Raw genomic sequence first — 50,484 nt, 5'->3', positions numbered from 1 at the left:
ACGTTCAGTCGACAGCGGGTTTCAGGGGCGCGGGGAACTGCGCGAGCAACTCTCACCCACCCGCAGTCGACAGCGGGTTTCAGGGGCGCGGGGAACTGCGCGAGCAACTCTCACCCACCCGCAGTCGACAGCGGGTTTCAGGGGCGCGGGGAACTGCGCAAAAAAACCGTGACCCCACCCCTAAGGCGAACGGCAAGAATTCATAGGTTTAGGGCCCAGGGGCCAGGGCAGGTGCCAGCCCGCGTCCCCCGCCCCCCGCCACAGGAGACTCCGTGACCTCGTCCGGCCACGCCCGCACCGCCGCCATCGCCATCGGAGCCGCCACCGCCACCGTCCTCGGCGCGCTGCTCATCGGCGGGTCCGGCGAGGTGAGCGCGAGCCCGCCGCCCGAGCCGAAGGTGCAGGACGCCTTCGACTCGCTCGGCCCCGAGGTGCGCGCCGCGAAGCTCTCCGACGGGCGCACCGCGCACTATTCGGACACCGGCAACAAGGACGGCAAGCCCGTCCTGTTCATCGGCGGCACCGGTACCAGCGCCCGCGCCTCGCACATGACCGACTTCTTCCGCACCACCCGCGAGGACCTGGGCCTGCGCCTCATCTCCGTGGAGCGCAACGGCTTCGGCGACACCGCGTACGACAAGGACCTGGACAAGGCCGACTACGCCAAGGACGTCCTCCAGGTCCTCGACAGACTCGGCGTCGACGACGTGTCGGTGATCGCGATATCCGGCGGCGGCCCCTACGCCGCCGAGCTCGCCGCGGCGGCCCCCGACCGGATCTCCCAGCTCCACCTCGCCGCCGCCCTGCCCCCGTACGGCGCGAAGCCCGCCTACTGCGGCCTCTCCGACGACGAGCTCGCCGCCGCCGTCGAGGACCAGATCAAGGACCCCCGCACGTGGTGGGCCTTCCCCGACGACAGCCCCGTCAAGTCCATCCCCGGGTTCGCCGACACGGCGTACGAGGAGGGGGCTCGCACGTTCAACCAGCGCGGCCAGCAGGCCGACCCCGCGCCCCAGGTGCACGAGCAGAAGCTGTACTGCGGGCGCCCCGGCCCCGACCTGTCGAAGCTCGACGCCCCCGTCTACCTCTACGGCGGCAAGAAGGACAGCACGGTGCCGCCGGCCACCCTGAAGACCTGGCAGGAGGCGCTGCCGGGCGAGGAGCGGGTGCGTACCTACGCGGACTCCGGGCACGACGTGCAGTACCGCCACTGGGACCAGATCCTCGTCGACCTCGCGGGCCACGGCGACCGCACCGTCGTCTGCAAGGGCGACAGGACCCGCGTGCTCGTCGCCCGCGAGGCCGACCGGCTCGTCGCCAAGGGCAAGGCGCAGCTGGGCAGTTGCGCCTGGGCGAAGAAGTAGGCCGTCCGGCGCCTCATCGCGGCGGCAGGGACAGCCGGAACTGCGCGCCCCCGCCCGGCGCCCGTTCCGCCGTCAGCTCCGCCCCGTGCGCGTGCGCGATCTGCCGCGCCATCGCGAGACCCAGGCCCGAACCCGGCAGGGCGCGGGCCTTCTCCGCGCGGTAGAAGCGGTCGAAGACGTACGGCAGGTCCTCCTCGGCGATCCCCGGACCGTGGTCGCGCACCGTCAGGTCCTCGGCGGTCAGCGACACCTCGACCGGGGTGCCCGGCGGGCTGAACTTGGCCGCGTTGTCGAGGAGGTTGGTGAGCAGGCGGGACAGGCGGGCCGGTACGCCCGGCAGGCTGAGGTCCGCCGCCTGCGGCGCCACCTGGAGCACGAACGGCACCGCGGGCCAGTGGCCGCGCGCCGCGTCCACCGCGTGGGCCGTCAGCGGGGCGAGCCGCACCTCCTCGAGCAGCGGTCGCGGCTCCTCGTCCCTGGCCAGTTCGATCAGGTCGTTGACCAGACCGGTGACCTCGCGCAGCTGGCGGCCGAGCGCTCCCGACGCGCGGTCGCGCTGCGCGTCGGTCAACCGGTCCGCTCTGGCGAGCAGTTCGGCGTTGGTGCGCAACGCCGTGAGCGGGGTGCGCAGTTCGTGCGAGGCGTCCGCGACGAGCCTGCGCCGGGCCGCGACCGACTCCTCCAGCTCCGCCAGCATCGTGTTGAACGTGGCGGCGAGCCGGGTGACCTCGTCCTCGTGCCCCTCGCGCCCCGGCGGCCCGGGCGGCAGCTCGATGCGGTGCCGGGCGTCCCGGGTGGCCGCGATGCGCTCGGCGGTGGCGGTGAGACGGGTGATCGGCGCGAGCCCGGTCCGCGAGACCCAGTAGCCGCCCGCCGCCGAGAGCAGCACCCCCGCGCCGCCCACCGCGGCGAGCAGCGACGCGGCCTGGCGCACCCCGCGCTCGGCGATGTCCGCGCGCAGCGCGACCTGCACCGCCTCGCCCTTGCCGAACGTCGTCGTGAGCATCCGGCCCGGCTTGCCGCCGGGGAGCGTGAAGTTCGAGTAGTACGGGGCCTGTCGCCCGGCGGCGACCGCGCGCGTCGGCCCCGCCACCGGCAGCAGGAACGGCTTCGCCGGGTCGTCCGCCGGGTTTGCGGGGACCACCTGCGAGCAGGCCGGGGCGCCGAGGAAGCGGCACTCGCCGGTCAGGACGCCCGGCCCCTCGGAGCGGTGCTGCTGGGCGACGAGCGTCGCCGACTGGGCGAGGTTCTGGTCGAGTTGCTGGTACAGCTTGTAGCGGATCACGAAGAACGCGGCGGCGCACACCCCGACCGCCACCACCGCCACGGCCGCCGCGGCCATCACCGCGAGCCTGGTCCGCAGCGGCCTGCGCCGCCGCCAGCGCGCGCCCAGCCTGCGCCGCGCGCTCACGGAGAGCCCAGCCGGTAGCCGACGCCGTGCACCGTGTGGACCAGCCGCGGCTCGCCGCCCGACTCCAGCTTGCGGCGCAAGTAACCCACGTACACCGCGAGGGAGTTGGAGTCCGGGCCGAAGTCCCGCCCCCACACCGCCTGTTGGATCAGCTCGCGCGGAAGGACCTGGCCGGAGTTGCGCAGCAGCAGTTCGAGCAGGACCGCCTCCGTGCGGCTGAACTCCACCCGGCGTCCGCCGCGCCGTCCGGTGCGCGTGGCCGGGTCGAGGACCAGATCGCCGTACGCGAGCTCGTCGCCGTCGTCCGCGGCCCGCTCCGGCGTCGCCCGCCGGAGCAGCGCCCGCACCCGCGCCACCAGCTCGTCCAGCGCGAACGGCTTGACCAGATAGTCGTCGGCACCGGCGTCCAGGCCGTCCACGCGCTCGCTCACCGAGTCCAGCGCGGTCAGCACGAGCACCGGCGTGCGGTCGCCCGCGGCGCGCAGCTGGCGGCAGACCGCGAGGCCGTCCATGACCGGCATCAGCACGTCGAGGACCACCAGATCCGGCTGCCAGCGCGCCACCGCGGTCAGCGCCCGGTGGCCGTCCGCCGCGCCCCGCACCTGATGGCCCTCGACCGTCAGGGCGTCCTCGACGGCGGCACGGACCTCCGGGTCGTCGTCGACGACGAGGATCCGGTGCCGCGGCCCCTCACCCGCACCCGGCGGGCCGCCCTTGCTGGTCACGCTCGCGAAGCTCATGGACCAAAGGTGCCAAACGCCGCTCTTAAAACCCTCTTAGACCCCCGCGTGAAGCTCCATTGCCATGCGAACCACTCACTCCGACCGCGCCGCCGCCGCGGGCCGCGCAGGTCTCTCCGTCGTCATCGGCGCGGGCGGCACCGGTGGACACATCTATCCCGGCCTCGCCCTCGCCGACGCGCTCCGCCGGGCCGTGCCCGGCGCGGTGATCTCCTTCGTCGGCACCGAGCGGGGCCTGGAGACCCGGCTGATACCGGACGCCGGATACCGGCTCCACACCGTCGACATGATCCCCTTCGACCCGTCGCTCGGCGCCCGCCGCTTCCTGCTGCCCGCCGCGCTGATGAAGTCCGGCGCCCAGTGCCGCGCCATCCTGCGCGCACAGGGCGCGCAGGTCGCCGTCGGCATGGGCGGCTACCCCAGCGCCCCCGTCATCGTCGGCGCCCGGATGGCCGGACTGCCGAGCCTCATCCACGAGTCCAACGCGGTGCCCGGCCGCGCCAACCGGTTCGCGGCCCGGCTCACCCCGAACATCGCCGTCGCCTTCGACCGCAGCCGCGCCCATCTGCCGGGTGGCGAGCGCGCGTACACCACCGGGATGCCGATCGCCGCGCCGCTCGCCGCGCTCGACCGGGCCGCGCTGCGCACCGAGGCGCGGCACGCGCTCGGCGTACCGCCCGGGGCGCGGCTGATCCTCTTCAACGGCGGCAGCCTCGGCGCGGCCCGCCTCACCGAGGCCGCGGTCGGCCTCGCGGCGCGCTGGCGGCACCGGAGCGACGTCCACCTGCTCGTCAAGACAGGACCGGCGGCCCTGGACGAGACGCGCGCCCGGCTCGCCGCGGAGGGCGGCGACGCCGTCGCCCGCGCCGTGCCCTACCTCGACCGCATGGACCTCTCCTACGCCGCCGCCGACCTCGTCGTCTGCCGGGCCGGATCGGCGACCGTCGCCGAACTGGCCGCCACCGGCGTCCCCGCCGTCCTGGTGCCCTACCCGCACGCGCCCGGCGACCACCAGACCCACAACGCGCGGGTCCTCTCCGACGCCGGCGCGGGCCTCCTGCTGCCCGACGCCGAGACCACCGCGGACCGCCTCGCCGGGCTGCTCGGGCCGCTGCTCGCGGACCCGGTACGGCTCGCCGCGATGAGCGGCGCCGCGGACCCGGGACCGCACGCCCGCGCCGCCGACCTGCTCGCCGAGCGGGTCCTGCACCTCGCCCACACCACCCCTCACCTGGAGTACGCATGAGCACCACGAGCACCACCACGGCCTTCGACTGGCGGGACCGCACCGTCCTCGTGACCGGCGCCGAGGGCTTCATCGGCTCGACCCTCGTCGACCTGCTGCTCGACGCGGGCGCCGAGGTCCGCGCCTTCGTGCACTACAAGCCGTACGCGGAGAAGGGGCACCTCGCCCACCTCATCGGCGACCCGCGGGTCGAGATGATCGCGGGCGACGTGCGGGACGCGGGGCGCGTCATGGACGCGGTCGACGGCTGCGACACGGTCTTCCACCTGGCCGCGCTGATCGGCATCCCGTACTCGTACGACTCGCCCGGCGCGTACGTGCAGACGAACGTGGTCGGCACCGAGAACGTCGCGGAGGCGTGCAGGCGGCACTCGGTGCGGCGCCTCGTCCACACGTCCACGAGCGAGGTGTACGGGACCGCCCTGACGGCGCCGATCGCCGAGTCGCACCCGTTGCAGCCGCAGTCGCCGTACTCCGCGTCGAAGATCGGCGCCGACATGATGGCGCTGTCGCACTGGCACGCCTTCGAGCTGCCGGTGACGGTGGTCCGGCCGTTCAACACGTACGGGCCGCGGCAGTCGGCGCGCGCGGTGATCCCCACGATCCTCGCGCAACTGCACGCGGGCGCGCGGGAGATCAAGCTGGGCTCCCTGACGCCGACGCGTGACTTCACGTACGTCACGGACACGGCGCGGGGCTTCATGGCGATGGCGGTGGCCGACCGGGCGCTCGGGCACGCGGTGAATCTCGGGGTGGGCCGGGAGATCTCGATCGGCGACCTCGCGCAGGCGCTGATCGCGGCGTCCGGCCGGGAGGCGTCGGTGGTCGTCGACCCGGCGCGGCTTCGCCCCTCGGGGAGCGAGGTGGAGCGGCTTCTGTCGGACAACTCCCGGGCGCGGGAGTGGGCGGGCTGGACGCCGGAGGTCTCCCTCATGGAGGGGCTCAAGCACACGTCGGCCTGGGTCGCCGAGAACCTGCGGCTGTTCGCTCCTGAGCGCTATCAGGTCTGAGGTCCTCCGCGGGCCGGTGGGGGCTGGTCGCGCAGTTCCCCGCGCCCCTGGCCGAACCGTGCCTCCGTCACCCGCTCAGGACTGAGCGGCCGCCGCTGCCAAGCCGCCCAGCAGCAGCAGCGTGAACCGCCGCGCCCACTCCTCGTCCACCGGTTCCCCGCTGACCAGGGCCCGGTGGACCACCGCTCCCGCGATCACGTCGAAGATGAGGTCCGCCGTGCGGGATGCCGAGTGGGGGTCCGGCTCGGCGGGGAGCTCGCCCCGCTCCTGCGCCCGTTTGCGGCCCGCGAGGACCAGCCGTTTCTGGCGGTCCACGATGGACGCCCGGATGCGGGCCCGCAGCGGCTCGTCCGTCGTCGACTCCGCCACCACGGCCATCAGCGCCGTCTTCGTCTCGGGCCGCCCGAGCAGCGCCGCGAACTGCAGGACCACGCCCTCGATGTCCGCCGCGAGGCTGCCCCGGTCCGGCAGCTCCAGCTCGTCGAAGAGTTCCGCCACCGCGTCCACGACCAGCTCGCTCTTGCCCGCCCAGCGCCGGTACAGGGTCGTCTTGGCGACGCCCGCCCGCGTCGCGACGGCGCCGAGCGTCAGCTTGGACCAGCCGAGCTCGACGAGGCCCTGCCGGGTCGCCTCCAGGATCGCGGCGTCGGCCGTCGCGCTGCGCGGACGGCCGCCGGTGCGGGTGGGAGGAGGGGTGCGGCTCTGCATGCCCGCGACCATACCGGCCAGTACGGAGCGATCCGGGGTGCGGAGTGAGCGAGATCACCGAAGGCGCCGTTCCGCGCTCCGGAGGGGACAGTTACGCTACGACCCGTAGCGAAAGTTGATGACCGCGGTGAACGTCGCACACGACGGCGGACACCCCCGCGGCGCCGACGACCGCCACGAGAGACGACCACAGCACGATCACGCACAGCACGACCACCGGCCCGGGGTGGGGACCCCGCGCCAACCGACGGTCCTCCTCGGGACCTTGAAGCGTGCCCCCGACGACCCCGCAATCCGGCGGGGGGTCACGGACGGGCGCAGTTCCCGCACGGGTTGGGGGAGGATGTACTCATGCAGCCACGGAACATGTCCATGAGCGGAGTCGTCGACCTCGCCGCGGTGAAGGCGGCCCAGGAGGCCAAGGCGAAGGCGGAGCAGGCGCGCGCCGAAGCGGCCCGGCAGGGCGGGGGCGCGGCCGGCGCCGCGATCTCCCCGGCCTCCCTCGTCATCGATGTCGACGAGGCGGGCTTCGAGCGCGAGGTCCTCCAGCGCTCCACCGAGGTCCCGGTCGTCATCGACTTCTGGGCCGAGTGGTGCGAGCCGTGCAAGCAGCTGAGCCCCCTCCTCGAGCGGCTCACGCAGGAATACAACGGCCGTTTCCTCCTTGCCAAGATCGATGTCGACGCGAATCAGATGCTGATGCAGCAGTTCGGGGTCCAGGGGATCCCGGCTGTCTTCGCGGTGGTGGCCGGACAGGCCCTGCCCCTCTTCCAGGGCGCCGCACCCGAGGCGCAGATCCGCCAGACCCTGGACCAGCTCATCCAGGTCAGCGAGGAGCGCTTCGGACTGACCGGCCTGGTGGTCGACGCCGACGCCCGGGGCCAGGAGGCCCCGGCCGAGGTGCCCGCGGGCCCGTACGACGCGCTCCTCGAAGCGGCCGTCCAGGCGCTGGACGCGGGCGATCTCGCCGGCGCCGTCCAGGCGTACAAGAACGTGCTCAGCGACGATCCCGCCAACACCGAGGCCAAGCTCGGCCTCGCCCAGGCCGAACTGCTCCGCCGGGTCCAGGGCCTGGACGCGCAGGCCGTCCGCAAGGACGCCGCCGACCGGCCCGCCGACGTGCCGGCGCAGATCGCCGCCGCCGACCTGGATCTGGTGGGCGGCCACGTCGAGGACGCCTTCGGGCGGCTCATCGACACCGTGGCGCGCTCGGCCGGCGACGACCGGGACGCCGCGCGGGTGCGCCTGCTCGAACTCTTCGAGGTGGTCGGCGCCGAGGACCCGCGCGTCACGGCGGCCCGCACCAAGCTCGCCCGGGTGCTCTTCTGATCGCATGTCGAACCCTTGGCCGGGTCCGTCCGCCCGCCGTCGGCTGACCAGTCCCTAAACACCGGGGCTTGTGATGCCGGAGTGAAAAGTCTGCTCCCAGGACGCAACAGTGGCCGCGTTTTGCCAAAACTTGGTAAACGCGGCCACTGTTACTCGCAGTAAGAGAACGGCTTCCTTCTAGGTGCTTTCACCCCCTCATGTCCCGTTCTGCTCCTGCCGATTGAGCCACCGTCCGTGGCCGATCGATACCGCGCGGTCGCGCTTCGGTTATCCGGCCGTTACTAGCCAGTAACGAACCCCCTTGTGCGGGGGCCGAGAATGCACCACGATCGGCGACGCTCGGTCCGATGACCCGCAGCCCGAAAGCCAGTCGGGAGCGGGCCTTCTGGGTCCCCACCGAGCAGGCCGGTGACGCCGTCGCCGGTCTTGGACAGGGGGGTCTCTGCCGGTCCCGGCAGGGCCTGTCCGCGAGGTTGTGCGTGATGCGTCAGGCGCGACCAGTGGTTGTCGCTCGGGGGTGATCGCCGGTGATGTGTGGTGCGGTTGCGCGCCTCCGATGCGGGCGCTCTCCTTCCCGAGGACGTAGCACTTCTCCCATCCCTGCCCGGCTGAGCCGCCCGAAAGGGAGCAGTCAGGGCCGGAGATGTACGTCCGAGAAGGAGGAAAGTCATGGAGTCCGTGGCTCGTGGCGGAACCAGATGGAAGCGGTTCGCCGTGGTCATGGTGCCGAGCGTCGCGGCGACTGCCGCGATAGGCGTCGCCCTGTCCCAGGGTGCGCTCGCGGCATCGTTCAGTGTGTCCGGCCAGCAGTTCAAGGTGACGGCCAAGGAGCTCAACGGTAAGGGGTTCGTCCAGTACGGAGCCCTGGACAGCGGCAAGTCGGGTCACCACCCGGTCGCCGTCGTCGGTCTCGAATCGGCGACGATCACCAATCTCTGCCAGTCGGTGGTCGTGCCGGTCCCGGTCTTCGGCGATGTGTCGATGACCCTCAAGGCCGGTGGCGAGGGCGGTCCGAAGGTACAGGCCAAGAAGCTGTACATCGACGCCGACGACCTGAAGGCCAATGCGACCTTCCACAAGGTCGACATCGGCGTCTCGGTCGACCAGACCACCAAGGGCCCTGGTCCGGCGAAGGGCGACAAGTACGCCCCGGACTCGTTCGCGCAGCAGGCGGAGTCGGTGAAGTTCACCGATGTCAAGCAGCGTGCGTGGGCGACCACCGCCGGTACCTTCAAGCTCTCTGGCCTCGGCATGTCGGTCAAGAAGGGCAAGCACGAGTGCTACTAGGGCAGTTGATGCCCTAGCGGGTCGCATCAGGCGGCCCGGTGCGCACTCCGTGCGATGAGAACGGCCGGGCGCGGGGGCGCGACGGCACCTGACGAAAGCCGTCCCCGTGCCCGAATCCGCACGACACACAGAACCAACGCCATTCCCGAGGAGCTGTACGACATGAGCGCCGAAGCGCAAGTGGGACTGGGCGACAAGCTCGGCCGGATGCGCCTTCGTTTCCGAGGGTGGCGCGGTCAGCGCCCGTTCTGGGGTGGTCTGCTGACACTTCTCGGCGGCATCCCGATCATGTATTTCCCGTACGCGAACCTCACGCTCGGCACGATGACGATCCGGATGGCGACCACTGCCGGTGCCGGATCGCTGATCATCGGTGTGCTGTTGGTCGTGCTCGGCCTGACCATGTGGTTCCAGCCGCACTCCCGGGTCTTCGCGGGTGTCGCGGCGATTCTGCTCGCCCTGGTCTCCCTGGTGGTCTCCAACTTCGGTGGCTTCGTCATCGGTTTCCTGCTCGCCCTGATCGGCGGCGCCCTCGGCGTCTCCTGGGCGCACGCGAAGCCCGCCGGTGAGCCCGCGAAGGGACGTACGACCGGAGCGTCCGACGGCACCGACGGGGTCCCCGGGCCCACCGCCGCGGCCGGCGCGGGTGGGGTGAGCGGCGAACAGGACGATCTGTCAGGAACGAGCCCGACGAACGGGACGAACGGGAGGCACCGTGCCGGCTGACGAGGTGCACCACGAGGGCTTCGCGGGAGAGCCCCGTGCGAGAACCGGGCCGCGCCACGCGGCACCCAGGAAGCCGCTGCTGACCCGGCTGCAGGTACCCGCGGGCAAGGCGATCGCCATCGCCGCGATGCCCACCGCCGTACTCATGGGCATGGGGCTGACCCCCACGCTGGCGCAGGCGAAGCCGGGTGTCCCGGACAACCCCTTCCAGGACGGGCCGTGCGTCACGGCACCGGACAAGGACGCCGAGAAGGACGCGGAGAAGGACGCCGCGGCCAAGGCGAGGGAAGCGGCGGCCGAGAAGGACGCCAAGGACGCCGCGAAGGCCGAGGACGCCAAGAAGGCCGAGGACGCCGAGAAGGCCGAGAAGCGGGCGGCGGACGAGGACGAGGCGAAGAAGGACGACGCCGGCAAGCCGACGCCGTCGACCGAGCCCTCCTCCGGCGACCGGGCCGACCCGGAGGACAAGACCGGCACCACCACCCCGTCCACCGGCGACAAGGACGGCGCGGAGGAGTCCGGGAAGACCCCCGAGCCCACCGAGACCAAGAACCCCTGGGACCCGCTGGGCGTCGGCGAGGCCCTCAAGGACGTCTTCACGCCCGACAAGGACAAGAAGGAGTCCGGGACCCCGGACCCGGCCCCGTCCGACTCGGCGAAGACCGGCTCCGAGGCGCCCGCCGGCGACAAGACGGCGGACGACAAGGCCGGGGACGACAAGGCCGCGGACGGCAAGAGCGCGGACGACGACGAGAACCCGCTCAAGGACACCACCGACAAGGTCACTAAGCCCGTCGGGGACGCCCTCGACAAGGTCGGTGACGGCGTCAAGGACGGCGCGGACAAGGCCGGCGACGAGGCCGACAAGCTCCAGGACCAGCTCGACAAGGCCGCCGAGGAGGCGAAGGACAAGGCCGCGGACCCGATGGCACCGGACGAGAACGGCAAGAAGCCGTTCCCGTGCGTCGTCGAGAAGAAGGTCGACGGAAAGGCCGAGCAGACGCCCGCGCCGATCCCGAACCAGCCGTGGAACCTGGAAGCCAGCTCGCTCACGCTCAAGGGCGCCGACTACCAGGGCGTCGTGAACCTGACGATGCCGAACGGACAGAGCAAGCAGGCCCTGAAGTACGTCGTCCAGAACACCGACATCGGCGACCTGCACCAGATCGTCGAGGGACCGGGCGGCAAGAAGTACCACGTCGAGGCCGCCAAGGGCTCCACGTCCACCATCCGGGACGGGGAGACCACGATGTACACCGAGTCGATCTCGGGCAAGCTGTTCGGTCTGATCCCGATCACCTTCGACCCCGAGCACCCGCCGCCGCTGAACATCCCGCTGATCTACTTCACCGACGTGAAGGTGAAGCAGGCGGGCCAGTTCGGCGGGAACCTGACGATCCCCGGCCTGCACCAGTCGATCACCGACTGAACCGCGCACGATCCCGCCGGGACCGCGACAAGCACCGAGGGCGCCCCCTTGCACAGGGGGCGCCCTCGGTGTCGTACGTGGCGGGAAGGGGTGGGATCAGTCCCGCCCGACGCCGCCCAGGTGGTGCACCCGGACCATGTTGGTGGTGCCGGGGACGCCGGGGGGCGAGCCGGCGGTGATGACGACCGTGTCGCCGTCGTTGAAGCGGTTGAGCTTGATCAGCTCGGCGTCGACGAGCTCGACCATCGCGTCGGTGTTGTCCACGTGCGGGACGACGTAGGTGTCCACGCCCCAGCTCAGGGTGAGCTGGTTGCGGGTCGACTCGTCCGTGGTGAAGGCGAGGATCGGCTGGGCCGCGCGGTAGCGGGAGAGACGGCGGGCCGTGTCACCGGACTGCGTGAAGGCGATCAGCGCCTCGCCGCCCAGGAAGTCCGCGATCTCGCACGCGGCACGGGCCACCGAACCACCCTGCGTACGCGGCTTCTTGCCGGGCACCAGCGGCTGCAGGCCCTTGGAGAGCAGCTCGCCCTCGGCGGCCTGCACGATCTTCGACATCGTCTTGACGGTCTCGATCGGGTACGCGCCGACGCTCGACTCGGCCGACAGCATGACCGCGTCCGCGCCGTCCAGGATCGCGTTGGCGACGTCGGACGCCTCGGCGCGCGTGGGGCGCGAGTTGGTGATCATCGACTCCATCATCTGGGTCGCGACGATCACCGGCTTGGCGTTGCGGCGGCACATCTCCACGAGGCGCTTCTGCACCATCGGGACCTTCTCGAGCGGGTACTCGACGGCCAGGTCGCCACGGGCGACCATGACGGCGTCGAAGGCCGCGACGACGCCCTCCATGTTGGCGACGGCCTGCGGCTTCTCCACCTTGGCGATGACGGGGACCCGGCGGCCCTCCTCGTCCATCACCTTGTGGACGTCCTTGATGTCGCCCGCGTCGCGCACGAAGGACAGGGCGACCATGTCGCAGCCCATCTTCAGGGCGAAGCGGAGGTCCTCGATGTCCTTCTCGGAGAGCGCGGGCACGTTCACGGCCGCGCCGGGCAGGTTGATGCCCTTGTGGTCGGAGATGACACCGCCCTCGACGACGATCGTCTTCACGCGCGGGCCGTCCACCTCGACGACGCGCAGCTCGACGTTGCCGTCGTTGATCAGGACCTGGTCGCCCTTGGAGACGTCGCCGGGCAGACCCTTGTAGGTCGTGCCGCAGATCGACTTGTCGCCGGGCACGTCCTCGGTGGTGATGGTGAACTCGTCACCGCGCACCAGCTCGACGGGTCCCTCGGCGAAGGTCTCCAGACGGATCTTGGGGCCCTGCAGGTCGGCGAGGACGCCGATGGCACGGCCGGTCTTCGCGGCGGCCGCACGGACGCGGTCGTACCGCCCCTGGTGCTCGGCGTGCGTGCCGTGGCTGAAGTTGAATCGGGCCACGTTCATGCCGGCCTCGATCAGCGAGACGAGCTGCTCTTCGGAGTCGACGGCGGGGCCCAGCGTGCAGACGATTTTGGAACGGCGCATGGGGCGATCCTATCGGTTTGTTTCGCTACGGAATATTCCGTCTGGTGGAATATACAAATGGGCGGATGTCCGCTCAGGCGTTGCGGTCGGCGACCAATGCGTACGTCTGGGCGGCGATCTCCAATTCTTCGTCCGTCGGCACCACGGCCACGGCAACGCGCGCGTACTCCGGCGAAATCAACCGTGCTTCGTCGGAACGTACGGAATTGAGCGCACCGTCGACCGCGAGGCCCAGCTCCTCCAGGCCCGCCACGGCCGCCTCGCGCACCGGGGCGGCGTTCTCGCCGACGCCCGCGGTGAATGCGACGGCGTCGACACGGCCGAGCACCGCGTAATAGGCGCCGATGTACTTCTTCAGGCGATGCACGTAAATGTCGAACGCGAGAGCGGCCTCTTCGTCGCCCTCGTCCACCCGGCGCCTGATCTCCCGCATGTCGTTGTCACCGCAGAGTCCGATCAGCCCGCTCTTCTTGTTGAGCAGCACGTCGATCTCGTCGACCGACATTTTGCCGACCCGCGCCAGATGGAAGATGACCGCCGGATCCAGGTCACCGGAGCGGGTGCCCATCACGAGCCCCTCCAGTGGCGTGAGCCCCATCGAGGTGTCCACGCACTTGCCGCCGCGCACCGCGCTCGCCGAGGCGCCGTTGCCCAGGTGCAGCACGATGACGTTGACGTCCTCGGGCGCCTTGCCGAGCAGCTTCGCCGTGCGCCGCGAGACGTACGCGTGGGACGTGCCGTGGAAGCCGTAGCGCCGCACCCGGTGCTCGTCGGCCGTGCGCACGTCGATGGCGTAGCGCGCGGCGGACTCCGGCATCGTCGTGTGGAACGCGGTGTCGAAGACCGCGACCTGGGGCAGGTCGGGGCGGAGCGCCTGAGCGGTGCGGATGCCGGTGAGGTTGGCCGGGTTGTGCAGCGGGGCCACCGGCACGAGCCGCTCGATCTCCGCGAGCACCTCGTCGGTGATCACGGTCGGCGCGGTGAACTTCAGGCCGCCGTGCACCACCCGGTGGCCGATCGCGGCCAGTTCGGGGGAGTCGAGGCCGAGCCCGTCGGCGGCGAGCTCCTGGGCGACGGCCTTGAGGGCCGCCTGGTGGTCGGCCATGGGCTCCTCGCGCTCACGGGCCCGGGCGCCGCCGCCGGCCAGCGGGGTGTGCTTGAGCCGCGAGGTCTCCTCGCCGATCCGCTCGACCAGCCCGACGGCGAGGCGCGAGCTGTCGCGCATGTCGAGCAGCTGGTACTTCACCGACGAGGAGCCGGAGTTGAGGACGAGTACGCGAGTGGCGGTCACTGAAGAGCGCTTTCTGTGGGGGGTTGCCGGGGTTACGGGGTGGGAGCCTGGGCCGAGTCCTGGGACCCGGCCTGGGCCTGGATCGCCGTGATGGCGACGGTGTTGACGATGTCCTGGACGAGCGCGCCCCGGGACAGGTCGTTGACCGGCTTGCGCAGGCCCTGCAGGACCGGGCCGACGGCGATCGCGCCGGCCGAACGCTGCACGGCCTTGTAGGTGTTGTTGCCGGTGTTCAGGTCCGGGAAGATCAGCACGCTGGCCTGCCCCGCGACGTCGGAGCCCGGCAGCTTGGTGGCCGCGACCGACGGCTCCACGGCGGCGTCGTACTGGATCGGCCCCTCGATCTTGAGGTCGCCGCGCTGCTCCCGCACCAGCTCGGTGGCCTCACGGACCTTGTCGACGTCGGCGCCCGAACCCGACGTACCGGTCGAGTACGAGAGCATCGCGATCCGCGGCTCGACCCCGAACTGCCGGGCGGTGGCGGCCGCCTGGACGGCGATGTCCGCGAGCTGCACCGCGTTCGGGTCCGGGTTCACCGCGCAGTCGCCGTACACGAGCACCTTGTCGGCCAGGCACATGAAGAAGACCGAGGAGACGATCGACGCCTCCGGCTTGGTCTTGATGATCTCGAAGGCGGGCCGGATGGTCGCGGCCGTGGAGTGCACGGAGCCCGAGACCATGCCGTCGGCGAGGCCCTCCTGGACCATCAGCGTGCCGAAGTAGTTCACGTCCGCCACCACGTCGTACGCGAGCTCGACGGTCACGCCCTTGTGGGCGCGCAGCTCGGCGTACTTGGCGGCGAAACGGTCCCGCAGCTCGGAGGTCTGCGGGTCGGTGAGCTCGGTGTCGGCGAGGTCCACGCCGAGGTCCGCGGCCTTCTTGCGGATCTGCTCGACCGGCCCGAGCAGGGTGAGGTCGCAGACACCGCGGCGCAGCAGCACGTCGGCCGCGCGCAGCACCCGCTCCTCGGTGCCCTCGGGCAGCACGACGCGCCGCCGGTCGGAGCGGGCCTGCTCCAGGAGCTTGTGCTCGAACATCATCGGCGTGAGGCGGTCGCTGCTCGGCGCCGAGACGCGCCCCATGAGGCCCGCGGTGTCGACGTACCGCTCGAAGAGGCCGAGCGCGGTCTCCGCCTTGCGGGGCGTGGCCGCGTTCAGCTTGCCCTCCAGGGCGAAGAGCTCGGCGGCGGTCGGGAAGGAGCCGCCGGAGACCGCGACGACCGGGGTGCCGGGCGCGAGGCGGTCGGCGAGGGTGAGGATCTCCGGGCCCGGCTGCTCGTCCAGGGTCAGCACCACGCCCGCGATGGGCGGCGTACCGGCGCTGTGCGCGGCCAGCGAGCCCACCACCAGGTCGGCGCGGTCGCCGGGGGTGACGACGAGGCAGCCCGGGGTCAGGGCGTTCAGGAACGTGGGCAGCATGGCGCCGCCGAAGACGAAGTCGAGCGCGTCACGGGCGAGCCCGGAGTCGTCGCCGAGCAGCACCCGGCCGTCCAGCGCGTGGGTGATCTGCGCGACCGTCGGCGCGGAGAGCGCGGGCTCGTCCGGCAGCACGTAGGCGGGCACGGGCAGATCGGGGGCGAGCAGCTCGTGGATCTCGTCGCGGTCGGCCGGGGCCACCCGGTTGGTGATCATCGCGAGGACGTCGCAGCCGAGCGAGTCGTACGCGCGGTAGGCGTTCCGCGTCTCGGCGCGCACCGAGTCGGCGGTCTGCTTCCTGCCGCCGACCACGGGGAGGACGGAGGCGCCGAACTCGTTGGCGAGCCGGGCGTTCAGCGCGAGCTCGTCGGGCAGTTGGGTGTCCGCGAAATCCGTGCCGAGCACGAGAACGACTTCATAATCCCTCGCGACCCGGTGGAACCGGTCGACGAGACGCGAGACCAGTTCGTCGGTGCCCTGTTCGGCCTGGAGCGCCGACGCCTCGTGGTAACCCATGCCGTACACGGACGCGGCGTCCTGCGCGAGCCGGTAGCGGGCCCGCAACAGGTCGAAGAGGCGGTCGGGGCCGTCGTGGACGAGCGGCCGGAAGACACCGACCCGGTCGACCCGACGGGTGAGGAGCTCCATGACTCCCAGTTCGACGACCTGGCGACCGTCGCCCCGGTCGATCCCGGTCACGTACACGCTGCGCGTCACGCGTGCTCTCCCCTTCTTCGCTCTCTCCGCTGTCCACCGCCGTCGGCACGGCCGCCTGAGCCCGGCTGCCGGGTGCCTGACGAGGCGGACAAATAACCCGATATCGTGGCTGTGCCCTCTTGACAATACCTCTGCGGCTGGTTAAGCCGCCCGCCGGACGAAAGGCCCCGCACGGGCGGTACCAAGGTCCCTTCCCACCCTTCGCACGGGCATCCGTCGCACATCCGTGAGCGGCGACCCCGGTGCGGCCGTGGAACAATCGGACCGGCTCACAAGTACCAGCAGCGAGCAGGAGACACAGCGCGATGCGTATCGGAATTCTCACCGCGGGCGGCGACTGCCCCGGCCTCAACGCAGTGATCCGGTCGGTCGTGCACCGCGCCGTGACGCACTACGGCGACGAGGTCATCGGCTTCGAGGACGGCTACGCGGGCCTGCTCGACGGGCGCTACCGCGCCCTCGACCTGAACGCGGTCAGCGGCATCCTGGCCCGCGGCGGCACCATCCTCGGCTCCTCCCGCCTGGAGCGCGCCCGCTTCCGCGCGGCCTGCGACAACGCCAAGGAGCTGATCGAGCGCAGCGGCTTCGACGCGCTGATCCCGATCGGCGGCGAGGGCACCCTGACGGCCGCGCGCATGCTCTCCGACGCGGGCGTGCCGGTCGTCGGCGTCCCCAAGACCATCGACAACGACATCTCCTCCACGGACCGCACCTTCGGCTTCGACACGGCCGTCGGCGTGGCGACGGAGGCGATGGACCGCCTGAAGACGACCGCGGAGTCCCACCAGCGCGTGATGGTCGTCGAGGTCATGGGCCGCCACGCGGGCTGGATCGCCCTGGAGTCCGGCATGGCGGGCGGCGCGCACGGCATCTGCCTGCCGGAGCGCCCCTTCGACCCCGCCGACCTGATCGCGCTGGTCGAGGAGCGCTTCTCGCGCGGCAAGAAGTTCGCGGTGATCTGCGTCGCCGAGGGCGCGCACCCGCTGGACGGCACGATGAACTACGGCAAGGGCGCGATCGACCAGTTCGGTCACGAGCGCTTCCAGGGCATCGGCACGGCCCTCGCGTACGAGCTGGAGGCCCGCCTCGGCAAGGAGGCCAAGCCGGTCATCCTCGGCCACGTCCAGCGCGGCGGCACCCCCACGGCGTACGACCGCGTCCTCGCGACCCGCTTCGGCTGGCACGCGGTGGAGGCGGTGCACCGCGGCGAGTACGGCAACATGACGGCGCTGCGCGGCACGGACATCACGATGGTGCCGCTGGCGGAGGCGGTCACGGAGCTGAAGACGGTGCCGAAGGACCGGATGGACGAGGCGGAGTCGGTCTTCTAGGGTCCTGGCCCCGGCTCACCCCCGGCCGCCGCGCACCAACCCCCAGAAGTGTTCGAGGACCCGCTCCAGGTAGTCCCGCCCGGCCTCACCGGACGCGTCCGAACCGGCACCGCCGCCCCAGCTGAGGGTGCGGGTCATCCGGGACTGGTAGTCGTCGTGCATCTGCCGCAGCACGTCCTCGACGTGCTTCTTCTCCACGGGCAGCAGCTTGCTGACGGGCCGCACGTACCCCTGCCAGCGGGTGGTGACGGCGCTGCGGAGCAGCTCGGTGAGCTGCTCCGCCCGTCCGGTGACGGTGACGAAGTCGGCGGGGGAGAGGTCGAGGGCACGGGCGAGGGCGGCGGACTGCCGTTCGTTGCCGCGCCAGGTGCTGGTCTCCTCCATGCGGAGGTAGGCCTGGATCTCCACGCCGGCCGCGCGGGCCACGTCCTCCGGGGCGAGCCCGCGGGCGAGCCGGTGCTCGCGCAGGGTCCGGGCGGCGCCCATGAGGTCCCCGGGCGAGCACCACAGGGTGGCGGCCAGCGCGGTGAGCTCGGCGGAGGTCGGCGCGGCGAGCCCCCGCTCCCAGGCGGCGATGGTGTCGGCGGTGACGTAGGTCAGCCCGTAGCTGGCCTGCATCCCGTACGCGACATGCCCGTGCGCCATCCCGAGCGCCTCCCGCAGGCGCCGGGCGGCGGGAAAGTTGAAGGGGGGCGTGGGCTGCCCGGACGAGGGCTGCCGGGGCGCGGGCTGCCCTTGAGGGTGGTGCGGCGGTTGGCTCGATTGCACGGGCACACCGTAGGCGGCTGCGGGGGTGGTGACTACGGTGTGTTCCTACGAGGTTGCGGAATGGTGGGAAGGTACGGGCCCCCTTCAGCCCGCCATGGGCCCCCACGCGCTGAGCAGGCCGTCGAGCCGCTCCCTGTGGCGCGCGAGCCAGTCATCCGGCAGATCGACGGGCACCCGGACGGTCACCATGGAGGTCGTGGTGTCTTCGACGACCACCTCTGGGCAGTCGCGCTCGCCTGTGAGCGCGACGGACAGGGTGGGCCCGCTCTCCGCGGTCATCCACCCGGCGTCCTCGCCGGCTTCGAGACGGTCCAGGACGCGCCGCCACTGCTCCAGCCGAGAGGTCCAGAGAGCCAGGTCGAGTCGTCCGCGCACGAAGGGCGTTTCGACGACGATCTCGGCCGAGAGCATGTCGTCCTGCCCCGGGTAGCGCCCCGACACGGTGACGCGGACGCTGTTGCCCTCCTCGTCGGCGAGCAGGATGAGGTCTACGGGAGAGATGTCGGGCATGAGGTTCCTCGGGGTGGGGGTCCTGGGCGGCGGTACGCGGGGAGACGGTGCGCTACATATTGGGAATTCGGTCCCTGAACGACCAGCCGTAATCGTCCGCGGCTTCGATGAGGATGTGGCTGGGGATGTCCCCGCCGTTCGCGTATTCGGGTGTCACGCTCATGATGACGGTGTTCTGGCTGGCTCTCACGTGGTCGGCGATCTTCCCTTCGGCCTTGCTGATCACGTCGTTGTTCTGCACCTTGTCCTGGGTGACGATGTTCCGCATGTCTCTGCCGTCCCCGCCGAACTGCTTTCCGATCAGATGCCCGCGTGAGTGGTTGGTGTTGGCGACGAAGCCGGCCGGGGCGTAACGGCGCCCGCGTCCCGGCTCGCTGCCGATGAGCCCGTTGGCGGCATCGTCCAGGGTCTTGGGTGACACCTCGGCGTACGCGGGTCCTCTCTGGCCGTTGGCCGCGATCTCGCTGTAGTAGGGCGACAGGCCGAGCGGGTCCACTCCGGCGTGGGGGTTGTGGACGTAGGCGGTCGGATTGGGCGCGGGGGCGAGGCCGAGCGGGTCGGGGGTGAGGTAGTGACTCGTCTCGGGGTCGTAGTACCTGAAGTAGTTGTAGTGCAGGCCGGTCTCAGGATCGAAGTACTGGCCGGGGAAGCGGATGGGAGTGTAGGCCGTGGCATCGGCATTCCAGGACGTGGCGCCCCAGAGGGTGGAGCGTGTCCGCCAGGCTATGCCGCCGTTCTCATCCACGAGTTCTGTCGGAGTGCCGACCAGGTCGGTGACGATGGCGAAGAATCGTGAGTCGACCTCGTCCTGCGGTGCCCGCGTGGCGTTGACCCGCTCCGTCTGCGTGATCGGGTGCAATCCGTCGTGGTCCCAGGTGATCGTCACCTGATGTGCCAGGGAGCGTGCTCTCGTCGTCTGTTCGCACAGAGTCGTGCCGTCCCAGGCGAATTCGATCCGCTCGACGACCGTCTCGCCGTCCGCGGCCAGTCGCTCCTTGGCGCTGCGGCGGCCGAGAGGATCGTAGCGGTAGCGCCACACCGTACCGTCCGGTGTGACGACGGACGTCAGACGGTCCTCAGCGCCCCATTCGTAGCGCCACGTGTCCGGTTTGCGGGAGAGGCGGGTCTTCTGCCGGAGAACGGTGCGACCCAGGGCGTCGTATTCGTAACGAGTATGGCCCGCGCGGACGACGCGAGTTCCGCTGTAGGCCCGCGAGCCGGTGGAGCCTTCGCCGACGCGCTCGCCCGGCCAGGACGCCGAGGTCTGATTGCCCGCTTCGTCATAGGCGTAGCGCTCTTCCCAGCCGTCGGCGCGGACGGCGGTGACTCGGCTCGCCACGTCCAGGTCGAACCTTCGCCCACCGGTGACCTGGTCCTCGATGCCGATGAGATTGCCGTCGTCCTCGTAGGAGTAGGCGCGGTGCTGGACACGCCGGTCGGTCGTTTCCAAGGACTGGGTGCTCAGACGCCCGACGGCGTCGAAGGTGTGTGACAGCGCCACGTCGTTGCCGAAGCGGCGGACGGACTCCCGGCCGGACCAGTCGTGGTCGAACCGGACCGTGCGACCTGACGCGTTCAGCTCCGTACGGTTTCCGGCCGCGTCATACGTCCAGTTGGTCACCGCTCCCGCTGGGGTGGTGCGACTGACGAGGCGTCCCAGTACATCGTGCTGATACAGCATGTGGCGACCGTCGACGGTCTCACGCGTGAGCAGCCCGGACCCGTCGCGGTACAGGCTGACGGTGCCGTCGGGTCCGGTGGCACCGGTCAGTTGCCGGTCGAGGTCGTAGGTGAAGTCCGTGACGCGATCATGGCTCCACTTGCGGATGAGGTTGCCGACGGCGTCGTGTGCGTAATGGACCGTGCGCCCGAGCGTGTCGGTCCGAGAGGCGAGACGGCCCACGGCGTCGTGGGTGTACACCACCTCACGGCCGTCGAAGTCGGTCTCCGAGATGAGCCGCCCGGCGGCGTCGTGTCGGTAAGTCCACGTCAGGCCCTGTGGGTTGGTGACTTGAGAGAGCCGCAGGCTGTGGTCGTGGGTGAACTCGTACCGCGCGCCGTCCGGTCCGATTCGAGCGGACTGGAGGTCGAAGTGCGTGTACTCGAACCGGGTTACGGCACCCTTCGGCGTCGTGTGACTGGTGCAGTTCCCTTCGCCGTCGTACTCCCACCGTTCGGTCGTGCCGTCGGGGAGGGTGCGCGACACCAGTTGGCCTTCGACCGTCCAGTCCAGGCGCGTGGCATGTCCGAGGGGGTCGGTGTACGTGACGATGCGCCCGAAGGCGTCACGTTCCCAGGAGGTGGTGGCACCGAGCGGGTCGGTCGTCGACACCGGAAGTCCTGCCGGGTCGCACCGCACCGACCGTGTGTGGCCCAGAGCATCGGTCACCTCGGTGAGGTGGCCCGCGGCGTCGTAGCCGAACCGTGTTGTCGCCCCCCGGGGGTTCGTCATCGCCACACAATTGCCTCGGTCGTCGTACGCCCGGTGCCAAGTCCGGCCGTCGGGTCCGCTGAGGGCCACGGGCAGGCCATCGGCGGCATAGGCGAAACGGAGTACGGCGCCATCGGCACGGCACACCTCCGTGGGCCTGCCGTTCTCGTTGTGGGCGAAGCGTATGGTGTGACCACACTGGTCCGTCACGGAGACGATGTGGTGGTGGGCGTCGTAGACCGTGCGGGTGACTCCGCCCAAGGGGTCTATTTCGGCGACCACTTGGCAGTCGTCGTTGATGACGAATCGCGACACGTCGCCGTCGGAGGTGGTGAGAGTGGTGATGCGACAGTTGGGCCAAGCGGGATCGGTGCCGTCGTAGGTGAGCGTGATGGTGATGTGCCCAGCTTCGCCACCTTCGGCGACACACCGGTCCTGCTCGTCGTAGCTGTATCCGTAGCGACGGTTGTTCGTGTCGGTCCACGAGGTGACCCGCAGCCGCTCGTCATAGGTGAACCGCAGGGGCAGACCGGATGAGTTCACCACCTCGGTGAGATTTCCGTCGGTGTATCCGTACCGCTTGATGACAGTGTCCGAGCCGTCGTCGGCGGCACCTGCGAGGCTCAGGACGGTGATTCGTTCGTTTTCGACGGTCAGGGTGAGGTGGTAGCCGCCGCTGTGGCGGATCGCGAGCGGGGTGCCGTCGCTGTCGCGGTCGATGTCGATGGTGTGCTGATTGCGGTCGGTCATCCGGGTCAGTGGAGCAACGCCGTCTTCGACGGGAGCGAAGCACCGGCTGTGGCCGACGTCAGGGTCGGTGATGCGATAGCCGCCGTCCTCCAGGCGCTCCAGTGGACGGCGTGGACCCGCGTCGGGCAGCACGGGTGTGCCTGGGCCCTCGGGGTGCGGATAGGCGAGAAGCATGCCGTCCTCGGTGACGAAGACGATGCCTTCGTCGTCGATCTCCAGCCGTTGGTCGACACTGGATGCCCATGAAGGGCCGAACCAGCCCCCTGTGCGGTAGCCGGAGATGACCTGCCTGGTGAAGACCAGCGGAAGGTCGCCGGGCAGACTGATGTCCGTCTGCGGCAGGAACATGTGGCCCGTGGCCATGTCCACGGGGTCGCTGCCCTTGGAACGGATCACGCTCTTGACCCGGTTATAGGCGCCCTTCGCGCCGTCTTTGAGCGCGGTGCGGGCTGACTTGAAACCCTTGAGGCCGCCCTTGAGGCCCTTCAGCCCCTTGCCGAGTTTGGCGGCAGTGGTGAGCCCCTTCATGCCCGGCACGCAGTCCATTGCGGCGAACGCCACGTCCATCAGCGTGGCTTGGCCTTTTGCGTATTTGCTCAAGGTGTCGGCCAGCACGATCGCACCGGCCACGATGACGATCGCCGCGAGGATCGGCCCACCGATGATCATGGCGATGACGCCGACGACGGCGACGACGACCTTGCAGACGGCGACGATGGTGTCCCAGTTGTCGGTGACCCAGTCGCCGATCTCCTCCCACCACTTGCGGTTCTGGATACCGGCGTCGGAGGCTTCGTCGATCTTCCGCTTGGCGGTGCCCGCGGCCTCCTCGCGCATTTTGCGCGCGTCCTCGGCCATCTTCTTCGCCGCGTCCAGGGCGCTCTTGGCGGAGTCCACGTCACCCTGGGCGGACTTCTGGGCCTTCTCGGCGGAGTGCGCGTTGCGGGTGGCGGCGCGGACCTTGGACTCGTCCGGCTTGGGCACGTCCTTGCCCTTGTCGCCGTCATCCTTGTACTTGTCGGCTTCCTTGCCGGCCCGTTCCACCCATGAATCGGCCGATGACAGCCGGGACTTGGCGGAGGAGAGATCGGCTTGGGCCTCGCGGCCCTTGACCAAGGCCTTGTCCGCGAGGGACTGGGCGCGCTCCAGCTCCGGCCAGTACGCGGCCAGCGCGTCCCCCGCCATCTCGTAGCTCTTCTTGAGCTTCTTCAGCTTGTCGGGGGCGTCCTCGAACTTCTCCGTGAAGGCGTCCGCCGTCTTGCCCGCCCACTTGAGGATCGCGTCCTCGCCCGCCATCCCCTTGATGTCGCGGAGGACCCGGCCCACGTCGTCGGAGAAGTCGTGCAGGTTCTTGGCCAACGACCGCACCCGGTGCGGATCACCCGGCGTCGGATCCTTCTCCAGGTCCAAGACGTGCCAGTCCGACGGCCGATGGCCCCCCATGCGACTTCCCCCCACCTCATCCGCCCCGTCAGCCTCCGTGCGCACCAGCAAAGCTATCGAACGAGTGCACGTGCGTGAAGACGAGTCGGTAGGCGGGGGCGGCGGGCGGTGGCGCTCGGGTGGGGCGCCGCACGAGGGGTGTTTTGGTCAAACCCCCTTCCTTCGGGCGCGGATCGTGGCACAGTCCCGCCGTGACTTACGAACATGGGTTTGACGTCGTCGATGAGCAGCCGGTCATCGAGGTGCCCGGCGCACCCACCCGCATGTCCGCCTACCTGGCTCGCCCCGCCACCGAGGGCGACCACCCCGTGGTCCTCGTGGGCACGGAGCTGTGGGGCGTGAACGAGGACGCGCGCGCCGTGGCCCGCCGCGTCGCCGCCCTCGGTTTCGTAGCGATCGTGCCGAACCTCTACCACCGCACCGACCCGGACTCCGCGGACGGCTTCCCCCACTCCGACGCGAACCGCACCCACGCCTTCGACCTGGTCGCTCGGATGACTCGGGACGAGGTCGAGGCGGACCTGCGGGCGGCGGCTGCGTACGCCCGCACCTACGCGGGTGCCGCGGACCGCACCGGCATGCTGGGCTTCAGCCTCGGCGGCCACTTCGCCTACTTCGCGGCGACCCGGCTGCCCCTGGCGGCGGCCGCGATCTACTACCCGGGCTGGCTGCCCACGTCCGGCACCGCGCTCAGCCGCCCCGACCCGCTCCTCGACGACACGGCCGCCATCGCGGCGCACGGCACCCGCCTCGCCCTCTTCTTCGCCGAACGCGACCACGTCATCGACGCGGCCCAGGTCGACGCGGTCCGCCGGGCGCTCACGACAGCGGGCGTACGCCATGACGTGACGGTCCACCCCGACGCCGCGCACGCCTTTTTCTTCCCGGGGTACGAGACGCACGACAAGGCGGCGGCGGACGCGTCGTGGAAGCAGGTGGTGCGGCTCTTCCGCGAGGAACTGCGGGCTCCGCTGCCCTGAGCCTCGACCGCGTGCAGCGGACCGACCTGAAGTTCGCGCTCTATCGGATCGGTGGCGGTGGCGGTGGCGGTGTCAGTGCGTGATGGGGCGCATCGCCGCCGCCGTGGTTGCCGCCGTCTCGAGGGGGTCGGTCAGAGGGCGGCCCAGCAGGCGGGGGAGGTCGGACGTGGTGGTGTCGAGGAAACCGTGGCGGACGCTCGTCGCTATCGATGCCAGCAGCGGGGGCTGGAAGGGGAGCAGGGTGGGGTCCGTGAGCAGGCGGGTGCGGTACGCGCCCAGGCTCATGTCCCGGTGGGGGACCGACAGGTGTGCGGCGATGCCGGCTGCCGTGATCGGCTCGCCGACCAAGTCGTGGGTCCTGCCGGTGTGCTCGGCAGGGGAGGCCGCCACTACCGCTGCCGCCGCGGCCAGATCCGTGCGGGCCACCGCGGCCAGGGCCCCGGTTCCGAACGGGGACTCCAGGCCCTCCGGCGTCCAGGTGAGCAGGGCGCCGAACAACTCGGCGTAGAGCCCGTTGCGCAGGATCGTCCACGCGAGGCCGCTCTCCCGGATCATCCGCTCGGTGACCCGGTGCGCGAGCGCGAAGCCGAGGTGGTCTCCCGCGCCGGTCAGACTCGTGTAGATCACGTGGGTGACGCCGGCCCGGACCGCGGCGTCGAGTACGGCCCGGTGGCGGGCGACGACGCGGTCGTCCTCCGCGTAACCCGCCGAGACCAGCAGCAGGGTCGAGATGCCGGAGAGGTCCAGGCTCGCGGGGTCGTCGAAGTCGAGGCGGCGCTGCCCGGCGGCGGGCGTGCGGCTGCCGCCCAGGACGGGCACGCCCCGCTCCGTCAGCTCCCGGATCGTGAGGGAAGCCAGCTGTCCGTTGGCGCCGGTCACCATGATCATGGTCGGTTCGTCTCCTGCCGTGGTTCTCTTCGGTAACTACGGTGAGATCCTGAACCGGCCCACAGCGGCTCACAAGGAGGCAGTTTCGTGTCAGTGAGGCACACCGGTGTAACCACGCAGGGTCCCGGCGGGACTGGCGCCGCCGAACTCGAACCATGCGGGCTGCCCGAGCACCCCGACTGCGGGATCCGTGACGTTCTCGACCGGGTCGGGGACAAGTGGTCCGTCCTGGTCATCGTCGAACTCGCCGACGGGCCGCGGCGCTTCCGGGAGCTCCAGCGCGCGATCGACGGCATCTCGCAGCGCATGCTGACGCTCACGGTGCGGCGGCTCGAGCGGGACGGGTTGGTGCTGCGGACCGTCTATCCGACGGTTCCCGCCCAGGTCGACTACCGCCTCACCGAGACCGGCGCGAGCCTCACCCATCTCGTCAAGGCGCTCGCCGACTGGTCGCTGGAGCATCGGGACGCCATCGCGGAGGCCCGCCGTACGTACGACAGTGACCATCCCGACAACGAGATCCGGTGATCCCGTGTCAGCGGTGACGGTCGCGTCCGTCTCGGGTCACGTCGTCACCGGTTGATGGACTGGACCTCCTCCACCACCACGTCCTGCTCCGCGCCGAACTCGCCGTCTGGGAGGCGCTGCTCGCCGTTCACGCCCGTTCCCGTCCAGTGGATCTTCCACGTGACCGTCGCCTTCAGCGGGTACGAGCCGTCGCCCGACGAGCGCAGGTACTTCACGCCGCAGGGCGGGGTCTCCTTGGACTTGCCCTTGGCGTAGGGCGTGCCGATCTTGTCGCCGACCAGGTCGCAGACGCCGTTCGCGGGGTACGTCTCCGCGTCCGACGTGCCGGGGTCGATCTTCAGGGAGACCGGTTCGGCGGTGGTCGTCGCCTCGATGCCGAGGACCTGGACCCGCGCCGTCACCGACACCGGCTTGAACTCCGCGCCGTCCAGCCACGCCCACGTGGGCAGGTTGACCTTCGTCGCCGCCTCGGGCGCCAGCTTCACCTTCGTGCCGGGGACGCGGATCCGGGCGTACGCGAGCTTCGCCAGGATCTCCGGGTCGATGGCCGGGATGTCCGCGGGCGGTGGCTCGTTCTCGTCGACCCAGAAGGTCTCCTTGTTGCAGCTGTCCCAGCCGGGCGGGTACGTCTTGTTGGGGAACTCCGTCCACCAGTAACCCTTGCCGGCCTTGTCGAGGTTGAAGTTCTTGTACGGCTCGCCGTCGACGTAACGCTTGCGCTGTTCCAGGTCCCACTGGGCGCCCGTGGAGTCGACCGACCACACCGCCTCGCGTTCCTTCTTGAACTGGGCGGGTGTGTAGGCGGGGGCGTACCAGCACGGCGGCGGACTGTAGTCGCCCGACGGGGTGATGGTCCCGGACTTGGGGCCCGAGCCGTTCTTGGACTCGTCGTAGCTGATGCCGCCGGCGGTGGCGGTGAGTGAGCCGTCGCCGCCGTCCTCGGTGGGACCCTGGGCGTCACCGTTGGTGGTGCCGCCGTGGCCGGTCCGTGCGGACACGGGCCCCGAAAGGAGCAGCGTGGCGGCCATCGCCACGGCCCCGGCGACGACGAGTGGCTTCCTTCTCATCACTATGGCTGACATGTGGCATTCCCCCGGTCGGATGTGGTCGTCTCGGTGATCCAGACGCCCTGGTCGTTCACGTGCAGTCGGCTGCTGTAGAGCACGAAGTCGTCCTTGGACGGCGCCGACGCCTTCTCGGTCTTCCCCGTCTTCAGGCTCTTGTTGTGTGCCTTGCGCTGGTCCTCGCAGTAGACGAGGCCCGCCGTCTTGCTGCCCGTGACGTCCACCCGTGCGTTGAAGTAGCGCTTGGTGCCGGTGATTCGGTCCTTGTAGTCCACGTACTCCTGGACGAACTTCTGACTGCCGGCCGCCGCTTCGCCCTCCGAGTAGAACCGGTAGGCCTTGTGCAGGGGCTTCTGCTCGGCGATGGCCAGGTCGACGGCCTTCAGATACTGCTCGGTGTCTGCCAGGACCGCGTCCTTGGTCTTGTCACCCGTCTTGGACCACTCGAACTCGTACGTCAGATCCGACGGCAGCTCGACCTTCGGGCGGTCCGCCGGTGTCGCCGGCTTGGTCGGCGACGGTGACTTCTCGCCGCCCTGGTCCGCGCCGGCGATCTTGTCGTCGTCCTTGGACGTGTCGTCGTCGCTGCCGCAGGACGTCAGAAGCAGGGCCGCGGCCGCGGTGAGTGCGGCCGCCGCGAGGCGGAGAGGGCGGTTCACTGTCGGCTCCTGGCGAGGTGGGAGAGGGCGCGAGCTCAGCACGCTAGTGCGGGCCCGGCCGCGTCGCCAGAGAGATGTGTGCCCACGAAAGGGGCGCGCGGGACGTATCGCCGCGAATTCATGTCACAGTTCTGTGCGCGTGCGGCAAGCACAAGGTGCGCGTGAGGCAAGTGCGGTCTCGGCCGAATGCCCGGAGGCCGGCCTCAGCCCTTCACCGCCCCGCCCAGCGCGAAGCCTCCGCCCAGCTTCCGCGAGACCAGGACGTACAGCAGGATCACCGGGGTCGAGTACAGGATCGAGAACGCGGCGAGCTGACCGTAGACCACCGTCCCCTTGTTGCCGAAGAAGTCGTTGATGCTCACCGACGCCGGCATCTGCTCCGGGGTGAGCAGCAGCATGAAGGGGACGAAGAAGTTGCCCCACATCATCACGAACGAGAAGACCGTCACCACGGCCACGCCCGGGCCCATCAGAGGGAGGACGATCCGTAGCAGGGACTGGAAGGACGACGCGCCGTCCGTCCACGCCGCCTCCTCCAGTTCCTTCGGGACGCCGTCCATGAAGTTCTTCATCAGCCAGATGGCGAAGGGGAGTTGGGAGGCCGCGAAGAAGAGGATCGTGCCCTGCATCGTGTCGATCAGGTCGACCTGTACGAAGAGCGCGTACACCGGGACCATGATCGCGGTGATCGGCAGGCTCGTCGCGAAGAGGATCGTCAGCAGGAACGGGCGGTTCAGGCGGGAGCGGTAGCGCGAGAGCGGGTACGCCGCCAGGGCCGCGCAGGCCACCGTGAGCAGCGTGCCGCCGCCGCACAGGAGCAGGCTGTTGAGGAGCGGGGTGAAGGTGATCTCGGGGGTCAGGACCTGGTCGTAGTTGTCGAGCGTGAGGCTGCCGGGGAACCGCACCCGCAGGTCCGCCTCCGGGTCGAAGGAGGACAGGACCACCCAGGCGAGCGGGAGGACGAACGCCGCGGCCACCACCAGCAGGCCCGCGTCGGCCGCCAGCCGGTGCGCCCTGCGGCGTGAACGGGGCGCGCGCGAGGGCCTGTTGGCGCGGAGCTTCGAGGGGGTGGGCACTCAGACCTCCGTACGCAGCAGGCGCATGTAGACGAGGGAGAAGAGGGAGCCGACCAGGAGGAGCAGCAACGCCACGGCGGTGCCGTAGCCGATCATGCTCTTCTGGAACGCCTGCTCGTACATGAAGAGCGGCAGCGTCTGGCTGTCGTTGCCCGGGCCGCCGCGGGTCATCACCCAGATCAGGCCGAAGACGGAGAGCGTCTGCAGGGTGTTGAGCATGAGGTTCGTGCCGATCGAGCGGCGGATCATCGGCAGCGTGATGTGCCACATGCGGCGCCAGCCGCCCGCGCCGTCGACCTCTGCGGCCTCGGTGATCTCCTTGGGGATCTCGTTCAGGGCGGCGGAGTAGACGAGCATCGAGAAGGCCGTGCCCCGCCAGACGTTCGCGAACGACACCGCGAGGATCGGCAGCGTGAACATCCAGTTCTGGGAGGGGAGATGGAGGAAGTCGAGGACGGCGTTGAGGGTGCCCTCGCGGCGGAAGAAGGCGTAGAGCAGGAAGCCGGCGACGACCTCCGGCAGCACCCACGCCGTGACGACGATCGCGCCGGTGAGGGTGCGCACCGGCTTGGACGCGCGCTGCATGAGGGAGGCGAGGGCCAGGCCGAGCGTGTTCTGGCCGATGAGGGAGGAGAGGACGGTGAAGACGAGGGTGAGCCAGACCGCGTTGAGGAACCGTTCGTCGCCGAACGCCTCGCGGAAGTTGTCGAACCCCACGAAGCTCGACTCGGCCTGGCCGGTCAGCTGGAGATCGGTGAAGGCGATGTACGCGCAGTAGCCGATCGGGCCCGCGAGGAAGAGGGCGAGCAGGATGATGGCGGGGGAGACGGGCAGGGCGCGCAGCAGGCCGCGGCGGGCGCGCGCCCGGGGGCCCGGCGGGGCGGTGGCCGGGCCCGGCCGGCGGTGCGGCGTCTTGGCGACGCCGCCGCCGGGGCCCGTGGAGGATGCGGTGGTCACGTACGGGCACGCTCACTCTCTGGCTCGCTCGGGCGTTGGTCGGCTCGGGTCGGGCTGGGCTTGCTCGGGCGTTGGTCGGGTTGGGCCGGGCTCGCTCGGGCTTCGGCCGACTCCGACTCCGGACGGCTCGCTCGGGCTTCGGCCGACTCCGGCTCCGACTCCGGCTTCGGTTGGGCTTGCTCGGGCCTCGACCGACCCTGGCTTCGGCCGGGTGGGCCCGGGCTTCGGCCGGCGCGCGCTACCTCTCGACGACCTCGCCGTCCGACGCCGCGTCGACCTCCTCGTCGTACGCCTTCGCCGCGTCCTCCACCGACGCGTCGCCCGTCGTCACCGACTCCATCGCCTCCTGGATCGCCGTGGAGACCTTCGGGTACGCGGGGAACGCCGGCCGGTAGTGCGTCGACGCCACCAGGTCCGTGAAGAACTTGATGCCGGGCTGCGCCTTCTCGTACGCGGGGTCGGCGGCGACGTCCTTGCGGACCGCGATGCCCGAGTTGGCGATGTACCACTTCTGGGCGTTGGCCTTCGTCTGCATCGTCTCGATGAACGTGAACGCCAGGTCGGGGTTGTCCGCCTTGGCGGGGATCGACCAGGTCCAGCCGCCGGACATGCTCACCTTGCCGGGGGCCTGGCCGTGCTGGGTCGGCATCGCCGCGAGGCCCAGCTTCTTCGACCACTCGGGCCACTCGTGGCCCGCGCCCTTGCCCCAGTCCTGCGGCAGCCACGAACCGTCGAGGTTGATCGCCAGCTTGCCCTCGGGCAGCAGTTCACCGCGCACGCGGGTGGCGAAGTTGGGGTCGAGCGCGTCGGAGACGTCCGGGCCGAGCTTCTCCTTGTAGACGGTCTCCACGAACTTCAGGGAGTCCTCGAACCCCTTGCCGCCCGTGATCCACTTCTTCGTCTTCGGGTCGTAGAGGGGGTCCTTGCCGGTGCCGTACGCGAGCATCTCGAAGCCCTGCATCGTCGCCACCTCGCCGACCGGCTTCCCGGTGTAGACGTTGAGCGGGGTGACGCCCGGGACCTTCTTCTGCACGGTGCGGGCCGCGTCGAGGACCTCGTCCCAGGTCTTGGGCCGCCAGTCCGCGGGCAGTCCCGCCCTCTTGAAGATCGCCTTGTCGTACCAGAGGCCGCGGGTGTCCGTCCCGTCCGGCACTCCGTACGTCTTGCCGTCGGCCGCCTTCGCCGCGGTCTTCGCCGTGTCGACGAACTGGTCCCAGTCCTTCCACTTGTTCAGGTAGGGATCGAGTGGCCGCAGATAGCCGCTGGTGATGTCCGAGTTGATGAGGAAGGTGTCCTCGTAGACCAGGTCGGGGGCGGTTTTCGGGGAGCGCATCATCTGCTGGAGCTTGGTGTAGTACTCGGAGTCCGGCGCTTTGATCGGCACCAGCTTCACCTTCTTGCCGGGGTTCTCCTTCTCGAACTGCTTCTTGATGCCCTCCAGGTACGTGTCCGTGACCTTGATCTTGTTGTCCGTGGACTGTTTGAAGGAGACCTTCACGGTGTCGGGGTCGTCGCCGGAGCCGCCGCCGCACGCGGTGAGGGTGGCGGCGGCGAGCAGGGCGGAGGCGGTGAGGAGCAGGCGAGTGGGGGTGGGGCGCACGGGCACGACCTCCTACGGGCCGGCGCGGCGGGGTCGCCACGCGGGTTGCCCGGTGAACGTACGGGCGCGTTCCGAGCAAGGTCAATGCCCTTGCGGAGGCTGTGAATTGATGACTCGCGGCAACGTGACAACGTTGTTGTCGGGCGTACGTCGGTGAGGCGTCCGGGGCGGGAAGGGAGGCGGGCCTCCGTGGGGAGGTGGACGGGCCTCCGTGGGGAGGGGGACGGGCCGGGTGACCGCGGCCGGGGTGCCGGGTCAGTCGGACGCGGGGAGCCAGCGGTAGACCAGTTCGGGGCGGCCGACGTGGCCGTACTGGGGGCTGCGGGCCGCGCGGGCGGTGTCGACCAGGTGTTCCAGGTAGCGGCGCGCGGTGATGCGGGAGAGGCCGGCCGACTGGGCGGCCGTGGTGGCGGTCAGGCCGTCGGGTGCGGCGCGCAGGGTGCGGATGACGCGTTCGAGGGTGGGGCCGCTGAGGCCCTTCGGCAGGGCGGCGGGGCCCGGTGCGCGCAGGGTGGCGAGCGCGCGGTCCACCTCGTCCTGGCCGGTGGCCTCGCCCTCCGCCGCGGCCGAGCGGTACTCCGCGTAGCGGGTGAGGCGGTCGCGGAGGGTGGCGAAGGTGAAGGGCTTCAGGACGTACTGGACGACGCCGAGGGAGACGCCCTCGCGGACGACGGCCAGGTCGCGGGCGGACGTCACCGCGATCACGTCGGCGGGGTGGCCCGCGGCGCGCAGGGAGCGGGCCAGCTGGAGGCCGTGGCCGTCGGGCAGGTGCAGGTCGAGGAGGATCAGGTCGACCGGGGTGCGGTCGAGGACGCGGCGGGCCTCGGCGGCGGAGTGGGCGGGGCGGGGGGCGGCCTCGAAGCCGGGGACTCTGTTGACGTAGAGGACGTGGGCGTCGGCCGCGACGGGGTCGTCTTCGACGACGAGTACGCGGATCACTGGGCGCCTCCGTGATCGCTTCCGGCGTCCCGGGGCGGGCCCATTGCGGGCTCGTGGGGGTCGTCGTTTTCCGTGCGCGGCACCGGGGTTGGGCCCTTGGTGGTGCGTTGGTCGGTGCCGCCGTTGTCCGTGCGCGGCGCCGGGGTTGAGCCCTGCGTCGTGCTTCGGTCGGTGCCACCGTCGTCCGTGCCCGGCACCGGGGGCTGTGCCCACCCGTTCCGCCATGCGGAACGTTTGCCCACAGCGGGGGCGGGAGCGGGGGCGTCCTCGGCTTCGGTGTGGGCGCCTTGCGTGGCGGCGGGGGCGGCCTCGGCTTCGGTGTGGGGGCCCTGCTCCGGGGCGGGAGTTGTCGTCGGGGTGACCGTCACCTCGAATTGCGCTCCGCCCTCCGGTGCCTCCCGTACCGTCAGCGTGCCGCCGTTGCGGGTGACCGTCTGGTGGACCAGGGCCAGGCCGAGGCCGCGGCCGGTCGGCGCCTTCGTCGACCAGCCGCGTTCGAAGACCGCCCGGCGCTGCGCGGGGTCGACCCCGGGACCCGTGTCCGCGACGCGCAGGAGCAGGCCCGCCTCGTCCGCCCGCGCCGTCACCGTGACCCGCGCCGCAGGCGAACCCTGCGCGGCGTCGACCGCGTTGTCGATGAGGTTGCCGAGGACCGTCACCAGGTCCCGGGCGGAGAGCGCCTCCGGGAGTACGCCGTCGTCGATGCTGCTGTCGTCCGAGACGACCAGTTCCACGCCGTGCTCGTTGGCCTGCGCCGCCTTGCCGAGCAGCAGCGCGGCGAGCACGGGCTCGCTCACCGCGGCCACCACCTGGTCGGTCAGGGCCTGGGCCAGCTCCAGCTCGGCCGTGGCGAAGTCGACCGCCTCGTCCGCGCGGCCGAGTTCGATGAGGGACACCACCGTGTGGAGCCGGTTCGCCGCCTCGTGGGCCTGCGAGCGCAGCGCCCGCGTGAAGCCCCGCTCCGAGTCCAACTCCCCGGCCAGCGCCTGGAGTTCGGTGTGATCGCGGAGCGTCACCACCGTGCCGCGCCGCTCGCCGCCCGTCACCGGGGAGGTGTTGACGACCACCACGCGGTCGGCGGTCAGATGCAGTTCGTCGACCCGCGGCTCCGCGGCGAGCAGCGCGCCGGTCAGCGGGGCGGGGAGCCCGAGTTCGGCGACGTTGCGGCCGACCACCGGCTCGCCGGCCACCCCGAGCAGCTCGCGGCCGCCGTCGTTGATGAGCGCCACGCGCCGTTGTCCGTCCAGCATCAGCAGGCCCTCGCGCACGGCGTGCAGCGCCGCCTCGTGGTAGTCGTGCATCCGGCTCAGCTCGGCGGCGTTCATGCCGTGCGTGCTGCGGCGCAGGCGCGCGTTGATCACGTACGTACCGATACCGCCGAGCACCAGCGCCGCCGCCGCGACGCCGAGCAGCGCGAGGAGCTGGCCGCGGGCGTTCGCGGTGATCTCCTCGATGGTGATGCCGGCGCTGACCAGGCCGACGATCCGGCCGTCCCGCTCGGCGGGCCGGTCCCAGATCGGCGTGACCACCCGGACCGACGGACCGAGCGTCCCCGTGTACGTCTCCGTGAAGGTCTCGCCGCGCAGCGCGGCCGCCCGGTGGCCGAGGAAGCGCTCGCCGATGCGCCGCTGGTCCGGATGCGTCCAGCGGATGCCGTCCCGGTCCATGATCGTGACGAAGTCGACGCCCGTGTCTTCCTGCACCTGCCGCGCGTACGGCTGGAGCTTCTCGGACGGGTCGCTGCCGCGGACGGCCTCCCGTACCGAGGGGGAGTCCGCGACCGCCCGCGCCGCCGCGGTCGCCTGGCGGCGCGCGCTCGTCTCGGCCTGGTGCTTGTCACTGAGGTACGTGAAGAGCGCGCACCCGGCGACCACCACCGTGACCAGCACGATCTGCATCGCGAAGAGCTGGCCCGCCAGGCTGCGGGGCAGCCGGCGCGGGCGGGCGGCAGGGGTGCGGGACATGCTGCCAGTCTGCCTCGTCACCCTTCGCGTACGAACGGCTGCACCGGTCACCGTGCGAGCGGGCCTCCTACCTGCCCGGCGCTCGTACAAGCGCGAACTAAATGAACGCAAGGGTGACCGCCCTCACAGGGCAGGAGATAGTCGCCGGGATCGCCCGGACCGCCCAGGACGTGAGCCGCACGCACTGCAGGCACCGCAACGCCGACGTCGTCGTTCAAGGAGGGCCCCGTGACCAGCACGGCTGACCCGCACAAGGCACCCGCAGCCAAGCGGGACCGCACGCATTACCTCTACATCGCCGTCATCGGCGCCGTCCTGCTCGGCATCGCCGTCGGCTTCATCTGGCCGGACTTCGCCAAGGAGCTCAAGCCCGTCGGCGCCGGCTTCGTGAACCTGATCAAGATGATGATCTCGCCGATCATCTTCTGCACGATCGTGCTCGGCGTCGGTTCGGTGCGCAAGGCCGCCAAGGTCGGCAAGGTGGGCGGGCTCGCGCTCGGCTACTTCATGGCGATGTCGGTCGTCGCGCTCGCCATCGGCCTGGTGGTCGGCAACATCCTGCACCCCGGTTCGGGCATGGACCTGAGCGACTCCGAGAAGGGCGCCGGCCACGACGCGGCCGAGGAGGCGGACAAGAGCCTCACCGACTTCGTGCTCGGCATCATCCCCAAGACCGTCGTCTCCGCCTTCACCACGGGCGAGGTCCTCCAGACGCTGCTCGTCGCGCTGCTCGTGGGCTTCGCCCTGCAGGCCATGGGGCGCTCCGGCGAGCCCGTGCTGCGCGGCATCGGGCACATCCAGAAGCTGGTCTTCCGCGTCCTCGGCATGATCATGTGGGCCGCCCCGATCGGCGCGTTCGGCGCGATGGCGGCCGTCATCGGCGAGACCGGCGTCGACGCGCTCAAGGCACTCGCCACGATCATGATCGGCTTCTACGTCACCTGTGTGCTGTTCGTCGTGGTCGTGCTCGGCACGCTGGTGCGCCTGGTGACCGGGGTCAACCTCTTCAAGCTGCTCAGGTACCTGGGCCGGGAGTTCCTGCTCATCCTCTCCACCTCCTCCTCGGAGTCCGCGCTGCCGCGGCTCATCGCGAAGATGGAGCATCTCGGGGTCAGCCGCCCGGTCGTCGGCATCACCGTCCCGACCGGCTACTCCTTCAACCTCGACGGCACCATGATCTACCTGACCATGGCGTCCCTGTTCATCGCCGACGCGATGGACCAGCCGCTCGGCATCGGTGAGCAGATCTCGCTGCTGCTCTTCATGATGATCGCGTCGAAGGGTGCGGCGGGCGTCTCCGGCTCGGGCATCGCGGTCCTCGCGAGCGGCCTCCAGTCGCACAAGCCCGCGCTGGTCGACGGCGTCGGCCTGATCATCGGCGTCGACCGCTTCATGAGCGAGGCCCGCGCCCTCACCAACTTCGCGGGCAACGCCGTGGCCACGCTGCTCATCGGCACGTGGACCAAGGAGGTCGACAAGGAGCGGGTGACGGCGGTCCTCGGCGGCCGACTTCCGTTCGACGAGCGGACGTTGGTGGATGACGGGCATGACGTCACCGGGCCCTCGGGGGCGGGCGGCGCGGGTGCGGGCGACGCGGACGCCGAGCCGGAGCAGAGCGATGAGGGCAAGGAGTCGGTGAAGGTGTAGTCGTATCCGTAGCCGTATGCGCGAGGGGGCGGGGTGCTGATGGCGCCCCGCCCCCTCGCGTCGATGGCGACGAGGATCCGTGAAATCCCTGCGGCCGGGCTTCTCGTCTTGGTGTGATCAGGGCATGACGATCTCGATGCCCACCCGCTGGCCGGAGTGCGGGCGCGTGGGGTGCGGTGGGGAAGTGGTGCGCCAGGGGGTGTGCCTGGCGCACTTGGACACGGACGCGCGGAAGGCCTACTTCGAGGGCTTGGGTCCGGGCGATGACGTGAACCACCGGGGCACGAGCTTCGACGCCGAACTCTTGGGCGCCCTGAAAGCGGCCCTGTACGACCCGGAGAGCCGGAGCCCCCGGTTCGGGCTGGCGGGCTTCGTCGGGGCGACGTTCACGGGTGAGGCCCGCTTCTCCAGGGTGACGTTCAGCGGTGATGCTTTCTTCGAGGCGGCCCGTTTCTCCGGGCACGCCCACTTCGAGGAGGCGGAGTTCTACGGGACCGCTCGTTTCTCGGGTTCGAACTTCACCGGATCAGGTGTGTTCACCGCCGCACAGTTCTGGGGGCGCGCGGAATTCGAGGCCGCCTGGTTCGCGCAGAGTGCCCTGTTGGAAAGGGTGGCGTTCCGTACATACGTCCGCTTCGATCATGCCCGATTCGACGGGAGCGTATCTTTTCACCAGGCGAGAATGGGAAACGCCGCCTTCCGCGGAGCGGTCTTCACCGGGAAAACGGTGTCCCTATCGGTGACGCAGATTCGGGACCTCTCTCTCACGGGCAGCGTCTGCGCCCCACGGCTGGACTTGGACGCGGCGGTGATCAGCGGGGACTGCCTGCTGGACGACGCCGAGCTCAGGCGAGGGATCTCGATGCGGGGTACCTCGGTCGAGGGGACGGTGACAATGAAAGACGTGATGCTCTCGGATCAGGTCGAGGACTTTCTGTCCGTCACGTTGGTGCCTCGGCAGAAGGATCGGGCGGGCGGGCGGGAGGCCGGAAATATTGGGCTGGACCGAATCCGTTCCGCCAGGCCCCGGCTCATCCCTCTGCTGCGAGTGGGGGGAAATGAGTTTTCGGGCCATGTACTGATCCACAGCGACCCGGTCGGCCAGAAGTCAGCCGCTCAGGACCGCCGGGGCGCGTACCTGTCGCGGCGCAAGCGGCGCCGGACGGATGCCGCCCTCGTCGCGGCCCTCGCGACATTTTCGGTTCTGGCCTTCTTCATCACCCACGACATCACCGCGGGCATCCTGGACGTGCACGCAGGCCTTCAGTTCGAGCCGTCCGAGACCGGTCAGATCATCACGGCGGTTAGCGGAATGGTCCTGGCGATCGGCACGGGCGGTGCCGCCGTGGTCAAGGCCGTCGCCCTGCTGATCCACGCGAGGGCCGACATCCTGCGTGCCAGGGCAGGGCTCCCGCCGGCGGAGAGTGCCTCGGGGGCCGAGGCGGGGGACCCCCCTCCGGGTGAGGCGGAGTCACCCTCGCTCTGAGTTCGGCCTCCCTACGAGTTCGCCCGCACGCTGTGAGTTCGCCCGTCCTCCGAGTGCTGCTCCCGTCCCGTGTCGGGCAGCGCCGCGATGATCTCCCCCGCCCGCTCCACCGGCACCCCCGCCGAAAGCAGCGCCGTCGACGCGGCGGCGAGCCCCGCCTCCTTCGGGTCGAGCAGGCCGTCGTTGACGGCCTCCATCAGGCCGAAGAGCTGCTGCTCGTGGACGTACGCGAGGGCGGCGGGCGGCAGGGGCGAGGCGAACGAGCCGTCCTCCAGGCCGGCCCGCAGCAGGTTCACGCACTCCGCGCGGACCGGGGCGAGGCGCTGCCGGATGCCCTCCATCGTGACGCTGCGCTGCGCGAGGGCGACGAGCAGGCGGTAGCCGTCGGCGATCTCCCAGACGGCGACCATCGAGTGGGCGAGCGATTCGGCGGGGTCGTCCGACCGGGCCCGCCCCGAGGCGTGGGCCGCGGCGACCGCCTCGACGGCGCCGTCGATGAGCGCGCCGATCAGCGCCTCACGGCTGGGGAAGTGGCCGTACACCGTCCGGCGCACGACGCCCGCGGCGCGCGCGATCTGGTCCATGGAGGCCTCCGGATCGCGCAGCAGCTCGGCGAGGGCCACCTCCAGGATGCGGCGGCGATTGGCGTCGGCTCGGCTCATGCGCTCCATTGTGCACGCGGGTCCGGAAGGGGTGATCAGGGCTTCCGCGCGGGGTCCTTTGGGGTGCTCTCCACCCGTTTTGCACGCGACTGTGCAATGGCGTAAGTTGCACAGTCGTGTGTAATTGCACAGTGCTGTGCAAGGTCACCGGACAGGCAGGAACGGAACGGGGAGCAGGGAAGGGTGAGGCTTCGGTGGCTCTGCTGATGAAGCAACCGGTCGAGGAGATGAAGCAGCCGTACGCGCGCCGCTGGTGGGCGCTGGGCGTGTTGTGTCTGAGTCTGCTGATCATCGTCATGGCGAACACGGCGCTGACCGTCGCCGCCCCCGACATGACCGAGGACCTCGGGCTGTCCAGCTCCGACCTGCAGTGGGTCATCGACGGCTACACCGTCCCGTACGCCGCGCTGATGCTGCTGCTCGGCGCGATCGGCGACAAGTACAGCCGGCGCGGCGCGCTGGTGCTCGGACTCGTCGTGTTCGGCGCCGGATCGGTCGCGGGCTCGCTGGTGGACAGCTCGGGCGGGGTCATCACGGCCCGCGCGGTGATGGGCTTCGGCGCGGCGATGATCATGCCGGCCACGCTGTCGCTGCTCGCGGCGACCTTCCCGCGCGCCGAGCGGGCCAAGGCCATCGTGCTGTGGACCGCCACCGCCGGCCTCGCGATCGCGGCGGGCCCGCTGGTCGCGGGCGCGCTCCTTCAGGACCACGGCTGGGCGTCGACCTTCCTGATCAACGTGCCGGTCGCCGCTCTCGCGATCGTCGGCGCCTTCGTGCTGATCCCGCCGTCCAAGGCCGGCCACAGCAACCGGATCGACTACGTCGGCGGACTGCTCTCGGTGATCTGGACCGGCGCGCTCGTCTACATGATCATCCAGGGCCCGCACTTCGGCTGGGACGCCAAGGCGGTCTCGGCGGCGGTCGTCGCGGGCCTCGGCCTGCTGGCCTTCGTCGCCTGGGAGCTGCGCCACCCGCACCCGATCCTGAACGTCCGCCGCTTCCTCGACCGCCGCTTCGCCGGCTCGAACCTCGCGGTGGCGCTCTTCTTCCTCGCGGTCTTCGGCGCGTTCTACTACCTCACGCAGCACCTGCAGTTCGTCCTCGGCTACAACCCGCTGGAGACGGGCGTGCGCATGCTGCCGCTCGCCGGCGCGGTCTTCGTCGGCTCGGCGCTGACGGGCTATCTGACCCCGCGCATCGGCATGAAGATCACGGTGTCGGCCGGCATGGTCGCGGGCACGGTGGCGCTCGCGCTCCTGACGCGGGTCGACGCGTCCTCCTCGTACGGAGACTTCGTCGCCCCGCTGATCATCCTGGGCCTGGCCATCGGCCTGGCGCTCTCGCCCTGCACCGACGCCATCATGGGCGCGTTCCCGGAGTCCGAGCTGGGCGTCGGCGGCGCGGTCAACGACACCTCGCTCGAGCTCGGCGGCTCGCTCGGCATCGCCATCCTCGGTTCGGTGCTGGCCAGTTCGTACTCCTCGAAGCTGGCGGACGCGGCGCAGGCCTCCGGCACGAAGCTGCCGGCCGGCACGCTGGACACCGCGCAGGACTCGGTCGGCGCGGGCTACGCGGTGGCGCAGGGCATCGGCGAGAAGGCGCAGGCGGCGGCCGAGAAGGCGGCCCACGCGAGCTCGCAGCAGCAGGCGGCCCAGCTCAAGGGGCAGGCCGACCAGCTGGCCCAGGGCGCGCACAAGATGGCGGACGCGGTCGGCTCCGCGTTCTCGGACGCGGTGGCGCACACGAGCCTGATCGGCGCGGCGATCCTCGGCGTCGGCACGGTGCTGGTGGCGGTGCTGCTGCCGCGCAAGGGCCGGGACGAGGCGGCGGGGGCCGGGGGTGACGCGGGTCCGTCGGACGACCGCTCCCCGGACCGGGAGCCGCAGCTGCAGGGCTGAGCCGCAGCGCTCTTGTTCACCATCGGCCGGGCCGTCCCTTTCGGGGCGGCCCGGCTTCGTCGTCCCGTCCCGGGGTGCCTCGGGGTGTCCGTCTGCTGCGGTGAGAACGAGGTTCCCGAAAAGCGTTGACACCACTCCACCTGAAGTACTACGTTCGGACCACTTCAAACGGAGTACAACAGGCGCAGTCGCCATCACCGCCCCAAGGAGCCGCATGCGAAAGCTCGTCTACTTCATCGCCGTCAGCCTCGACGGGTTCATCGCCGGTCCCGACGGGGCCGACCCCACGGGCCCCGACGGCTTCTGGCCGGTCGCGCAGGACTACGTCCACCACCTCGCCGGGACGTACCCCGAGACCCTCCCCGCCCCGGCCAGGGAGGCCCTCGGCGTCACCGCCGGGGGCACGCACTTCGACACGGTCCTCGAAGGGCGCAGGACCTACGAGATCGGCGTGGCCGCGGGCTTCACGAACTGCTATCCGCACCTGCGGCACCTCGTCTTCAGCCGCACCCTCACCGAGAGCCCCGACCCCGGCGTCGAACTGGTCGCCACCGACCCGGTCGAGCGGGTGCGGGAGCTGAAGCGGGAGGACGGCAAGGACATCTGGCTGTGCGGCGGCGGCGAGCTCGCCGGGGTGCTGCGCGGTGAGATCGACCGGCTCGTGGTCAAGCTGGGCCCCATCTCGCTCGGTTCGGGCGTCCCCCTCTTCGCGCACGGCACCCCCTTCGACCCGGTCCTCTTCACGCGCACGGACGCCGTGCTCCTCGACAGCGGCACGGTGTTCCTCACGTACGACAAGGCCTCGGGGGACGTGAACGGGTCCTAGGCCGTGAGCCGTTGGCCCTCGCCGGCCGCCGCCCGCAGCAGTGTGTCCGTCAGTTCGCCGGGGGTGGAGAGCATCGGCCAGTGTCCCGTGGCCAGTTCGAAGAACGAGGCGCGCGGGTCGGCGAGGTGCTGCACGAGCGGCAGGCCCGACGCCACCAGCGCTTCCAGCCCGGCGATGTCCATCGCCCCACCGGTGGTGCAGAAGATCCCCGTCGCCGCGAGCCCGGCGACCGCCCCGGAGATCCGCAGCTTCTGCGCGTACGGGCCCGCCGGCGCGGGCGAGACGAGGCGCGCGAGCCGGTCGAGCGCCTCGTCGGGGACGCCCGCGAGGTTCCCGAAGGCCTGCAACTCGGCCCGGGTGGGCGCCGGGATGCGCCAGCCGTCCTCGGCCCGCTCCTGCTGGCGCAGCGTCCGGTCGCGGCCCGGCCCGTCGGGCATCTGCTCGCGCACCTGGTCGATCATGGAGAGGCCGTCCTGCGGCATGGGCGAGTCCAGGTACACGAGCCGGGCGACGCGTTCCGTGCGCCGGTCGGCGGCGCCCACGCACGGGTAGATGCCGTAGCAGTAGCCGACGAGCACCACCTCGGGCGCGTCGATGTGGTCGATCAGCTGGGTGAGGTCCTCGATGTGGGTCTCCAGGCCGACCCCGGGCCCCGCCAGGTGGCGGCGGTCACCGAGCCCGGTGAGCGTCGCCGCGTGCACCTCGGCCCCGGCCGCCCGCAGCCCCTCGGCCACGTCACGCCAGAGCCAGCCCCCGGTGTACCCGCCCGACACCAGCACGAACGTCGTCGTCATGAGTCCTCCTCCGCTTGGCGGCGCCCGCCGCGGCCCTCGTGTGCCGCGCGCTCGCCGGTACCGTAGGGACTCCCCCTGAGGGAGGTTCAAGCCGTGTCGCCCGACGAGGTGTGGAGCAAGCCCGACGACCTGTGGAGCATCGGACAACTCGCCGAACGCGCGGGCGTCACCGTCAAGACCGTGCGTTTCTACTCCGACCGCGGCCTGCTGCCCGAAGCCGCCCGCAGCGGTGGCGGCCACCGCCGCTACGGCCCCGACGCGCTCGACCGGCTCCGCCTCATCCGCTCCCTGCGCACCCTCGACCTGCCGGTCCCCGACGTGGGCCGGGTCCTCGACCAGGAGGACGACCTGGAGGACCTGGTCGCGCGGCAGCTGCGGGAGGTCACCTCGCGCCTCGTGGCACTGCGCTGGCGGGAGGCGGCCCTGCGGCTCCTGGCCGACTGCACCGTGCGGGAGCGCGCCGAGCGGCTGCGCCTGATCGGGACGGTGACCTTCCCTCCCGGCACGGCCGCGATCGCCCGGTTCTGGCGGTGCTGGCTGCCCGCGCGGCTTCCCTCCCGGGTGGCCACCGCGGTCATCGACCGGGCGGTCCCGGCCCTGCCCGACGCCCCGACCCCGGCCCAGGTGCTCGCCTTCGCCCGGCTGCAGGAGTTCGTGGCCGGCCCCTGCTTCGTCTCCGGCCCGCGCGCGGGCACCGAACACGGCGTGCCCGAAGTCCACGCGCCCGGCAAGGGCTACCGCCCCGCCGTCCTCTACGCGGGACTGCCCGAGGCCTTCGACCTGGCCGCGGTCCAGTTGCGCGCCGCACAGGCCCCGCACCCGGGTGAGGCCCTCGACTGCTTCGTGGCCGTCCACGCCGCCGCCCTGGGCCGCCGCGACACCGCGGACTTCCGCCGCGGCCTGCACCGCATGCTCACCGCGGAAGCCCGCATCGACCGCTACTGGCAACTGACGGCGGAGATCGCGACCCCGCCGACAGGCGGCCCGCCGGAGCCGACGCCGGGGGAGGCGGACAACTGGCTCAGGGCGGCCCTCGGCGCCGCCCCCTGCACCTGAAGGCGCCGGGGCGCATCTGCGCGGCCGTCCGTGAGCGGTACGGGAACGGGGCCCTCGCCGACGCGGGGCTGCCCGCGGAGCTCGAAGCGGCGGCGACGACCACCGCGTACGACGGCGCGGGTGCCGGGCACACCGGTGCTTGCCGTGGAGGGCGTGGGCGCGCTCTTCGGGCCCGTCGTGTCCCCGGCGCCGCGGGGAGAGGCGGCCGGGCGGCTGGGGGGCGGGGTGGTCCTGATGGCCGAGGTGGCGAACTTCCACGCGTGCGAGCGGCGGCCCGCCGAACCCGGCGTCCGCTGACGGGGGATCCTCCGCCGGCCTCGCCGGGCGGGTCTCCACGAAAACCTCTGGCCTTGACGCCCACGTCAAGGATTACCGTCGGGGCATGCGAATCGGCGAGCTCGCGGCGCGCGCGGGGACGACCACGCGGACGCTGCGCTACTACGAGTCCCGCGGGCTGCTGCCCGCGCGGCGCACCGGCAACGGCTACCGCACGTACGACGAGGACGACGTGCGGCTCCTGGAACAGATCAGGACCCTGCAGGACTTCGGGTTCGACCTGGAGGAGACCCGGCCCTTCGTGGAGTGTCTGCGCTCCGGCCGCCCGGAGGGCGACTCCTGCCCCGCGTCGCTCGCCGTGTACCGCCGCAAGCTGGGCGAACTCGACGCGCTGATCGGCGAGTTGAGCGCCGTCCGGGAGCAGGTCGGCGCGCAGCTGGCGCGTGCCGAGGAGGCGTTCGTGAGCGGCCCCGAGCCGCGGTGCGAACTCACGGGATGACGGAACGACGACGGAGCGACGGCATGAGGAGAGTGGGCACGTGAAGGCAGCAGGAGTGGCCGAAGTGACGGACGCGGACTTCGCGGGGGAGGTGCTGGGCGAGGCGGGCAGGCCCGTCCTCGTGGAGTTCACGGCGGACTGGTGCGGGCCGTGCCGGCAGCTGGCGCCGGTGCTGAGCGAGCTGGCGCGCGAGGAGGCGGCGCGTCTGAAGATCGTGCAGCTGGACGTGGACCGCAGTCCGGAGACCGCCATCGCCTACCGGGTGCTCTCGGCGCCGACGATGATCGTGTTCCGGGACGGGGAGCCGGTGAAGCAGCTGGTCGGCGCGCGGGCCAAGCGGAAGCTGCTCGCCGAGCTGGCCGACGTGCTCTGAACGGAGAAATGCCCCGGACGAATTGACGTCCGGGGCATTTCTCTGCGTATATTGGATTCTTTCGCGAAGCCCTGCTTATTTGCGTGCCCATTCACGCAAGGCGGTCTCACGGAAAGTTTCGATAAGAGCACTGTAACTGGCAAGGGGCTGAATTGTCAACCGAGGAATTGCGGGAAGAGCAGCAATTCGTCTCCGGGCTGTACGCACGCCTGGACGCGCTGCGCGAGGAGGCCGAGGCCACCATGCGGACGTCGTTGTCGCAGGTGGGCACCGGTCTTCAGGCGCGTCTTGAGCGGGATGTGCTGGTGGCGGAGCAGTCCGGGCTGCTCGCCGCCTTCGACGCGGGGGAGAACGGACTCTGCTTCGGCAGACTCGAATTCCGGGACGGCCGCGACCACCACATCGGACGCGTCGGGATCCGCGCGTCCGACACCGAACGCACCCCGCTCGTGATCGATTGGCGGGCCGACGTGGCGCGCCCCTTCTATCTCGCGACGGGCCACACCCCGATGGGCCTGCGCAGGCGCCGGCACATCACCACCAAGGGCCGCGAGGTCACGGACCTGCACGACGAGATCCTCGACCTGAGCGACACCACCCGTACCGGCCACGAGGGCGCCGACGCCGACGAGGTGCTGCTCGCCGCGCTCGACTCGGCCCGCACCGGCCGCATGCACGACATCGTGCGGACCATCCAGGCGGAGCAGGACCGCATCATCCGCGCCCCGCACCGCGGCGTGCTCGTCGTCGAGGGCGGCCCCGGCACCGGCAAGACCGTCGTCGCGCTGCACCGCGCCGCGTTCCTGCTCTACGCCCACCGCGAGCTGCTCGCCAAGCGCGCGGTCCTGGTCGTCGGCCCGAACCCGGCCTTCCTCGGCTACATCGGCGAGGTGCTGCCCGCGCTCGGCGAGACCGGCGTGCTGCTCTCCACCGTCGGCGAGCTGTTCCCCGGCGTGACCGCGACCGGCACCGACACCCCCGAGGCCGCCGAGGTGAAGGGCCGCGCCGAGATGGCCGACGTCCTCGCCGCGGCCGTGCGCGACCGGCAGCGGACCCCCGAGCCGGGCGAGCCGGTCGTCGTCCCGCACGACGACGGCGACCTGATCCTCGACTGGACCATCGCCGACGAGGCGCGCGAGGCGGCCCGCGCCGCCGACGTGCCGCACAACCTCGGCCGCCCGCACTTCGCGTTCCGGATCATCGACGCGCTCACCGCGCAGCTCGCCGAGCGCATCGGCCACGACCCGTACGGCGGGCCGAACTTCCTGGGCCCCGACGACATCGCCCAGCTCGGCAAGGCCATCGCGGCCAGCGCCGAGGTGCACGCCGCCATCGAGGAGCTGTGGCCGACGCTGACCCCGCAGCGCTTCCTCGCCGACTACCTGGAGGAGCCGACCGGCCTCGACGAGCGGGACGCGGCGGCCGTGCGCCGGCCCTTCGACGCGCCCTGGACCGCCGCCGACGTGCCGCTGCTCGACGAGGCCGCCGAACTGCTCGGCCACGACGACAGCGCCGAGCGGGCCGCCGCGGAGGCCGACCGGGCCCGGCAGATCGCCTACGCGCAGGGCGTGCTCGACGTCTCGCGGGCCTCCCGCACGTACGAGTTCGAGGACAAGGACGAGGACGACGCCGAGGTCCTGCTCGCGCACAACATCATCGACGCGGAGCGGATGGCCGAGCGCCAGGAGGAGACCGACCACCGCAGCGCCGCCGAGCGCGCCGCCGCCGACCGCACCTGGGCGTTCGGCCACATCATCGTCGACGAGGCGCAGGAGCTCTCCGCGATGGCGTGGCGACTGCTGATGCGGCGCTGTCCGACCCGCTCCATGACGCTCGTCGGCGACCCGGCGCAGACCGCGGAGGCGGGCGGCTGCGGGTCGTGGGAGAGCATCCTCGCGCCGTACGTCGAGGACCGCTGGGAGTACACCCGGCTCGGCGTCAACTACCGCACGCCCGTGGAGATCATGGACCTCGCCGCCGAGGTGCCGCGCCGGGAGCACCCCGGCTTCCGGCCGCCGAGCTCGGTGCGGTCCACCGGAGTGCGTCCGTGGGCGCGCCGGGCCGACGACCTCGCCGGCGCCGTCGCCGCCGCGGTGGCCGACGAGGCGCCCGACGAGGGCCGCCTCGCCGTGATCGCACCGCGCGAGCTCCACGCGGAGCTCGCCGCCCGGCTGCCCGGAGTGAGCGCCGGGCAGGCCCCGGACCTGACGCGGCCGGTCGTCCTGATCGACCCGCGTCAGGCGAAGGGCCTGGAGTTCGACACGGTCCTGGTCGTCGAGCCCGCCCGGTACGGCACGAGCGACCTCTACGTGGCGCTCACCCGGGCCACCCAGCGCCTCGGCATCCTGTACGCGACGGAGCTGCCCGGCGCGCTCAAGCGGGCCGAAGCCACACCGTAGCCAGCGGCGGCAGGGTCAGGCGCAGCGACGCGGGACGGCCGTGGGACGCCACCGGCTCCGGTTTCAGCGGGTCGGGGTTGGTGACGTCACCGCCGCCGAAGCGTGCCTCGTCGGTGTTCAGTACCTCCTGCCAGGCGCCGAACTCGTCCGGGACGCCGATGCGGTAGCCGTGCCGGACGACCGGTGAGAAGTGCGAGACGGCGAGCAGCGGGGTGCCGTCGGAGTCCTCGGCCGGGTGGCGCAGGAAGGCGAAGACGTTGTCCTCGGCGGCGTCGCCCTCGACCCAGGCGAAGCCGCCGGGGTCGGTGTCGCGCTCCCACAGGGCGCTCTCGCGGCGGTAGACGGTGTTGAGTTCGCGGACGAGGTCGCGCACGCCCCGGTGGTCGGCCTCCGCGCCGTACGCCGGGTCGAGCAGCCACCAGTCCGGGCCGTGGCTCTCCGACCACTCGGCGCCCTGGGCGAACTCCTGGCCCATGAACAGGAGTTGCTTGCCGGGGTGGGCCCACATGAAGCCGAGGTAGGCGCGCTGGGTGGCCCGCTGCTGCCACCAGTCGCCGGGCATCTTGGAGACCAACGACCGCTTGCCGTGCACGACTTCGTCGTGCGAGATGGGCAGGACGTAGTTCTCGCTGTAGGCGTAAACCATCGAGAACGTCATCTCGTTGTGGTGGTGCTTGCGGTGCACCGGCTCCTTGGCGGCGTAGCCGAGCGAGTCGTGCATCCAGCCCATGTTCCACTTCAGGCCGAAGCCGAGGCCGCCGCGTGCCGGACTGTCGGGGGAACCGGGGCCCTGGTGGTGGGTGGCCCGGGTCACGCCGTCCCAGGCCGTCGACTCCTCGGCGATGGTGACGACACCGGGGCAGCGCCGGTAGACGGTGGCGTTCATCTCCTGGAGGAAGGCGACGGCGTCGAGGTTCTCGCGGCCGCCGTGCGCGTTCGGGGTCCACTCGCCGTGCTCGCGGGAGTAGTCGAGGTAGAGCATCGAGGCCACCGCGTCGACGCGCAGGCCGTCGATGTGGAACTCCTCGCACCAGTAGGTGGCGTTGGCGACCAGGAAGTTGCGGACCTCCTTGCGGCCGTAGTCGAATTCGAGGGTGCCCCAGTCGGGGTGCGCGGAGCGGGCCGGGTCCTCGTGCTCGTACAGGGGGCGGCCGTCGAACTCGGCGAGCGCCCAGTCGTCGCGCGGGAAGTGCGCGGGCACCCAGTCCATCAGGACGCCGATCCCGGCCCGGTGCAGCGCGTCGACGAGGAACTTGAAGTCGTCGGGGGTGCCGAGGCGCGCGGTCGGCGCGTAGAAGCCGGTGACCTGGTAGCCCCAGGAGCCGCCGAAGGGGTGCTCGGCGACGGGCATCAGCTCGACGTGGGTGAAGCCCAGGTCGGACACGTACGCGGGAAGCTGCTCGGCGAGCTGACGATACGTCAACCCGGCGCGCCAGGAGGCCAGATGCACCTCGTACACCGAGAACGGCGCCTCATGGACCGGCCGGTCCGCGCGGTGCGCGAGCCACTCCTCGTCGTGCCACTCGTGGTGCGACTCGTGCACGACCGAGGAGTTGGCGGGCGGGATCTCGGTGCGGCGCGCGAGCGGGTCGGCGCGCAGCGTCGTCGAACCGTCGGGCCGGGTGATCGCGAACTTGTAGAGCTCGCCCTCGCCGACGGACGGCACGAACAGCTCCCAGACGCCGCTGCCGCCGAGCGAGCGCATCGGGAAGCCGGTGCCGTCCCAGTAGTTGAAGCCGCCGACGACCCGCACGCCCCGGGCGTTGGGCGCCCACACCGTGAACCGGGTGCCGGTCGCGCCCTGGTGGATCATCGGCCGGGCCCCGAGCGCGTCCCACAGCCGCTCGTGCCGGCCCTCGCCGATCAGGTGCAGGTCGAACTCGCCGAGCGAGGGCAGGAAGGAGTACGTGTCGTGGATCTCCAGCTCCGTCTCCTCGTACGCGATGTGGAGCCGGTAGTCCTCGGGCACCGCCCGCAGCGGTACGACGGTGGAGAAGAAGCCGTCGCCGTCGGCGCGGAGCTCGGCGCGGAGGTCCTCGGCGACCACGGTGACCGTCCTGGCGTAGGGGCGCAGCGCCCGGAAGGCTATGCCGCCGGGGACGGCGTGGGCGCCGAGGACGCCGTGCGGGTCGTGGTGGGTGCCGCTCAGGAGCCGGGCCCGGTCGCCCTCGGGGACGGGGGACTCGGTGACGGGCGGTGGCGTGGCGCCGGGCGCGGTGACGGGGTGGGAGGCGGCCCTGGCCGCGGGGACGGCGCTGGAGGCCTGCGGTGGTCCGGACTGCGGTCCGACCAACGCCCCGCCGCGCTCGGCTGGCGCCTTCGCAGCCGCCTTCTCGCCGGCCCCGGCGCTCGTGGCCGCCTCGGCCGTCTTGGCGACGCTCCTCGTGCCCCGCGCGCTCGCCGAAGTCCTGGCCGTCCTGGCCGTCTTCGCCGTCTTGGCTGTCTTGGCGCTCTTCGCGGTGCTCGTGGTGCTCGTGGTGGCCTTCGCCGTCTTCGCGCTCTTGCGGGGCTTCGGGGTCTTCCCCGCCTGCTCCGTCTTCTCGGCCTTCGCGGCCTTCGCGGCCTTCGCGGGCGGGGTGGCCGGTGGGGTGGGGACGGCGGACTCGTCGGTCGGTTTGCGGGGGCGCGGGGTCACGGGGGAGGCCTCCTCCAGAGGGATGGTCAGTGGGCTTCGTCGGCGGAGCCGTCCTGGGCGAGGCGGCGGACCGCGGCCAGCGGGACCGGCAGCCAGTCGGGGCGGTGCCGGGCCTCGTAGAGGACTTCGTAGACCGCCTTGTCGGTCTCGTGGGCGCGCAGCAGTACGGGATCGGTGCGCGGGTCGCGGCCGGAGACCTCCGCGTACCCGGAGCAGTACGCGGCCCGGCAGGCGTCGGCCCACTCGGGCTCCCACGTGCCGTGCGAGGCCGCGTAGTCGAAGGAGCGCAGCATCCCCGCGACATCGCGGACCGGTGGCTGCGGCAACCGCCGCTCGGCGAGCGGCCTGGCCGGCTCACCCTCGAAGTCGATGAGCGACCACGCCCCGGCCGGTGCGCGCAGGCACTGCCCCAGGTGCAGGTCGCCGTGGACGCGCTGGGCCGTCCACGACTGGCCCTCGCCGCCGAGGTCGGCCAGCGCCTCGAAGGCGGTGAGCAGCCCCGGCGCGTAGGGCCGCAGGGCGGGCACCGCCCGGGCCGCGGCGGTGAGGCGCTCCGCCATGGCGTCGGCGGTCCGCTCGACCTGGGCCCGGCCGAGCGTGACGGTCGGCAGCGCGGCGGCCAGGGACGCGTGCACCTCGGCGGTGGCGCGGCCGAGCGCCCGGGCCTCGCCGGTGAAGGACTCGCCCTTGGCGCGCATCCGCAGGGCGAGCTCCCAGCCGTCCTCGGCCCCGGCCAGGAACGGCTGGAGCACGCCGAGGCCGCAGGCGTCGTCGTCCGCCGCACCCGCGCCGTCCGCCGCGGCGGTCCCGTGCGCGAGGTCCGCGAGGAACCAGGCGGCAGGCGCGGGCACCCGGGCGCAGCCCTCGCGGGCGAGCTTGAGCGGCAGCTCTATGTCGGGGTTGACGCCGGGCACGACGCGGCGGAACAGCTTGAGGATGAACGTATCTCCATAGACGAGCGACGTGTTGGACTGCTCGGCGCCGAGTGGCCGCGGGGCGAGGCCGGAGGGGATCTCGACGGCCATGTCGCGTTCGAAGCGGAGTACGCCGTGCCGGCCCGGTATCCGCAGCCGCTCCAGGAGCAGTCCGGCCAGGTGCGGGTCGTGCAGCCCCTCGTACACGGTGCAGCCGGCGAGTGGGCCCTCGGTGACGTGGCCGATCAGCGCGGAGGCCAGGTGCGGCGGCAGCGTGCGGCGTACGCCGAGCAGCAACTGGTAGCAGTCGCCGGGCCGTTCGGGCAGCGCGCCGTCGAGGGCCGGGCCCTGTCCGGGGACGGCCGGCTGGCGGACCCGCAGGAGCAGATGGAGCAGGCCCGCCGGCGAGCTGCGCGGCAGGAGTTCGGTGGCCGTCACCGCTTCCAGGCCACCGATGGGGCGGCCCTTTCCGGCGAACCACCGCTGCCGGGGCAGCCACTCGCGCAGCAGCGGGTCGAGCGAGGCGAGCAGGGCCGTGGCGTGCGCACTGGGGCGGATGGCGGCTTCCGACATGGCGTCGCGTCCTTTCCGCGTCGCGGACAAGGCAGGAGTGCGGGAGTGCCGTGGTGCGTGGAGGGGTGTGCCGGTGGTGCGTAGGAGTGCCCAGGGCGGGGCGGGTGGAAACCGCCCCGCGCGGGAGTGGCGCTGCCGGAGCCTACGTCGGTTCCTTGCGCAGCCGGAACCAGTAGAACCCGTGTCCCGCCAGGGTCAGGAGGTACGGCAGCTCACCGATGGCCGGAAAGCGCACCCCGCCGATCAGCTCCACGGGGTGGCGGCCTTCGAAGGTCTGGAGGTCGAGTTCGGTGGGTTGGGCGAAGCGGGAGAAGTTGTGGACGCACAGGACGAGGTCGTCCTTGTATTCGCGCAGGAA

General features: G+C 71.3%; 41 protein-coding genes. 19 read left to right on the top strand and 22 right to left on the bottom strand.

What is annotated here, in order from left to right:
- Positions 1–272 precede the first annotated feature (272 nt).
- Positions 273–1,364, top strand: a complete 1,092-nt coding sequence (locus ACZ6B8_RS19065; protein ID WP_471607960.1) for an alpha/beta fold hydrolase — start codon at positions 273–275, stop codon at positions 1,362–1,364.
- A gap of 13 nt (positions 1,365–1,377) precedes the next feature.
- Here the strand turns inward: ACZ6B8_RS19065 and ACZ6B8_RS19060 are convergent, their stop codons facing one another.
- Together ACZ6B8_RS19060 and ACZ6B8_RS19055 are read right to left on the bottom strand one after the other, a co-directional pair.
- Positions 1,378–2,775, bottom strand: a complete 1,398-nt coding sequence (locus ACZ6B8_RS19060) for a sensor histidine kinase (RefSeq protein WP_471079755.1) — start codon at positions 2,773–2,775, stop codon at positions 1,378–1,380.
- Positions 2,772–3,515, bottom strand: coding sequence for a response regulator transcription factor (locus ACZ6B8_RS19055; protein WP_471607959.1), 744 nt, complete (start codon positions 3,513–3,515; stop codon positions 2,772–2,774). Before ACZ6B8_RS19055 ends, ACZ6B8_RS19060 begins: the two co-directional genes overlap by 4 nt.
- A 64-nt stretch (positions 3,516–3,579) precedes the next feature.
- On the opposite strand from ACZ6B8_RS19055, the gene ACZ6B8_RS19050 reads away from it, so the two are divergent.
- Both ACZ6B8_RS19050 and ACZ6B8_RS19045 read left to right on the top strand, forming a co-directional pair.
- Positions 3,580–4,761 (top strand): UDP-N-acetylglucosamine--N-acetylmuramyl-(pentapeptide) pyrophosphoryl-undecaprenol N-acetylglucosamine transferase, encoded by a 1,182-nt coding sequence (locus ACZ6B8_RS19050; RefSeq protein WP_471607958.1) that lies wholly within the window; start codon positions 3,580–3,582, stop codon positions 4,759–4,761.
- A complete protein-coding gene (locus ACZ6B8_RS19045) occupies positions 4,758–5,771 on the top strand; it encodes a GDP-mannose 4,6-dehydratase (RefSeq protein WP_471079764.1) in 1,014 nt (337 codons plus the stop codon). Before ACZ6B8_RS19050 ends, ACZ6B8_RS19045 begins: the two co-directional genes overlap by 4 nt.
- A 75-nt stretch (positions 5,772–5,846) precedes the next feature.
- Here the strand turns inward: ACZ6B8_RS19045 and ACZ6B8_RS19040 are convergent, their stop codons facing one another.
- Complete coding sequence (locus ACZ6B8_RS19040; protein ID WP_471607957.1) at positions 5,847–6,479, bottom strand: TetR/AcrR family transcriptional regulator; 633 nt, start codon at positions 6,477–6,479, stop codon at positions 5,847–5,849.
- A gap of 351 nt (positions 6,480–6,830) precedes the next feature.
- Here ACZ6B8_RS19040 and ACZ6B8_RS19035 point away from each other — a divergent pair, with 351 nt between their 5' ends.
- The 4 genes from ACZ6B8_RS19035 (at position 6,831) to ACZ6B8_RS19020 (ending at position 11,250) form a co-directional block, all read left to right on the top strand.
- Positions 6,831–7,808, top strand: a complete 978-nt coding sequence (locus ACZ6B8_RS19035; protein ID WP_471607956.1) for a tetratricopeptide repeat protein — start codon at positions 6,831–6,833, stop codon at positions 7,806–7,808.
- A gap of 669 nt (positions 7,809–8,477) precedes the next feature.
- Positions 8,478–9,095, top strand: a complete 618-nt coding sequence (locus ACZ6B8_RS19030; protein WP_355802687.1) for a DUF6230 family protein — start codon at positions 8,478–8,480, stop codon at positions 9,093–9,095.
- A gap of 162 nt (positions 9,096–9,257) precedes the next feature.
- Positions 9,258–9,821: a DUF6114 domain-containing protein gene (locus tag ACZ6B8_RS19025; protein WP_471607955.1), complete on the top strand. Its 564-nt coding sequence runs from the start codon at positions 9,258–9,260 to the stop codon at positions 9,819–9,821.
- Positions 9,811–11,250: a hypothetical protein gene (locus tag ACZ6B8_RS19020; protein WP_471607954.1), complete on the top strand. Its 1,440-nt coding sequence runs from the start codon at positions 9,811–9,813 to the stop codon at positions 11,248–11,250. The genes ACZ6B8_RS19025 and ACZ6B8_RS19020 overlap by 11 nt, the downstream gene beginning before the upstream one ends.
- Positions 11,251–11,346: 96 nt before the next feature.
- Here ACZ6B8_RS19020 and pyk read toward each other — a convergent pair whose 3' ends face one another.
- The 3 genes from pyk to pta form a co-directional block, all read right to left on the bottom strand.
- Entirely contained in the window at positions 11,347–12,777 is a 1,431-nt protein-coding gene (gene pyk / locus ACZ6B8_RS19015) for a pyruvate kinase (RefSeq protein ID WP_471079782.1), read from the bottom strand.
- A 73-nt stretch (positions 12,778–12,850) separates the two neighbouring features.
- The gene (locus tag ACZ6B8_RS19010) at positions 12,851–14,068 is read right to left on the bottom strand and encodes an acetate kinase (protein WP_471079785.1); all 1,218 of its coding nucleotides are present in this window, start codon (positions 14,066–14,068) and stop codon (positions 12,851–12,853) included.
- A 32-nt stretch (positions 14,069–14,100) separates the two neighbouring features.
- Positions 14,101–16,200, bottom strand: coding sequence for a phosphate acetyltransferase (gene pta / locus ACZ6B8_RS19005; RefSeq protein ID WP_471079788.1), 2,100 nt, complete (start codon positions 16,198–16,200; stop codon positions 14,101–14,103).
- Between the two features lie 305 nt (positions 16,201–16,505).
- Here pta and ACZ6B8_RS19000 point away from each other — a divergent pair, with 305 nt between their 5' ends.
- Positions 16,506–17,531, top strand: coding sequence for a 6-phosphofructokinase (locus ACZ6B8_RS19000; RefSeq protein WP_471079791.1), 1,026 nt, complete (start codon positions 16,506–16,508; stop codon positions 17,529–17,531).
- A gap of 15 nt (positions 17,532–17,546) precedes the next feature.
- Here the strand turns inward: ACZ6B8_RS19000 and ACZ6B8_RS18995 are convergent, their stop codons facing one another.
- From ACZ6B8_RS18995 to ACZ6B8_RS18985, 3 genes are all read right to left on the bottom strand, one after another.
- Positions 17,547–18,299 carry a helix-turn-helix transcriptional regulator gene (locus tag ACZ6B8_RS18995; protein ID WP_471607953.1) on the bottom strand — a complete coding sequence of 251 codons (753 nt, stop codon included), beginning with the start codon at positions 18,297–18,299 and terminating at the stop codon, positions 17,547–17,549.
- 84 nt (positions 18,300–18,383) lie between these two features.
- Positions 18,384–18,809: a DUF5959 family protein gene (locus ACZ6B8_RS18990; RefSeq protein WP_471607952.1), complete on the bottom strand. Its 426-nt coding sequence runs from the start codon at positions 18,807–18,809 to the stop codon at positions 18,384–18,386.
- Between the two features lie 52 nt (positions 18,810–18,861).
- Entirely contained in the window at positions 18,862–23,433 is a 4,572-nt protein-coding gene (locus ACZ6B8_RS18985; RefSeq protein ID WP_471607951.1) for a DUF6531 domain-containing protein, read from the bottom strand.
- Between the two features lie 191 nt (positions 23,434–23,624).
- On the opposite strand from ACZ6B8_RS18985, the gene ACZ6B8_RS18980 reads away from it, so the two are divergent.
- The gene (locus ACZ6B8_RS18980; protein WP_471607950.1) at positions 23,625–24,413 is read left to right on the top strand and encodes a dienelactone hydrolase family protein; all 789 of its coding nucleotides are present in this window, start codon (positions 23,625–23,627) and stop codon (positions 24,411–24,413) included.
- Positions 24,414–24,485: 72 nt separating this feature from the next.
- Here the strand turns inward: ACZ6B8_RS18980 and ACZ6B8_RS18975 are convergent, their stop codons facing one another.
- A complete protein-coding gene (locus tag ACZ6B8_RS18975; RefSeq protein ID WP_471079805.1) occupies positions 24,486–25,301 on the bottom strand; it encodes an NAD(P)H-binding protein in 816 nt (271 codons plus the stop codon).
- A gap of 87 nt (positions 25,302–25,388) precedes the next feature.
- Here ACZ6B8_RS18975 and ACZ6B8_RS18970 point away from each other — a divergent pair, with 87 nt between their 5' ends.
- A complete protein-coding gene (locus ACZ6B8_RS18970) occupies positions 25,389–25,829 on the top strand; it encodes a winged helix-turn-helix transcriptional regulator (protein ID WP_471079807.1) in 441 nt (146 codons plus the stop codon).
- Positions 25,830–25,873: 44 nt separating this feature from the next.
- Here ACZ6B8_RS18970 and ACZ6B8_RS18965 read toward each other — a convergent pair whose 3' ends face one another.
- The 7 genes from ACZ6B8_RS18965 to ACZ6B8_RS18935 all read right to left on the bottom strand — a co-directional run bounded on the left by ACZ6B8_RS18965 (position 25,874) and on the right by ACZ6B8_RS18935 (position 34,022).
- Entirely contained in the window at positions 25,874–26,911 is a 1,038-nt protein-coding gene (locus tag ACZ6B8_RS18965) for a hypothetical protein (protein WP_471079810.1), read from the bottom strand.
- Complete coding sequence (locus ACZ6B8_RS18960; RefSeq protein ID WP_471079813.1) at positions 26,899–27,552, bottom strand: hypothetical protein; 654 nt, start codon at positions 27,550–27,552, stop codon at positions 26,899–26,901. The genes ACZ6B8_RS18965 and ACZ6B8_RS18960 overlap by 13 nt, the downstream gene beginning before the upstream one ends.
- Before the next feature lie 203 nt (positions 27,553–27,755).
- A complete protein-coding gene (locus ACZ6B8_RS18955; protein WP_471079816.1) occupies positions 27,756–28,628 on the bottom strand; it encodes a carbohydrate ABC transporter permease in 873 nt (290 codons plus the stop codon).
- Positions 28,629–29,585 carry a carbohydrate ABC transporter permease gene (locus ACZ6B8_RS18950; RefSeq protein ID WP_471607949.1) on the bottom strand — a complete coding sequence of 319 codons (957 nt, stop codon included), beginning with the start codon at positions 29,583–29,585 and terminating at the stop codon, positions 28,629–28,631.
- Between the two features lie 238 nt (positions 29,586–29,823).
- Positions 29,824–31,191, bottom strand: coding sequence for an extracellular solute-binding protein (locus tag ACZ6B8_RS18945; protein ID WP_471607948.1), 1,368 nt, complete (start codon positions 31,189–31,191; stop codon positions 29,824–29,826).
- Positions 31,192–31,440: 249 nt separating this feature from the next.
- Positions 31,441–32,124: a response regulator gene (locus ACZ6B8_RS18940; RefSeq protein ID WP_471607947.1), complete on the bottom strand. Its 684-nt coding sequence runs from the start codon at positions 32,122–32,124 to the stop codon at positions 31,441–31,443.
- The gene (locus tag ACZ6B8_RS18935) at positions 32,121–34,022 is read right to left on the bottom strand and encodes a sensor histidine kinase (protein WP_471608177.1); all 1,902 of its coding nucleotides are present in this window, start codon (positions 34,020–34,022) and stop codon (positions 32,121–32,123) included. Before ACZ6B8_RS18935 ends, ACZ6B8_RS18940 begins: the two co-directional genes overlap by 4 nt.
- A gap of 294 nt (positions 34,023–34,316) precedes the next feature.
- Between ACZ6B8_RS18935 and ACZ6B8_RS18930 the strand changes: the two genes are divergently transcribed.
- Positions 34,317–35,735 carry a cation:dicarboxylate symporter family transporter gene (locus tag ACZ6B8_RS18930; RefSeq protein ID WP_471607946.1) on the top strand — a complete coding sequence of 473 codons (1,419 nt, stop codon included), beginning with the start codon at positions 34,317–34,319 and terminating at the stop codon, positions 35,733–35,735.
- A 124-nt stretch (positions 35,736–35,859) separates the two neighbouring features.
- Complete coding sequence (locus ACZ6B8_RS18925) at positions 35,860–37,221, top strand: pentapeptide repeat-containing protein (RefSeq protein WP_471607945.1); 1,362 nt, start codon at positions 35,860–35,862, stop codon at positions 37,219–37,221.
- 11 nt (positions 37,222–37,232) lie between these two features.
- Here the strand turns inward: ACZ6B8_RS18925 and ACZ6B8_RS18920 are convergent, their stop codons facing one another.
- Positions 37,233–37,883 carry a TetR/AcrR family transcriptional regulator gene (locus ACZ6B8_RS18920; protein ID WP_471607944.1) on the bottom strand — a complete coding sequence of 217 codons (651 nt, stop codon included), beginning with the start codon at positions 37,881–37,883 and terminating at the stop codon, positions 37,233–37,235.
- A 206-nt stretch (positions 37,884–38,089) separates the two neighbouring features.
- On the opposite strand from ACZ6B8_RS18920, the gene ACZ6B8_RS18915 reads away from it, so the two are divergent.
- The gene (locus ACZ6B8_RS18915; RefSeq protein ID WP_471608176.1) at positions 38,090–39,781 is read left to right on the top strand and encodes an MFS transporter; all 1,692 of its coding nucleotides are present in this window, start codon (positions 38,090–38,092) and stop codon (positions 39,779–39,781) included.
- Between the two features lie 214 nt (positions 39,782–39,995).
- Positions 39,996–40,607 carry a dihydrofolate reductase family protein gene (locus ACZ6B8_RS18910; protein WP_471607943.1) on the top strand — a complete coding sequence of 204 codons (612 nt, stop codon included), beginning with the start codon at positions 39,996–39,998 and terminating at the stop codon, positions 40,605–40,607.
- On the opposite strand, the gene ACZ6B8_RS18905 is transcribed toward ACZ6B8_RS18910, so the two are convergent.
- Complete coding sequence (locus ACZ6B8_RS18905) at positions 40,604–41,401, bottom strand: alpha/beta fold hydrolase (protein ID WP_471607942.1); 798 nt, start codon at positions 41,399–41,401, stop codon at positions 40,604–40,606. The genes ACZ6B8_RS18910 and ACZ6B8_RS18905 overlap by 4 nt on opposite strands.
- Before the next feature lie 93 nt (positions 41,402–41,494).
- On the opposite strand from ACZ6B8_RS18905, the gene ACZ6B8_RS18900 reads away from it, so the two are divergent.
- The 5 genes from ACZ6B8_RS18900 (at position 41,495) to ACZ6B8_RS18880 (ending at position 46,004) form a co-directional block, all read left to right on the top strand.
- The gene (locus ACZ6B8_RS18900; protein ID WP_471607941.1) at positions 41,495–42,457 is read left to right on the top strand and encodes a helix-turn-helix domain-containing protein; all 963 of its coding nucleotides are present in this window, start codon (positions 41,495–41,497) and stop codon (positions 42,455–42,457) included.
- Between the two features lie 120 nt (positions 42,458–42,577).
- Positions 42,578–42,754 (top strand): mycothiol-dependent nitroreductase Rv2466c family protein, encoded by a 177-nt coding sequence (locus tag ACZ6B8_RS18895; protein ID WP_471607940.1) that lies wholly within the window; start codon positions 42,578–42,580, stop codon positions 42,752–42,754.
- An 85-nt stretch (positions 42,755–42,839) separates the two neighbouring features.
- Positions 42,840–43,232 (top strand): MerR family transcriptional regulator, encoded by a 393-nt coding sequence (locus ACZ6B8_RS18890; protein WP_471079850.1) that lies wholly within the window; start codon positions 42,840–42,842, stop codon positions 43,230–43,232.
- A gap of 40 nt (positions 43,233–43,272) precedes the next feature.
- Positions 43,273–43,605 (top strand): thioredoxin family protein, encoded by a 333-nt coding sequence (locus ACZ6B8_RS18885; RefSeq protein ID WP_471079853.1) that lies wholly within the window; start codon positions 43,273–43,275, stop codon positions 43,603–43,605.
- Positions 43,606–43,757: 152 nt separating this feature from the next.
- Positions 43,758–46,004 (top strand): HelD family protein, encoded by a 2,247-nt coding sequence (locus tag ACZ6B8_RS18880; protein ID WP_471607939.1) that lies wholly within the window; start codon positions 43,758–43,760, stop codon positions 46,002–46,004.
- On the opposite strand, the gene glgB is transcribed toward ACZ6B8_RS18880, so the two are convergent.
- From glgB to ACZ6B8_RS18865, 3 genes are all read right to left on the bottom strand, one after another.
- Entirely contained in the window at positions 45,979–48,639 is a 2,661-nt protein-coding gene (gene glgB, locus ACZ6B8_RS18875) for a 1,4-alpha-glucan branching enzyme (RefSeq protein ID WP_471607938.1), read from the bottom strand. The genes ACZ6B8_RS18880 and glgB overlap by 26 nt on opposite strands.
- A gap of 26 nt (positions 48,640–48,665) precedes the next feature.
- Positions 48,666–50,126, bottom strand: a complete 1,461-nt coding sequence (locus ACZ6B8_RS18870; RefSeq protein WP_471079862.1) for a maltokinase N-terminal cap-like domain-containing protein — start codon at positions 50,124–50,126, stop codon at positions 48,666–48,668.
- Positions 50,127–50,268: 142 nt separating this feature from the next.
- The coding region (locus ACZ6B8_RS18865; protein WP_471607937.1) for an alpha-glucosidase C-terminal domain-containing protein at positions 50,269–50,484 on the bottom strand (216 nt) is incomplete at its 5' end.

It is taken from the genome of Streptomyces sp. NPDC041122 (genome assembly GCF_055592445.1).
Note: the sequence above shows the minus strand (reverse complement) of the source record. Positions and strands in the feature narration are given on the sequence as shown.

Bases quoted from the DNA above. Each gene is read 5' to 3' on its own strand.
- ACZ6B8_RS19055 (WP_471607959.1), bottom strand. From the start codon at position 3,515: ATGAGCTTCGCGAGCGTGACCAGCAAGGGCGGCCCGCCGGGTGCGGGT.
- ACZ6B8_RS19050 (WP_471607958.1), top strand. From the start codon at position 3,580: ATGCGAACCACTCACTCCGACCGCGCCGCCGCCGCGGGCCGCGCAGGT.
- ACZ6B8_RS19045 (WP_471079764.1), top strand. From the start codon at position 4,758: ATGAGCACCACGAGCACCACCACGGCCTTCGACTGGCGGGACCGCACC.
- ACZ6B8_RS19040 (WP_471607957.1), bottom strand. From the start codon at position 6,479: ATGCAGAGCCGCACCCCTCCTCCCACCCGCACCGGCGGCCGTCCGCGC.
- ACZ6B8_RS19035 (WP_471607956.1), top strand. From the start codon at position 6,831: ATGCAGCCACGGAACATGTCCATGAGCGGAGTCGTCGACCTCGCCGCG.
- ACZ6B8_RS19030 (WP_355802687.1), top strand. From the start codon at position 8,478: ATGGAGTCCGTGGCTCGTGGCGGAACCAGATGGAAGCGGTTCGCCGTG.
- ACZ6B8_RS19025 (WP_471607955.1), top strand. From the start codon at position 9,258: ATGAGCGCCGAAGCGCAAGTGGGACTGGGCGACAAGCTCGGCCGGATG.
- pyk (WP_471079782.1), bottom strand. From the start codon at position 12,777: ATGCGCCGTTCCAAAATCGTCTGCACGCTGGGCCCCGCCGTCGACTCC.
- ACZ6B8_RS19000 (WP_471079791.1), top strand. From the start codon at position 16,506: ATGCGTATCGGAATTCTCACCGCGGGCGGCGACTGCCCCGGCCTCAAC.
- ACZ6B8_RS18990 (WP_471607952.1), bottom strand. From the start codon at position 18,809: ATGCCCGACATCTCTCCCGTAGACCTCATCCTGCTCGCCGACGAGGAG.
- ACZ6B8_RS18985 (WP_471607951.1), bottom strand. From the start codon at position 23,433: ATGGGGGGCCATCGGCCGTCGGACTGGCACGTCTTGGACCTGGAGAAG.
- ACZ6B8_RS18975 (WP_471079805.1), bottom strand. From the start codon at position 25,301: ATGATCATGGTGACCGGCGCCAACGGACAGCTGGCTTCCCTCACGATC.
- ACZ6B8_RS18965 (WP_471079810.1), bottom strand. From the start codon at position 26,911: ATGTCAGCCATAGTGATGAGAAGGAAGCCACTCGTCGTCGCCGGGGCC.
- ACZ6B8_RS18935 (WP_471608177.1), bottom strand. From the start codon at position 34,022: ATGCAGATCGTGCTGGTCACGGTGGTGGTCGCCGGGTGCGCGCTCTTC.
- ACZ6B8_RS18925 (WP_471607945.1), top strand. From the start codon at position 35,860: ATGACGATCTCGATGCCCACCCGCTGGCCGGAGTGCGGGCGCGTGGGG.
- ACZ6B8_RS18920 (WP_471607944.1), bottom strand. From the start codon at position 37,883: ATGAGCCGAGCCGACGCCAATCGCCGCCGCATCCTGGAGGTGGCCCTC.
- ACZ6B8_RS18915 (WP_471608176.1), top strand. From the start codon at position 38,090: ATGAAGCAACCGGTCGAGGAGATGAAGCAGCCGTACGCGCGCCGCTGG.
- ACZ6B8_RS18910 (WP_471607943.1), top strand. From the start codon at position 39,996: ATGCGAAAGCTCGTCTACTTCATCGCCGTCAGCCTCGACGGGTTCATC.
- ACZ6B8_RS18905 (WP_471607942.1), bottom strand. From the start codon at position 41,401: ATGACGACGACGTTCGTGCTGGTGTCGGGCGGGTACACCGGGGGCTGG.
- ACZ6B8_RS18890 (WP_471079850.1), top strand. From the start codon at position 42,840: ATGCGAATCGGCGAGCTCGCGGCGCGCGCGGGGACGACCACGCGGACG.
- ACZ6B8_RS18870 (WP_471079862.1), bottom strand. From the start codon at position 50,126: ATGTCGGAAGCCGCCATCCGCCCCAGTGCGCACGCCACGGCCCTGCTC.